41 protein-coding genes (1 of these 41 cut by a window edge) are annotated in these 47,481 nt (G+C 65.2%); 9 read left to right on the plus strand and 32 right to left on the minus strand.

Annotated elements, in window-relative coordinates; genetic code table 11:
- From CKO23_RS03585 to CKO23_RS03595, 3 genes are all read left to right on the plus strand, one after another.
- Positions 1 to 861 carry the 3' portion of a methyl-accepting chemotaxis protein gene (locus tag CKO23_RS03585; RefSeq protein WP_200328380.1) on the plus strand. 756 nt of this gene lie to the left of the window's left edge, so 861 of the gene's 1,617 nt are visible here — the last part of the coding sequence; its start codon lies beyond the left edge, outside the window; the stop codon is at positions 859 to 861.
- A gap of 373 nt (positions 862 to 1,234) precedes the next feature.
- Entirely contained in the window at positions 1,235 to 4,516 is a 3,282-nt protein-coding gene (locus CKO23_RS03590) for a CBS domain-containing protein (RefSeq protein ID WP_200328381.1), read from the plus strand.
- Positions 4,517 to 4,691: 175 nt separating this feature from the next.
- Positions 4,692 to 8,069, plus strand: coding sequence for a CHASE domain-containing protein (locus CKO23_RS03595; protein ID WP_200328382.1), 3,378 nt, complete (start codon positions 4,692 to 4,694; stop codon positions 8,067 to 8,069).
- Between the two features lie 268 nt (positions 8,070 to 8,337).
- Here the strand turns inward: CKO23_RS03595 and CKO23_RS26300 are convergent, their stop codons facing one another.
- The 26 genes from CKO23_RS26300 to surE all read right to left on the minus strand — a co-directional run bounded on the left by CKO23_RS26300 (position 8,338) and on the right by surE (position 32,554).
- Complete coding sequence (locus CKO23_RS26300) at positions 8,338 to 8,472, minus strand: hypothetical protein (protein ID WP_274600187.1); 135 nt, start codon at positions 8,470 to 8,472, stop codon at positions 8,338 to 8,340.
- A 125-nt stretch (positions 8,473 to 8,597) separates the two neighbouring features.
- A complete protein-coding gene (locus CKO23_RS03600; protein ID WP_200328383.1) occupies positions 8,598 to 9,710 on the minus strand; it encodes a protein-glutamate methylesterase/protein-glutamine glutaminase in 1,113 nt (370 codons plus the stop codon).
- Positions 9,711 to 9,795: 85 nt separating this feature from the next.
- The gene (locus CKO23_RS03605) at positions 9,796 to 10,332 is read right to left on the minus strand and encodes a chemotaxis protein CheD (RefSeq protein ID WP_346014558.1); all 537 of its coding nucleotides are present in this window, start codon (positions 10,330 to 10,332) and stop codon (positions 9,796 to 9,798) included.
- A gap of 89 nt (positions 10,333 to 10,421) precedes the next feature.
- Entirely contained in the window at positions 10,422 to 11,291 is an 870-nt protein-coding gene (locus tag CKO23_RS03610; protein WP_200328385.1) for a CheR family methyltransferase, read from the minus strand.
- Positions 11,278 to 11,829, minus strand: coding sequence for a chemotaxis protein CheW (locus CKO23_RS03615; RefSeq protein ID WP_200328386.1), 552 nt, complete (start codon positions 11,827 to 11,829; stop codon positions 11,278 to 11,280). Before CKO23_RS03615 ends, CKO23_RS03610 begins: the two co-directional genes overlap by 14 nt.
- Before the next feature lie 12 nt (positions 11,830 to 11,841).
- Positions 11,842 to 13,800 carry a HAMP domain-containing methyl-accepting chemotaxis protein gene (locus tag CKO23_RS03620; protein ID WP_200328387.1) on the minus strand — a complete coding sequence of 653 codons (1,959 nt, stop codon included), beginning with the start codon at positions 13,798 to 13,800 and terminating at the stop codon, positions 11,842 to 11,844.
- A gap of 52 nt (positions 13,801 to 13,852) precedes the next feature.
- A complete protein-coding gene (locus CKO23_RS03625; protein ID WP_200328388.1) occupies positions 13,853 to 16,060 on the minus strand; it encodes a chemotaxis protein CheA in 2,208 nt (735 codons plus the stop codon).
- Entirely contained in the window at positions 16,057 to 16,386 is a 330-nt protein-coding gene (locus CKO23_RS03630) for an STAS domain-containing protein (RefSeq protein WP_200328389.1), read from the minus strand. Before CKO23_RS03630 ends, CKO23_RS03625 begins: the two co-directional genes overlap by 4 nt.
- 20 nt (positions 16,387 to 16,406) lie before the next feature.
- A complete protein-coding gene (locus CKO23_RS03635; protein ID WP_200328390.1) occupies positions 16,407 to 16,775 on the minus strand; it encodes a response regulator in 369 nt (122 codons plus the stop codon).
- Positions 16,776 to 16,790: 15 nt separating this feature from the next.
- Positions 16,791 to 17,996 (minus strand): methyl-accepting chemotaxis protein, encoded by a 1,206-nt coding sequence (locus CKO23_RS03640; protein WP_242482189.1) that lies wholly within the window; start codon positions 17,994 to 17,996, stop codon positions 16,791 to 16,793.
- A gap of 237 nt (positions 17,997 to 18,233) precedes the next feature.
- Complete coding sequence (locus CKO23_RS03645; RefSeq protein ID WP_242482190.1) at positions 18,234 to 19,382, minus strand: DUF5610 domain-containing protein; 1,149 nt, start codon at positions 19,380 to 19,382, stop codon at positions 18,234 to 18,236.
- A gap of 121 nt (positions 19,383 to 19,503) precedes the next feature.
- Positions 19,504 to 19,746, minus strand: coding sequence for a DUF2835 domain-containing protein (locus CKO23_RS03650; protein ID WP_200328391.1), 243 nt, complete (start codon positions 19,744 to 19,746; stop codon positions 19,504 to 19,506).
- A 94-nt stretch (positions 19,747 to 19,840) separates the two neighbouring features.
- Entirely contained in the window at positions 19,841 to 20,134 is a 294-nt protein-coding gene (locus CKO23_RS03655) for a PilZ domain-containing protein (protein ID WP_200328392.1), read from the minus strand.
- Positions 20,135 to 20,260: 126 nt separating this feature from the next.
- A complete protein-coding gene (gene ccoS, locus CKO23_RS03660) occupies positions 20,261 to 20,464 on the minus strand; it encodes a cbb3-type cytochrome oxidase assembly protein CcoS (RefSeq protein ID WP_200328393.1) in 204 nt (67 codons plus the stop codon).
- A 64-nt stretch (positions 20,465 to 20,528) separates the two neighbouring features.
- Positions 20,529 to 23,012, minus strand: a complete 2,484-nt coding sequence (locus CKO23_RS03665; protein ID WP_200328425.1) for a heavy metal translocating P-type ATPase — start codon at positions 23,010 to 23,012, stop codon at positions 20,529 to 20,531.
- A 76-nt stretch (positions 23,013 to 23,088) separates the two neighbouring features.
- A complete protein-coding gene (locus CKO23_RS03670; RefSeq protein ID WP_200328394.1) occupies positions 23,089 to 23,598 on the minus strand; it encodes a FixH family protein in 510 nt (169 codons plus the stop codon).
- A 57-nt stretch (positions 23,599 to 23,655) separates the two neighbouring features.
- Complete coding sequence (gene ccoG / locus CKO23_RS03675) at positions 23,656 to 25,089, minus strand: cytochrome c oxidase accessory protein CcoG (RefSeq protein WP_440870558.1); 1,434 nt, start codon at positions 25,087 to 25,089, stop codon at positions 23,656 to 23,658.
- A gap of 211 nt (positions 25,090 to 25,300) precedes the next feature.
- A complete protein-coding gene (locus CKO23_RS26305; RefSeq protein ID WP_274600188.1) occupies positions 25,301 to 25,435 on the minus strand; it encodes a hypothetical protein in 135 nt (44 codons plus the stop codon).
- Positions 25,436 to 25,598: 163 nt separating this feature from the next.
- Positions 25,599 to 26,495, minus strand: coding sequence for a cytochrome-c oxidase, cbb3-type subunit III (gene ccoP, locus CKO23_RS03680; protein WP_200328396.1), 897 nt, complete (start codon positions 26,493 to 26,495; stop codon positions 25,599 to 25,601).
- A gap of 21 nt (positions 26,496 to 26,516) precedes the next feature.
- Positions 26,517 to 26,714: a cbb3-type cytochrome c oxidase subunit 3 gene (locus CKO23_RS03685; protein WP_200328397.1), complete on the minus strand. Its 198-nt coding sequence runs from the start codon at positions 26,712 to 26,714 to the stop codon at positions 26,517 to 26,519.
- On the minus strand, positions 26,707 to 27,453 hold the full coding sequence (ccoO, locus tag CKO23_RS03690; RefSeq protein WP_200328398.1) for a cytochrome-c oxidase, cbb3-type subunit II: 747 nt from the start codon (positions 27,451 to 27,453) through the stop codon (positions 26,707 to 26,709). Before ccoO ends, CKO23_RS03685 begins: the two co-directional genes overlap by 8 nt.
- 18 nt (positions 27,454 to 27,471) lie before the next feature.
- Positions 27,472 to 28,905, minus strand: coding sequence for a cytochrome-c oxidase, cbb3-type subunit I (gene ccoN / locus CKO23_RS03695; RefSeq protein WP_200328399.1), 1,434 nt, complete (start codon positions 28,903 to 28,905; stop codon positions 27,472 to 27,474).
- Positions 28,906 to 29,161: 256 nt separating this feature from the next.
- The gene (gene rpoS / locus CKO23_RS03700) at positions 29,162 to 30,193 is read right to left on the minus strand and encodes an RNA polymerase sigma factor RpoS (protein WP_200328400.1); all 1,032 of its coding nucleotides are present in this window, start codon (positions 30,191 to 30,193) and stop codon (positions 29,162 to 29,164) included.
- On the minus strand, positions 30,162 to 31,001 hold the full coding sequence (locus CKO23_RS03705; protein WP_242482191.1) for a peptidoglycan DD-metalloendopeptidase family protein: 840 nt from the start codon (positions 30,999 to 31,001) through the stop codon (positions 30,162 to 30,164). The genes rpoS and CKO23_RS03705 overlap by 32 nt, the downstream gene beginning before the upstream one ends.
- Before the next feature lie 141 nt (positions 31,002 to 31,142).
- Positions 31,143 to 31,814: a protein-L-isoaspartate(D-aspartate) O-methyltransferase gene (locus CKO23_RS03710; protein ID WP_200328426.1), complete on the minus strand. Its 672-nt coding sequence runs from the start codon at positions 31,812 to 31,814 to the stop codon at positions 31,143 to 31,145.
- Positions 31,805 to 32,554, minus strand: a complete 750-nt coding sequence (gene surE, locus CKO23_RS03715; protein WP_200328402.1) for a 5'/3'-nucleotidase SurE — start codon at positions 32,552 to 32,554, stop codon at positions 31,805 to 31,807. The genes CKO23_RS03710 and surE overlap by 10 nt, the downstream gene beginning before the upstream one ends.
- Positions 32,555 to 32,812: 258 nt before the next feature.
- Here surE and CKO23_RS03720 point away from each other — a divergent pair, with 258 nt between their 5' ends.
- From CKO23_RS03720 to lgt, 3 genes are all read left to right on the plus strand, one after another.
- On the plus strand, positions 32,813 to 33,370 hold the full coding sequence (locus CKO23_RS03720; protein WP_200328403.1) for a Smr/MutS family protein: 558 nt from the start codon (positions 32,813 to 32,815) through the stop codon (positions 33,368 to 33,370).
- A 479-nt stretch (positions 33,371 to 33,849) separates the two neighbouring features.
- Entirely contained in the window at positions 33,850 to 35,388 is a 1,539-nt protein-coding gene (locus tag CKO23_RS03725; protein WP_200328404.1) for a hypothetical protein, read from the plus strand.
- 14 nt (positions 35,389 to 35,402) lie between these two features.
- The gene (lgt, locus tag CKO23_RS03730; protein WP_200328405.1) at positions 35,403 to 36,245 is read left to right on the plus strand and encodes a prolipoprotein diacylglyceryl transferase; all 843 of its coding nucleotides are present in this window, start codon (positions 35,403 to 35,405) and stop codon (positions 36,243 to 36,245) included.
- Positions 36,246 to 36,263: 18 nt separating this feature from the next.
- Here the strand turns inward: lgt and CKO23_RS03735 are convergent, their stop codons facing one another.
- The 3 genes from CKO23_RS03735 to rpsT form a co-directional block, all read right to left on the minus strand.
- Entirely contained in the window at positions 36,264 to 37,766 is a 1,503-nt protein-coding gene (locus tag CKO23_RS03735; protein WP_200328406.1) for an ABC transporter permease/substrate-binding protein, read from the minus strand.
- Positions 37,766 to 38,512, minus strand: a complete 747-nt coding sequence (locus CKO23_RS03740) for an ATP-binding cassette domain-containing protein (RefSeq protein WP_200328407.1) — start codon at positions 38,510 to 38,512, stop codon at positions 37,766 to 37,768. Before CKO23_RS03740 ends, CKO23_RS03735 begins: the two co-directional genes overlap by 1 nt.
- A gap of 139 nt (positions 38,513 to 38,651) precedes the next feature.
- Positions 38,652 to 38,915 carry a 30S ribosomal protein S20 gene (gene rpsT, locus CKO23_RS03745; protein WP_200328408.1) on the minus strand — a complete coding sequence of 88 codons (264 nt, stop codon included), beginning with the start codon at positions 38,913 to 38,915 and terminating at the stop codon, positions 38,652 to 38,654.
- Between the two features lie 190 nt (positions 38,916 to 39,105).
- Here rpsT and murJ point away from each other — a divergent pair, with 190 nt between their 5' ends.
- Both murJ and CKO23_RS03755 read left to right on the plus strand, forming a co-directional pair.
- On the plus strand, positions 39,106 to 40,641 hold the full coding sequence (murJ, locus tag CKO23_RS03750) for a murein biosynthesis integral membrane protein MurJ (RefSeq protein ID WP_200328409.1): 1,536 nt from the start codon (positions 39,106 to 39,108) through the stop codon (positions 40,639 to 40,641).
- Positions 40,642 to 40,976: 335 nt separating this feature from the next.
- On the plus strand, positions 40,977 to 41,333 hold the full coding sequence (locus tag CKO23_RS03755) for a PilZ domain-containing protein (RefSeq protein ID WP_242482192.1): 357 nt from the start codon (positions 40,977 to 40,979) through the stop codon (positions 41,331 to 41,333).
- Between the two features lie 77 nt (positions 41,334 to 41,410).
- On the opposite strand, the gene CKO23_RS03760 is transcribed toward CKO23_RS03755, so the two are convergent.
- Positions 41,411 to 43,378, minus strand: coding sequence for an HDOD domain-containing protein (locus CKO23_RS03760; protein ID WP_200328411.1), 1,968 nt, complete (start codon positions 43,376 to 43,378; stop codon positions 41,411 to 41,413).
- A gap of 313 nt (positions 43,379 to 43,691) precedes the next feature.
- Here CKO23_RS03760 and hisG point away from each other — a divergent pair, with 313 nt between their 5' ends.
- The gene (gene hisG / locus CKO23_RS03765; RefSeq protein ID WP_200328412.1) at positions 43,692 to 44,564 is read left to right on the plus strand and encodes an ATP phosphoribosyltransferase; all 873 of its coding nucleotides are present in this window, start codon (positions 43,692 to 43,694) and stop codon (positions 44,562 to 44,564) included.
- Positions 44,565 to 44,731: 167 nt separating this feature from the next.
- Here hisG and CKO23_RS03770 read toward each other — a convergent pair whose 3' ends face one another.
- Together CKO23_RS03770 and CKO23_RS03775 are read right to left on the minus strand one after the other, a co-directional pair.
- Complete coding sequence (locus tag CKO23_RS03770; protein ID WP_200328413.1) at positions 44,732 to 45,610, minus strand: hypothetical protein; 879 nt, start codon at positions 45,608 to 45,610, stop codon at positions 44,732 to 44,734.
- Positions 45,611 to 45,700: 90 nt separating this feature from the next.
- Positions 45,701 to 47,481, minus strand: a 1,781-nt coding sequence (locus CKO23_RS03775; protein WP_200328414.1) for an IS1634 family transposase, incomplete at its 5' end; no start/stop codon positions are given.

The following is a 47,481-nucleotide window of genomic DNA, read 5'->3' on the forward strand; positions in this document are numbered from 1 at the left end:
ATGGACAACTTCCGCGATCTGATCGGGCGCATCCTCGGCTCGACCTCGCAGCTCGCGCAGGCGGCCACCAATCTCGCCGACATCACCGAGCAGACCAACGCCGGCATCGCCCAGCAGCGCAACGAGGTCGACCAGCTCGCCTCCGCCATGAACGAGATGAGCGCGACCGCACAGGAAGTGGCCCGCAGCGCCCAGCACGGCTCGGATGCCACGCACGCCGCGCAAGATGCCGCCGTCTCGGGCAAGGACGTCGTCTACGGCACCATGTCGCAGATCGAGCAGCTGGCCAAAGAGGTCCAGAACGCCTCCGACGTCATCCGCGAGCTAGGGCGTGATAGCCAGGAGATCGGTAAGATTCTCGACGTGATTCGCGGTGTGGCCGAGCAGACCAATCTCCTCGCCCTCAACGCGGCAATCGAGGCGGCCCGCGCCGGCGAGGCGGGACGCGGCTTTGCGGTCGTGGCTGACGAGGTGCGCTCGCTGGCGAACCGCACCCAGACCTCCACCCAGGAGATCCAGACCATGATCGAGCGGCTCCAGCAGGCCAGCCGCCGCGCCGTGACCGTCATGGAAGCAAGCCAGCAGCACGCCGAAAGTAGCCGCGGGCGCGCCGTCGAGGCCGAGCACTCCCTGGAAGCCATCACGGTCGCCATGACGACCCTGAACGATGTCAACACACAGGTCGCCAGCTCGGCCGAAGAGCAAAGCGCCGTGGCCGAGGAGATGAACCGCAACGTCACCAGCATCTCCGACGCCGCCGAGGGCAATGCCCAGGGTGCCCGCCAGACCACGGAGGCCTCCGAGCAGCTCGCGCAACTGGCCGCCGAGCTGCAGGATCTGGTCGGGCACTTCAAGGTCTGAGAAGCCCCAGGTGATGTCCTGAAGACGAGAGACCGGACCGATCTCGTGGGATGGGCAAAGCCCGCGCGATCCGCTCCGCCGGGAGCGCTGTCGCTCGACGGGCGTGCCCATCATTCCAGCTCGGCGCTTTGCAAGATGGGTACGTCCGTCCGGCGCCGGGACGGCATTCGAGGCCAGAGCACGAACTTTGCCCATCCTACCGAGCTACCGGTCCGACAAGCCCCGGACGCACGGGGTCTTGGCTCAGGCCCATCACCGTCGCGCCAGGAACGGCACTCCAGGGCTTTACGCCGCCGCGACGCTGTCCATGCGGCCCTCGTGCTACAGTTCAAAGGGTCGCGGTCTCTGCGCGACGCTTTAGCGAGTCCCTCGCATGCAACCGACCCTGGATCTGACGCTCGCCGACATCATGAGCCGGGATGTCCGGCATCTGCCGCCCGACGCTCTCCTGGCCGAGGCCGCCCGGCAGATGGCGCAGGCGCGCATCTCCTCGCTCCTGGTGCTGGACGACGCCACGCCGGTCGGCATTCTCACCGAGCGCGATCTCCTGCGTCTTCTGCACCTGCGAACGGATCCGGCCACCCCCATTCGCGCGGTCATGAGCTCCCCGGTCCTCACGGCCATCCAGGAGACCGACTTCGCGACGGCCTACCGTCTGGCGCTCAGCCATCGGATCCGTCACCTGGTGGTCATCGATGGGGCCGGTCGCGCCGTCGGAATCGCCAGCGAAACCGACTTCCGCCATCACCTGGGGCTGCGCTCGCTGCAGCGACTTGGCGATCTCACGGCCGTGATCGATCGGGATCTCCCCTTCCTGTCCCCGGAAACTCCGCTGGCGGAGGTACTGGCGCTGATGCTGCGCCAAGGCGCGGCCTATGCCCTGGCGGTGGACGGGCGGCGTCCCCTGGGAATCCTCACCGAGCGGGACATTCCGCGCCTGCTGGCGCAGGCCGCCGACGCGGGGATCGAGGGCGTCCGCTTGCGCGATGTCATGCGCACCCCGGTGCGCGCCCTCAGTCAGGACACCCCGGTGCCCGAGGCGGCCCAGTCGATGCGGGAGCAGCAGTTACGCCAGCTCGCCGTGCTCGACGCGGACGGACGCGCCATCGGCATGGTGACCCTGCACGGACTCATGGAGCGCATCAGTCTCAATCTGCAGTCGGAAGCCGCCCAGCGTGAATCCGAACGTCTCGCCCAGGCGACGCTGGACTCCCTGACCGAGCACCTGGCCATTCTCGACGAGACCGGCAAGATCCTCACCGTCAACCGCGCCTGGCGCAGCTTCGCACAGGCCAACCCGCCGCTGAGCGCCAACGTCTGCGAGGGGGCCAACTATCTGGAGGTTTGCGAGCAGGCCGTTGGCCCGAATTCGGAGGAGGTCCCCAGCGTCGTCGCCGGGATACGCGCCATCCTGAACGGCGAGCAGGATGACTTCGCGCTGGAATATCCCTGCCACTCCCCCGATGAGCAACGCTGGTTCGCCATGCGTGCCATGCGCTTCGTCGGCTCGGGCGCCCCGCGCCTGGTGGTGGCTCATCTCGACATCACCGCGCGCCGATGCGCCGAAGAGGCCACGCTCAAGGCCAATCGGGAGCTGGATCTCCACCGTCACCATCTGGAGGAACTGGTGCGGGCGCGCACCGCCGAGCTGGAGAGCGCCAACCGCCACTTGCGCAAGAGCCAACTGGGGCTCAAGGCATTGCTCGATCTGAGCCAGTTGGCCCCCAACCTGAACGAGCCGGAACTCCTGCAACGCGGCCTGGACATGATCGAGGCCATCACGGACAGCGCCTGCGGCTATCTGCATCTGCTCGACACGGACCAGGAGACGATCCAGCTCGTGACCTGGTCGACCCGCACCCGCGCGCAGTGCACGGCGCCCTTCGAGAGCCACTATCCCCTGTCGCGGGCCGGCGTCTGGGCCGATACCGTGCGCACCTGCAGGCCGGTGGTCCACAACGACTTCCAGCACCTGTCACGGCGCCAGGGCTACCCCGAGGGGCATACCCAGCTGACCCGTCACCTGGGCGTCCCCATTCGGGAGGACGGGAAAGTGCGGCTGCTGATCGGGGTCGGCAACAAGGCGAGCGACTACGACGCGACCGACCTGCAGCAGGTGGAGCTGATCGCCGACAATCTCTGGCGTATCGTCGCGCGCCGGCGCACCGAGGTCGCCCTGGCCGAGGCGAAGGAGGCCGCGGAGGTGGCCAACCGCGCCAAGAGTGCCTTCCTGGCCAACATGAGCCACGAGATCCGCACCCCCATGAACGCCATCGTCGGCCTCAGCCATCTGCTGGAGCGCGAGCTGACGGACCCCAAGCCGCGCGAGCAGATCGCCAAGGTGGTCGCCGCCTCCGGGCATTTGCTGAGCATCATCAACGACATCCTGGACCTCTCCAAGATCGAGGCCGGTCAGTTGACGCTGGAGGACAGTCCCTTCTCGCTCGCCCAGGTCATCGACCATACCTTCAGCCTGCTCGGCGAGCGGGCGGCCGCCAAGGGGCTCGCGCTCGGCTACAGCATCGATGCAGCCGTTCCCGGCCTACTGAGAGGCGACTTTCTGCGCCTGGGGCAGATCCTCCTGAACTATGTCGGCAACGCCATCAAGTTCTCCGACCAGGGCCGCATCCAGGTCGATGCCCAGGTCGTCGCGGATGGGGGCCAGCCCCCGCGGCTGCGCCTTGAGGTGCGCGACCAGGGCATCGGCCTGACGCCAACTCAGTGCGCGCGGCTGTTCGAGCCCTTCGTCCAGGCCGACGATTCGACCACGCGCCGCTATGGGGGGACCGGACTCGGACTGGCCATCTGCAGACGCCTGGCCGAACTCATGGGCGGCGCGGTCGGGGTGCAGAGCGAACTCGGCCATGGCAGCACCTTCTGGGTCAGTGTCCCCATGCACGGGATGTCGGACACGGCGTTCCGCGCCAAGCCGCGCGCACCGGCGACGACCGACCCGGAGGAGATCCTGGCGCGCGACTACCGGGGTGTCCGGCTGCTGCTGGCGGAAGACGACCCGATCAACCAGGAAGTCGCCCGCGAACTCCTGCGCCGCCTCCATCTCGAGCTGGAGGTGGTGGACGACGGACAGCAGGCGGTCGAGCGGGTACGGACCGGGAATTACGCCCTGGTGCTCATGGACGTGCAGATGCCGGTCATGGACGGACTGGCCGCGACCCGTGCCATTCGTCGACTGCCCGGCAAGACCGAATTGCCCATTCTCGCCATGACCGCCAGCGCCTTCGACGAGGATCGCCAGGCATCCCTCGCCGCCGGGATGAACGACCATATCACCAAGCCGGTGGCACCAGCCCTGCTCTATGCCGCCCTCCTGCGTTGGCTGCCCGACCCCGCGGATCCGACCCATGCCGAGGACGGCGCGGCGGCGAGCCTTCGTCCTGCCCAGGCGCAGCCGAGCACGCCGCTCGACCGGTCCAGCGCGAATCAGCGCCTCGACGCCTTGGAAGCCCTGCTGGAGAGTGCCGACACCCAGGCGGGCAATCTCTGGCGCGCCTCGCGCGACCTCTTCCAGACCGCGCTCGGCGCGGATGCCGTCCTGCTGGAGAACGAAATCCAGCGCTTCGATTACGATCAGGCGCTGCGGAGACTGCGGCAAGCCAGGGCGGCACCGGCGCGGGACGAGGGGACGACCCCCTAACCAGGCGACCCGGCACCCAGGTGGTCGGAACGGCTGGGTCAGGGGCGTCGAATGACAGAGCGCGTGAAGCCATCGCGCATGACACCATCGCGCATGACACCATCGCGCATGACACCATGGCGCATGACACCATGGCGCGCGACACCATGGCGCGCGACACCATGGATGAGATCGGATGACCAAGCCCCGCATGATCGACCGTCGCTTCTGGCCCGCCTGGCTCACGCTCGCGGCGGGGCTGGTCCTGACCTTGGCCACCACCCTTCTGAGCCAGGCGAACGTCACGGCCCAGGCCCGAGAAGAGCTGGCCCTGATCGGCAACGAAATCGCGGCCAAGGTGGACATCCGGCTCCATGCCCATGCCCAGCTGCTGCGCAGCGGCGCGGCTGTCTTCGCGATCACCGGCGAGGTCGACCGCGCCCAGTGGCGCGAATTCGTCGCGCAGAGCCGGATCCATCTCAATCTCCCCGGCATCCTGGGGGTGGGCTTCGCCCGCGTCATCGACCCCGACCGGCTGGCCGCGCATGTCCGCGAGATCCGCGCCCAGGGTTTCCCGGACTTCCGGGTGTGGCCGCCGGGCGAGCGCCCCCTCTACACCTCCATCGACTATCTCGAACCCTTCAACGCCCGCAACCAGCGCGCCTTCGGCTACGACATGTACAGCGAGCCGGTGCGCCGCGCGGCCATGGAGCAGGCACGCGATGAAGACGTCGCGGCGCTCTCCGGCAAGGTGCTGCTGGTGCAGGAAACCGCGACCGACATCCAGGCCGGCGCCCTCATGTACGTCCCCGTCTATCGTCGGGATCTGCCGACGCAGACGCTGGAGCAACGGCGTGCGGCGCTGCTCGGCTGGGTCTACAGCCCCTACCGCATGAAGGACCTCATGCGGGGGATCCTGGGCGGCTGGGGGCGGCCCGACGATCAGAGTATTCGCCTGAGCCTCTATGACGGTGACCAAGCCACCCCGCGGACCCTGCTGTACGACAGTCAGTCGGAGGATCTCCAGGCGGCAGCGCCGGAGTCCGCGACGGCGCTGCGCATCCCGGTCGATTTTAACGGGCATCGCTGGACCCTGAGCATCGCCCCCGCCAGGTGGCGCATGGCGTCACAGGCGGAGACCCAGGTCTGGCTGGTCGCTGGCAGTGGGATCTGCATCAGCCTGCTGCTCGCCGCGCTGGTCCACGCCCTCATCCAGACCCGCTCCCAGTCGGCAGACCTGCGCGCGAGCCAGCACCAGTATCGGAGCCTGGTGGAAAACCTGGATGCCGGCCTGGTGGTGCATGGACCCGATACCGCCATCCGCTTCGCCAATCCCACCGCGTCGCAACTCTTGGGACTGACCTGGGAGCAACTGCGTGGCACCAGGGCCGGGGATGGGGACTGGCATTTCATCCGCGAGGACGGCTCGCGCATGCCCCCGGCGGAGTACCCGGTCAATCGCGTTTTGGCGTCCGGGGCGGCGCTGCGGCAGCTGGTGCTCGGGATCCGCTGCCCCGGCCGCGCGGCCCCCATCTGGGTGAGCTGCGAGGCCCACCCGGTCCGCGACGAGCAGGATCGGCTCCAGCAGGTCGTCGTGAGCTTCTTCGACATCAGCGATCGCAAGCGGGCCGAGGCCGAACTGGAGCGACACCGCCATGATCTGGAAGCGCTGGTGGCGATCCGCACCCAAGAACTCAGCGAGGCGCGCGACGCCGCCGAGGCCGCCAACCGCGCCAAGAGCGCCTTCCTGGCCAACATGAGCCACGAGATCCGCACCCCGATGAACGCCATCCTCGGCCTGAATCACCTCCTGCTGCGGGAGGTCGTCGAGCCCCAGGCCCATACGAAACTGATCAAGGTGGGCGAAGCCGCTACGCATCTGCTGCGGATCATCGACGACATCCTCGACCTCTCCAAGATCGAGGCCGGGCGCCTGAGACTGGAGGAGCGCAGCTTCTCCCTGACGCAGCTCATCGAGCAGGTCTTCAGCCTGCTGAGCGAGCAGGCCCGCGACAAGGGTCTGCGCCTGATGCGCGAGACCGACCCGAGACTCCCGACGCACCTGCGTGGGGATCCACAACGGCTGCGTCAGATCCTGCTCAATTTCGTCGGCAATGCCATCAAGTTCTCCGAACAGGGCCACATCCGCGTGCGCGCCCTCCCGATCGCGGACGAGGGCGCGACCGTGCGGCTGCGCCTGGAGGTCGAGGACCAGGGCATCGGACTCACACCGGCAGAGCAGGCGCGCCTCTTTCAGCCCTTCGCCCAGGCGGATGAATCGACCACGCGCCGCCATGGCGGGACCGGGCTGGGTCTGGTCATCGTCAAGCGCCTGGCGAGCCAGATGGACGGCGACGTGGGCGTCAAGAGCGAGGCCGGCCGCGGCAGCACCTTCTGGGTCACCGCGCGCCTGCGCAAGGCCGAGCCGCAGGACACGCCGCCGGACACCTCGACCCAAGAGCCGGAGGACGCCATGGAGGCCGCTTGCGCGGCGGCGCTAGTTGCCGGGCACTACAGCGGCCTGCGCCTGCTGCTGGCGGAGGATGACCCCATCAATCAGGAAGTCGCGCTCGAGCTCCTCGGCGGAACCGGCCTGCTGGTGGATGTGGCCGACAACGGCCAGATCGCCCTGGAACGGGTGCGCGAGCAGGACTACGCCCTGGTCCTCATGGATATGCAGATGCCGGTCATGAATGGCCTTGAGGCGACCCGCGCCATTCGCCACCTGCCGGGCCGGGCGACGCTGCCCATCCTGGCGATGACCGCCAACGCCTTCGACGAGGACCGCGAGCAGTGCCTCGCGGCGGGCATGAACGATCACATCGCCAAGCCCGTCGAACCGGAGCGTCTCTACGCGGCGCTGGCACGCTGGCTGCCCGACCCCGTGCATCAGGACCTGGCCGCGGCGGCGAGCGTGCCGAGGGCGGACGAGGACGCGGCCAATGGATTCGCCCCGCCGAGGATCGCGGGTCTCGATCTGGAGGCGGGCTTGCAGGCCCTGCGTGGCAACCGTGCGCGCTATGCCCAGGTGCTGAGGTTGTTCGCCGAAGGCCATAGCAAGGATGTCGCCCTGATGCGCCAGCACCTGGCGTCTGGAGATTGGGAGACGGCCGTGCGTCTGGCCCATACCCTCAAGGGCGTAGCCGCCACCTTGGGCGCGGGGCCGCTGCGTCAACGCGCGCTGGACCTGGAACTGGCCCTGCGCGATCAGGCGGCAGAGGCGACGATCGAGGCAGGCATTCGGGCGCTGGAAGCGGACCTCGAACCGCTGCTGGGGGAGATCCGTCGGATGCTGCCGGTCGAGCGCAACGTCTCGATCGCGGCGCCCGAGGTGGACTGGGCCAAGGCGAATGCGGTGCTCGCCGAGCTGGAATCGCTGCTGTCGGACGCCGATACCGGTGCTCGGGAACTCTGGTTCGGCTCGCGCGACCTGATCCAGGCCGCGCTCGGCGCGGACGCGGCCAAGATGGAAGAGGAGATCGAGCGGTTCGACTACGATCAAGCGTTGCAGCGGCTGCGTCTAGCCAGGGCCGCGCTCGATCAGGGCTCCGAGGAGCGTGCCGGGGAAGGATAGGCAAAGTCCGTGCTTGGCGGACGCACCCATCTCTCAGGGCACCGAACGAGGATGATGATGGATGCGGGAGGTGGACCCGTAGGACGGGCAAAGTCCGCGCTCGGCGGCGGCTGTATCGCGGCGAGGCTGGTCGGACGTGCCCATCTTGCAGGGCGCCGAGCGGAGATGATGGGCACGCCCGTCAAGCACCAGCGCATTGAACAGGGCTCATCGTGCGGGCTTTGCCCATCCTACGGGACGGAACTCGAGGCGGTTGTCGGCCCGCCGATCAGACCAGGCCGGCCTTTCCGTTGCCGAGCAAGGGTTTGGTCTCGTGCTTGGCTTTCTTCGCGCTTCGCTTCTCTTTCAAGGTCAGATTTGGTTTCTTCTTCGCTTCTTTGTTGCTTTGGCGTTCTTTGGTCATGGCAAACTCCCCAGTTGATGAATACGTTCACAGGGAGTATAGGCGCCGCTGATCGCCATTGCGGACTTTATCCGCGCCAATCGGCAGGCTCGCTCCATTCAGGTATCACAGCCCAGAAACGGGCATCAGCCGTGCGCCATCGTCCTGAGATAGAGCCCCCGGGTCGGTGCCTGGACGACGATGCCGGGGATCTGCGGCAGCCCCACGACGGCATCCACGCCACCGAGCTTGACCGCTTCCTTTGGCATGCCGTAGACGACGCAGGTCTGCTCGTCCTGGGCGACCGTCATGGCCCCGGCCGCGTGCATCTCCAGCATCCCACGCGCGCCGTCATCCCCCATCCCCGTCATGATGATGCCGACGGCATTGGGACCAGCCGCCTGCGCGGTCGAGCGGAAGAGCACATCGACCGAGGGACGATGCCGGCTGACCAACGGACCGCTCTTGACCTCGACCCGATACTGGGCACCGCTACGCCTGAGCAGCAGGTGATGGGTTCCGGGCGCGATGAGCGCCAGACCGGCGATGACGCGGTCGCCGTCGCGGGCCTCGCGCACCTCGATCGCGCAGAGCTGATTGAGGCGCGCGGCGAAGGCCGCCGTGAACTGACCGGGCATGTGCTGGACGATCACCACTCCGGGCGCGGTGCGCGGCAGCCGTGTCAGGACATACTCCAGCGCCTGTGTTCCGCCGGTCGAGGTGCCGATGGCGACGACCCGGTCCGTGGTTGCGGAAAGCGGCTTGAAGGCGCGGTCCGCGACCACCGCATCGGCCCCGAGCTTGGCGGGAGGAGGCGCCGCGGATGGGGTTCCGGCCGATCTGGAGACCCGCTCCATGCGTGCATGACTGGCCGCCTTGATGGCGTCGCCGAGCAGTGTTCTGGACTCCTCCAGGAACTGGCGCAGCCCCACCTTGGGTTTGGCGATGATGTCCACCGCGCCGGCGCTCATGGCCTGCATGGTGATCTCGGCGCCCTTCTCCGTGAGGGTCGAGCAGATGATCACCGGGGTTGGCCGCTCGCGCATCAACTGCTTGAGGAAGGTGATGCCGTCCATCCTCGGCATCTCGATGTCGAGGACGATGACATCCGGCCACCCCTTCTCCAGCAGTTTCTGCGCGAAGATGGGGTCACGGGCGGAGCCGATGACTTCGATCCCGGCGATCCCGTTCAGTTGCTCCGTCAGCACCTGGCGAACCACCGCTGAATCGTCGACGATCATCACCTTGACCTTAGACATAGCAGACAACCCCGTCTATCAAGACTGGAACTGGAAAGCGCGGCGGCGTCCGTTCGATCGCCAAGCATTCACAGTGGGACACCCCTCAAAAGAAGTCCGCCGGCGTCGCGCGCTGCTTGGCCGCAATGGCACGCCGTAAATAGCTGCGCTCTTCATCGATGATGCGCATGGCGCTCGAGCGCGCAATCCGCCGCAGGAAGACCGAGTAGTCGCCCCCGTAGAAGTGGATCTGCCGCCCGTTGTTGCCGCCCAGATCCTCCGCGATGAGCGGGATGCCATCCTGTTCGAGAAAACGGCGCACGAACTGCGTATTGGCGCTGCCGATACTGTAGCGCTCCGGCAGCGCTCCGAAAGCTTCCTGGAGCACATTGGCACCGCCGAACGCCTTGGCGCGCAGCCGCTCGCGACGCGCGCCCTGCCTGAGCAGTTCATTGATCAGGATCTCCATGGCCCAGAGGCCGTAACGGCCCGCATCCGATTCCAGCTCAGGCAGCCCGGCCGACGGATTGCGCACCGGAAGCAGAAAATGGTTCATGCCCATCAGGCGCGCGATCGGATCGAAGAGACAGACCGACACACAGGAACCCAAGAGGGTCGAGAGCATCACGGGCTCCGAGGTCACGAAGTGCTCCCCTTGATGCAGAAAGCGCCTCCTGATCCCTGTGGCTCCCAGCTTTCCCATGACTGCACCCTGCCGGCTTTGCGTGCCGGTCAGCGTGGCCGCTTGCGAAAGATGGACGGGCTGACCACCTGCAGGTCGGTCGCGATGCCCTGAAGGGACTCGACGTGACTGATCACCAGATGACCGCCGGGTTCAATCGACCCAATCAGGGCGTCGATCACCTGCTGCTTGGTGGCGAGGTCGAAGTAGATGAGCACATTGCGCAGGAAGACCAGATCGAAGGACTGACGCTGGGCCAATGGCTGCATGAGATTGTGCTGCGCGAGGCGCACCCGGGCCTTGAGCCTTGGGTCGATGAGCAGATTGCCGGCTTGGGAACGCACCCCCTTGAGACAGTATTTCCCAAGCCAAGCCTTGGGCAGGTGCTTGGCGCGTTCCATGGGATAGAGCGCCCTTCTGGCCTGATCGAGAACACGCGAGCTGATGTCCGTGCCCAGGATGCTCCACTCACCGGCGCCGAGGATCTCGGCCATGACCATGGCCAGGGTATAGACCTCCTCACCCGAGGCGCAGGCCGCGCTCCAGACGCGCATCGGGCGCCCGCGGTAACCGGGTAGCACCTGCTGCGCGAGGAAATCGAAATGGGCCGACTCGCGATAGAAGTAGGTCTCGTTGGTCGTCAGCAGATCGACCAGGTGCTGGCGCTCGCGATCATGACCGGGTTCGGAGATGTGGTCGAGGTACTGCCCGAAGCTGCGCAGGCCCAGATGTCTCAGCCGCCGCTGAAGTCGCGCGCTGACCATCTGGCGCTTGTGCGGCGCCAGGCTGATTCCCGCCCGCTCATGGATGAAGCGGCGGAAGCGCTCGAACTCGGCCTCTTCGAGCGGCATGACCTCGGCGCGGGTCTCGTGCCCGGACAGAGAGGCGCCAGTCCTCAGCGAAGCATCAGAATTGAGCATCCGAGCCGCTGGCGGCTGCCTCCTCACTGAGCTTGCGCAGCGCCGCCAGTTCCTGGATGGAAAGCACATGGTCGACGCTGAGAATGATGACGAAGACGTCGTCCACCCGCCCCATGGCCGCAATGAAGTCGGTGCGAATCTCCGAGCCGAATTCCGGCGGCGGCTTGATGTCCTCGCGCGGGATCTCGAGGATGTTCTTCACCTCGTCGACCAGCATGCCGAGCACGTGGGCATCCTCGCCCACACGCACCTCGACCAGCACGATACAGCTGCGCTTGGTGAGCGTCAGGCTGCCCCGACCCAGGCGCGCGCCCAGGTCGATCACCGGCACCACGCTGCCGCGCAGGTTGATGACGCCGCGGATGTAGTCCGGGGTCATGGGCACGCGCGTGACCACGGGGGTCTCGATGATCTCCTTGACCGCATCGATCGACATGGCCAGGCGCTCCTCGGCGACGCTGAAGGTGAGGTATTGGCCCGCCTCCTCGCCCCTGTGCTCCGGCTCGGTCGTCTTCTTGCTTACCATGAGCTCGCCCATCTCGCCCCCCGCTCAGAAGCGCTCGAAGTCTTTGTGCTCGAAATCGTCGAGGTCGACCGAGGATTCGCCGAAGTCCTCGCTGGCCTTGCCGCCGCCGGGCTTGACCGCGCGCGGCGCACTGCGCACCGTGGCACGCTGGCTCCCCGCACCGGTGCGGAAGAAGGACATGGTCTCTTGCAGCTGACCGGCCTGCCCGCTCAGCTCCTCCGCCGTGGCCGCCAGCTCCTCGGAGGAGGAGGCGTTCTGCTGGGTGGCCTTGTCGAGCTGGCTCATGGCCTCGTTGATCTGACCGATGCCGGCGGCCTGCTCGCCGGAGGCGGCGGTGATCTCTTCGATGAGGTCGGCGGTCTTGACGATGTTGGGCACCATCTGCTCCAGCAGCTTGCCGGCCTCTTCGGCAATGGCGACGCTGCCGGTGGCGAGCTGGTTGATCTCCTGGGCGGTCACGCCGCTGTTCTCGGCGAGCTTGCGCACCTCAGCGGCCACCACGGTGAAGCCCTTGCCGTGCTCGCCGGCGCGCGCGGCCTCGATGGCGGCGTTGAGCGCGAGGAGATTGGTCTTGTAGGCGATGTCCTCGATCAGGCCGATCTTGCTGGCGATCTCCTTCATGGCATCGACGGTGCGCTTGACCGCCTCGCCGCCGCGCCGCGCCTCGTCCGCCGAACTCTTGGCGATACCGTTGGTGACGCGCGCGTTCTCGGTGTTCTGCTGCACGGAGGCATTGAGCTGCTCGATGCTGGCGGTGGTCTCCTCCACGCTCGCCGCCTGCTCGGTCGCGCCCTGGCTCAGCGCCTGCGCCGTGGAGCTGACTTCGCTCGACGCCGAGGAGAGATTGTCGGCGCCGACACGGACCTCACCCACGATCTGACGCAGCCGCTCGACCATGGCGAACATGTCCTTATAGACGCCGCGCAGGTTGGTTTGATCGAATTCGATGGCGAGATCGCCCTTGGCGACCTGGCGCGTCACCTCGGCGATCACGGCCGGGTCCTTGCCGAGTTGGCCCATGACGGCGCGGATGATCCACCAGGCGATGAAGATACCGACCAGCAGGGCGACGAAGGAGAGGATGCTGATGGCGACCACGGCCCGATCGTTGGAGGCCTGGAGCGCGGGGCCCAGCTCTTCCTGCTCGGCCTTGTAAGAGAGTTTGATCCCTTCGATGTTGGCGGCGAACTGGGCACCCAGGACGTCCAGCGTGCCCGTGACCACCTGATTGCGCTCATACGTCAGTTGAACCAGGCGATCGAAGGCGGCTTTGTACTCGCCCTTGAGCCGCAGCGTCTCCTCCAGCAACCGGCGCCGCTGCGGGTCCTGCACAGAGGCATCCATCTCGGCCAGGTTGTTGTCGAGCGATTGCCATTCCGTACCCACGCGGTCCGCCGATTCCTGCGCATTGGTATCGATGAACTTCATGACGTAGACGCGGGCCAGGAGCAAATTGCGCAGGCTGCGGCTCGCCTTGAGCACAGCATCGGTGTCACCGTCGCGGTTGGCGGTCTCCAGGATCTGCGTCAGCTGCTGCTCCAGCGTCTTGCCGGTCGTCCCAAGGACGTCTTTGTCGAGCTTGTCGACCTCCTCGGTGTTCTCGACGACCTGATCGAAGGTCTTGGCATAGGTCTGGATCGACTCCCCCGCCGTCTGGAACTTGGCCAGCCGCTCGGGGTTGCGAATGAGTGCCCCGGTCTCCCCGAGCAGCTTCTCGCCGACGGCCAGGTCGTCTTTGAACGCCTGCTTGTCCTTTTCGCTGTGGGTCTGGAGGTAGTCTTTGACCTGGATGCGCGCCATCAGCATCTTGGCCTGCACCTCGCCCATGGCATTCGACCGAATGGCCTTGTCGCGATACTCACCGAACCCCGTCGAGGCACCGTCGATGGTGACGAAGGACACGGCGGCAACCGTGATCAGCAACGCCAGAACGATGCCGAATCCCAGCACCAGCTTCTTGGCCATGGTCATTGCGCGAAACATTGCGTTCTCCTCTTGAGCCTTTGACTCGTCTACCGATCAAACCCTTTACTGATCAAACCTTTGCCTGACGCTTTCTCGCGTGAGCGCCCGCCGTATTCGCGATGGCCGCCAGCTCGGACACATCCAGGATCAGGGCGATGTCACCCGTCCCCAGGATGGTCGCGCCCGCCACGCCACGCAAACGCTCGAAAACCTTGCCCAGTGGCTTGATGACGGTTTGCAGCTCACCGAGCAGGGTATCCACCACCAGGCCCATCGTGTGATGACCGAAGCGCACCACCACCAGGCTTTCGCGCTTTGTCCGAGCGGCCCCGCCGGCCTGGCTCTCGAACAGCTCGGTCAACCGGATGAAGGGCAGGACCTCGCCGCGCAGATTGACGTAGTGCTGGTCGTGCTGCTGCGTCGTCTGGCCAGCGTCGATCTCGACGCACTCGACCACCTGGGAGAGCGGGATGACGAACTGGTCCGTGCCGGCGCCGACCAGGAAGCCGTCGATGATGGCGAGCGTGAGCGGCAGCACGATGGTCACCTTGGTGCCCGTGCCCAGCGCACTCTCAAGCTCGACCGAGCCGCGCAGGGACTCGATGTTGCGCTTGACCACATCCATGCCGACACCGCGGCCCGAGAGATTGGTCGCCTCCGCCTTGGTGGAGAGACCGGGCGCGAAGATGAGGCGCAGGGTCTCCTCGTGGCTCAGGCTGTCATCCGGCGAGACCAGACCGCGCTCCTCGGCCTTGGCGCGAATGCGTGCCGCGTCGAGTCCGGCGCCGTCGTCGGCGATCTCGATAACGATGTGGCCGGAGTCGTGGTACGCGTTGATGTGGACGGTCCCATTGGGCGACTTGCCCGCATCCAGGCGCACCTCGGGCGTCTCGATGCCGTGGTCGATGGCATTGCGAATGAGGTGGGTCAGCGGATCCGTCATCTTCTCGACGACCGTTTTGTCGAGTTCCGTCTCTCCGCCGGTGATGACCAGGTCGATGTCCTTGCCGAGCGCCTCGCTGGCATCGCGCACCACGCGCCGAAAGCGCGAGAGGCTGTCGCCGATGGGGACCATGCGCAGCTGCAGGGCGTTGTCGCGGATCTCGGAGACCAGGTAGTCGACACCATCGACTACCTCGGCCATGTCTTCCATCCCGGAGCGATTGGCCATGACGCGGATGGCGGCGCTGCTGGTGACCAGCTCGCCGACCAGATCGATGAGGTGACCGAGGCGCTGTGCATCGACGCGGATGAAGCGGGTCTCCTCCTGGCGGCGCACGCGCGCGGCCTCCTGGGTCTTGGCCGCCTGCTCGACGACACCCGGCTTGATGGAGCCTTGCTCGACGAGGATCTCGCCCAGACGGCGCTTCGGCTGAAGGGTGTCCGTAACGGTCTGCGTCTGCTCGTGCTCGCACCCCTGGCGCTGCAGGGCGCGCTCGAGCTCCTGCTGGGTCAAGGCTCCGACATACATCAACAGCTCGCCGATGCAGCCGACCTGGTCGTCGGGCATCGATTCGAAGAGCTCCAGGTATTTGGCGTGCGCGGAATCGGGTTCGAGGATGCGGATGTCGCAGTCCTGATCGGCGAACTCGAAGACCCCGGCGATGGTGCGCTTGTCGGCGTCGCTCTGAAAGGCGATGCCGAAGTAGAGATGGCAGCTCTCCGGGTCGAAGGGGGCTTTCTCGTCCGCGCCAGCGTTGAAGAAGGTCTCGACATGGACCAGATCCCCCAGAGAGCCGAGGTAGCGCAGGAAGGAGAGTGGATCGATGCCGTTGCGAAAGGCGTCCGGGTGGAACTGCAGCGAGAGGGTCCAGAGGTCGGTCGAGACCGGCAGGTATTTCGGCGGCTCGCGGGCCGTGGCCGCAGCCTCGCCCGCCGGCGGCTCGGACTGGCCGAGACGCGCCAGCAGCTCCGCGCCCGCGCGCGTCAGCGCGTCATCCAGCACCAGCTCGTCCTCGGCTGCCGCGGCGATGGCGTCGACCAGGCGCGCGGTATGGTCGCGGCACTCGAAGAGTGTGGTGATCAGCGGCTTGGTGAGCGGCGTATGGCCGGAGCGCACGTCGTCCATCAGGGTCTCGACCGCATGGGTGAAGTCGACGACGGGGTCGTAGCCGAAGACGCCGCCTGTCCCCTTGATGGTGTGCATGGCACGGAAGACCTCGTTCAGGGACTCGGGGTCCCCAGGATTGTCTTCCAGGGTGAGCAGGGCATCCTCCATGGACTGGAGTAGCTCCGCCACCTCGCCGATGAAGGCCTGCCGTGCGCTGTCCAGGTTCATGCGACGTCCTCCTGGTTCGGCTGGACGGGGGCCATGCCGAAGCGTGGCTCCAACTGCAGCAGCGCAATGACGTCCGCCACGGCGTCGCTGTGCGCGACCAGGCTGAAGTCTGCCCCCCGCGCCTCACTGGCTTGCTTGACCCAGAGGAGAAGCTGCAGCCCGGCACCGTCGATCTCGGAGACAGCGGACAGGTCCAGCGCGCAGACGCGGCGGCCTTCCAGCTCGACGCGCAGACGACCGAAGGTCTCCGCCACGGTATAGATGGTCAGCTCGCCCTCCAGGGTGATGCGCTCCTCCGGGCGCGACGGCACGGCAGCCGTGGTCATTGCGTCACCCTCCGATCTGTTTAGGGAAGCACCAGTTTGGATACCGCATCGAGCAGCATCGTGGGCTGGAAGGGCTTGACCAGCCAAGCCTTGGCGCCCGCGTCGCGCGCGGCCGCCTTCTTCTCCGGCTGGCTCTCGGTGGTCAGCATCATGATGGGCGTGAACTTGTAGTTCGGCAGCTTCTTGAGCTCGCGCACCAGGGTGATGCCATCCATGTTGGGCATGTTCACATCGCTGACGATGAGGTGGACCTTCTTCCCGTTGAGCTTTGCAAGGGCGTCACGCCCGTCGCTCGCCTCGATGACGTCGTAGCCCGCCCCCTTGAGGGCGATTCCGACGACGCTGCGCAGGGACGCCGAGTCGTCGACAATAAGGATCGTCTTGGCCATGCCTGACTCCGTTGTCTAGAAAAAGGTCAGCGCCGATCCCGCGGACTGACCCGAGGTCGCCGTGCTCCCACGGTGCAGGTCTTGCTCTTCGACGGTGCTATAGGATGCAAGCATCTCCGCCAAGAGGTCGTCGATCTCCAGGATGTCGCGCTCCTGCTGCTTGGAATCGTGCTCGGAGGTCGTCAGCAGGCGTTCGCTCAGGCGATCGAGACCGCCGCACACATGCACGAGCACTTGACTGGTGCGATCCTGAAACTGGAGATCCACCAGGGAGCTGGCGATCTGTTCGCGGATGATCTCACCGAGTTGGCGCAGACGTTGGGCATCCGTGTTGAGCGACTCGGCCGTCTCGCGCAAGCGGTCCAGAACTTCGCCCACCTTGCGCTCGGAGCCTTTGACCAGTCGGTCCGCGTCCTGCATGGAGGCGTTGACCATGGTGTGTGTTTGATCGAGGGAGCGCGCGAGTTCGTCGACCTTGGCGCTGATCCGCGCACCCGTCTGGGCGGATGACCCTGCGAGCTTACGCACCTCCTCGGCGACCACCGCGAAGCCGCGCCCCTGCTCGCCGGCCCGTGCCGCCTCGATGGCTGCGTTGAGGGCCAGCAGGTTGATCTGCTCGGCAACCGAGCGGACATCCTGCGCCATGCGCTGCATCTCGCCGCCGAATCCGGTCAAGCGGACGACCTGCTCGGTCACGGCGGACTCGCGGTGCAGGATCTGCTCGAAGGCGCCGATGAGCTCGGTCAGGATCGCCTGGCTCTCCTGGAACTGGGTCAGGATCTGGTGCTCCTGCGCATCGCCGGAGCGGGTCGCCTCGATGACCTGCTCCAGGTCCATGACCAGACCGCTGAAGGTCTGGGACAGGTGGACGATGCTCTGCTCGGTCAGCTGCCGGGAGTGCTCGATGTGGCGGACGAAGATGGGGAAGAGTTCGATGCCGAGGCGCTCGAAGGCGCTCTCCCAGGCGACGAGTTGACGGGCACCCTGATCACGGACGGACTGAAGCTCCTCGCGCGCAGCCTCCCGGACGGAGGCCATCTCCCGGCGCTGGAGCACGTCGACGAAGATTGCCGCGAGGAGGATCAGGAGGCCCAGGATCCAGGCCGGCACGGACGTTGGATTCAACCCCACGACCGCACAGCCGGCCAGCCCCCCCAGGACCACGGCTTTGAACGGCCAGTGCGACAGCCTGGTCAGAGGACCCGAAAGCAGATTGGTCAAGGCACTCTCCTTACCCCACCCGAACAGCACCGAAGGGTTGGGGCCTTGTGTGAAGCGCGCCGCCCGAGGGGATGATCGGACTCCCCGACCACTGAATCCTCGACGGTTCTCGATGGCGCTGGAGATCTCTTGCGCATTCCTTGCGCTCGCTCGAACAGACTAGCGCGCCGCCGATCGCTTGCGGCGCCACCACGGGCATGGTCTCTCGCGTCAACCCGCTTGAGATCTCCCGCGAGTCTACTCTGATTCCTCCACGCCGACGGCGCCCAGCAGCCGCTGCAGATTGTTGCGATAGGCGTCCTGCTGCTGCGTGTCAGTGTCCTTGAAGCGCGTGTCCTGCTCGACCAGTCCTTCCAGGATGCGGCTGGCCACATCGTCCACCTGGCTTAGAAAATCCAGTCCAGGCTTGTTGAAACTGTCGCTCATATCGCGCATCAGATGGCCCAGCCGGCGTCCGTGACGCGTTTGCTCGGGATTGTCGATCTGCTGTGTTTCTTGATAGCGCTGCGCGGCGCTGAACTGCTCGGTCCGGCTCATGTGCAGGTTCATCGACGCGAGCTGCGACTCATCGAAATCGATGTCGGAGACCTCATCGAAGGCCTTTTGAACATCGCCGCCGAAGAAGTCGTTGGCGACCTGCCCGACATCCCGGACCAGCGACTGGATCGCGTCGATCTCGTCCGCGCTGAGATCACCCTCGATGCTGAAGCTGTAACCGGTCTGCTCATTGCGGCTAACGTCCAATACGGAGGCACGATTGCCCTGATCGTCCTGGGCGTAAGCGAAGCTGCCTTGGGCGTCGAGGTCCTGACTGAAGCTGACGCGCACGGTATCGCCGTCGCGGGTCTGCAGTGTCAGCTCGAAGTCGTCCGCACGCTGGTAGCGCGCCGCGACAGCCATCGCCTGGGTTCCGCCGGCACTCTCCGTCTTCTGATTCGGCGCCAGCTTGGACAGGGTCTCGAAGGTCGCCTTCTCCGTGGCCTCCACCTGGTCCTTGACGTTGCCGTTGAGCACGTCGAGGTTCTTGAGGATGTCCTTGGCCTCCTTGAACCCCTGCTTCACGCCCTTCATCGCGCTGTCGTACAGCGCCTGGACCTCTTCCTCCGACTTGCCCTGCGCCTTGGCGTTCTCCAAGCCCAAAGCAACGAACTTGCCAATACGCTCAGCCACCTTCTCTGGTGTGTAGTCTGAGGCGTCCAGAGTCTTCAGATCTGTCGACTCCATCCCAGGAATCTCGCGTGCCAGGGATTGGAGCGCCTTGTCCTGGAGATTGGACAGGGCGTTCGCCGGCTGATTGCCGGTCTTGAGTGCCTGACTGGAGGTCTGCGAGAAAGACTTGAGCGAATAGCTGTTGGAAAGGATGGAGAGGTTGTTGTGGATCGCCATCAGGATCTGCTCCGGGAAGGGCTATGCGTACCTCCCTTAACGGCAGCACGGGCGGCGCCTTGAGCGGATTTCCTGAGGTGTCAGGCACGCAGCGCCGCGGCGCGGGTGATCGGGGCGCGGCTCAGGCGGTGCGATGCGAGGGCGCCGGGTGGCGCTCGAGCGAGACGAGCCGGTGGTTGTCATCCACGGTGAGACAGAACTGGCCGCGCACGCCCTCGGTGGTGACGAAGCGGCGCAGGTTGGCAGCCGGTATGGAGAGACTGCGCCCGTCGCTGGCGCGGACGATCACGCGACCGGCAGCCCCCTGATAGTATTTGAGGTACTCGGGGGCCGAAATGCTCAGGCTGAAATAGAAGCGCTGCATGGCGCAATCCAAGAGACGGCTTCGAGCCTCCGCGAGCCTGGGCGATCCTCCGTGCCGACGATGACAGCCCAGGCAGATCGCCAGGATCAGCGGCTCAGTCGGAGGCCCCGCTGAAGTGAATCGCGATCAGCCGCCCCTCTTCCTCCTGGGTGACGCGGGCGACTTGACCGGAGCGACGCAGCGGCTCCAGACGCTCGCTCGGGCTGCGGATGAGGACCTCGAGCTCCTCGTCCGGCTCGATGGTCAGATCGGTCAGGAAGGCGCAGCCGGAAGCGCTGAGGTTGACGAGCTTGGCCGTCAGTACCTCACCGCTCGTCAGCCGGGTGACCTCCATCTGGGTCTCGGCGATCATACGTTTGTAATCACGCCGTTCGTCATCGAGTAGCATGCTCGGGCTCCTTGGTTGTCAGTTGTCTCGTGGGCGTCGGTCGCCGCGCGGCGAGCCGCTTCGCCCCAGGTTGCGGAGCGCCGCCGCGTGGGGCGCTCGGCAGAGGTTCGTAGGGCGCGGTGGCGCTCAGCCGTCTCGGTTCGGCGCCTCGTCGTCCGCGTCGGCATCCGGCAGACGCCTCGGATCGATCTCGTCCTCGTCCAGCAGAATGCGCCGCCCGTCGCCGTCGAGGTCTTCGAACTGGCCGGTCCGCGCGGCCCAGAAGAGCACGCCAACCGCCACAAGTCCGAGGAGCAGCATACCGGGTATCAGTCCGTAGATGACTTCCATCCGTTCATTCTCCCCCAGTCCAGGCGCATCTTAGACACTGCCGTGTCCAGGACTGTGAACTGGCTCAAAGTGTTTTCACGAAGGCGCGAATGCGCGCGGAGTTGCCGATCACCGCCAACGAACTCAGTGGCATGGAGATAGCGGCGATCAGGGGCGTGATGACTCCGGCCATCGCGAGCGGCACCATGACGAGATTGTAAAGAATCGAGATGCCGATGTTCTGCCGAATCGCACGCAGGGTCCGCCGGGAGAGCTGGGACGCCTCGATGACGCGCTCCAGCTCGCTGGAGATGAGGACGATGTCGGCGCTGGCGATGGAGACATCCGTGCCGCTGCCCATGGCGATGCCGACATCCGCGCGCACCAGGGCCGGCGCGTCGTTGACGCCGTCGCCAATCATGGCGACGCGCTCGCCGTCGCGCCGCAGCCGGTCGATGACGGCGTCCTTCTGCGCCGGCAGGACCTCGGCGATGACCTCGATGTCACCCAGTTGATGGGCGATCCGCTCGGCCACCGCGCGCCGGTCGCCGGTCAGCATGGTGACGCGGATCCCGCGGCCGCGCAGGCGCGCGATGACATCGGCCGCGCCGGGTCGCAGTCGGTCGGCGATCCGAAGCTGCATCACCTCCTGGCCGTCGACCGCGCAGTGGATCAGTCCGCCCAGATCCATGCTCGACGCGGTTGGCACGGGATCCTCGGGCAGCCACTCGCGAATGCCGTTGCGCACCAGCCACGCCAAGGTCCCGATGACCAGGACGCGCCCCTCGACCTGCCCCTTGATCCCGAATCCAGGGGCCACCTGGACCTCTGTCGCCGCAAGCCCCGCCGTGCTGAGCTCGGCCCGGTCGCAGAGGTCCAGGATGGCCCGGGCCACCGGATGCTCGGACGCGCGCTCGAGCGCCCCGAAGCGCCGAAGCTGCGCCTGCTGCGTAGCGTCGAGCACGCCGGCGCTCTCGGCATCGCCTCGCCAATCACCCGAGGCGCCTCGCAGGGCGACGACCAGGGGACGGCCCTCGGTGAGGGTTCCAGTCTTATCGAAGACCAGATGCTGGATCGATGACAAGCGTTCCAGCACGGCGCCGTTCTTGACCAAGATCCCCCTGGAAGCCCCGGATCCGGAGGCCACCGCGACCGCCATCGGCGTCGCGAGCCCGAAGGCGCAGGGACAGGTGATGATGAGCACGGCGGTCGCGGCCATGAGGGCATGCTCGAGCCCCGTCCCCATCCAGAAGACAAAGGTCAGGGCGGCGAGCCCGAGCGTGGCGGCGACGAACCAGGGCACGACGCGATCCGCCAGACGCTGGATCGGCGCGCGGCTGGACTGCGCCTCCTCCACCAGACGGATGATGCGGCCCAGCGCGGTCTCGCGCAGCAGCCCGGAGATGCACACATGGAGCACCCCTGCCCCATTGATAGTCCCAGCCGCGACCTGATCGCCGACCCGCTTGGCGACCTTGCGCGACTCGCCGGTGAGCATGGACTCGTCGACACCGCTCTCGCCCTCGACAACGCTGCCATCCACGGGGATGCGCTCGCCGGGGCGCACCAGGACCCGCTCGCCGAGCTTGAGCGAGCGAATGGGGACGACGGTCTCCTGGTGCGGATCGATGCGGGTCGCGACCTTGGGTTGAAGATCGAGCAGGCGTTGTGTCGAGGCGACGGCACGGCGGCGCGAGATCGCCTCGAGATAGCGTCCGACGAGGATGACGAAGAGAAAGTTGACCACCGTGTCCCAATAGACGGCCCCGACCTCGGAGCCGCCCAGGGTGACGTAGAGCGAATAGCCATAGGTGGCCGTGACCCCGATGGCGATGGGCAAGTCCATGCTGAGGTAGCCGGAGCGCAAACCGGACCAGGCACCCTTGAAGAAGGGGGCGCCCGAGTACACCAGGGTTGGGGTCGCGAGCAGACAGCCGATCCAGTGGAAGAGTCCCCTGAACTCGCCCTGGTCGGCGCCGCTGTAGAGCGCGATGGAGATCCAGAGCAGGTTCATCATCGCGAACCCCGCCCAGGCCATGCGGAACAGCAGGTCACGGTTCTCGCGCCCCATGACCCCTTCCGCGGAGTCCGGATCGAAGGGCGTGGCGACATAGCCGATATCGGCCAGACGGCGCAGGATGCGCGAGAGCTTGAGCCGGCCGTTGTCCCAGCGCACGCGCAGACGCCGCCCGGTGAGATTCACCCGCGCCTCCTCGACGCCGGGCAAGGATTGCAGGCCCCGCTCGATCAACCAGACGCAGGCGGCACAGTGGATGCCCTCGACCAGAAGATTGATCTCGCGGCCCTCGCAGGCCACGTCCGTGAACTCCTCCTGCACCGCATCCAGGTCGAACACCGCCAGGTTCTTGGGTGGTTCGGGCGGCGGCCCCAGCACCTCGCCCTCTGGCGTGCGGCGGTAGAAGCCCTCAAGCCCCGCGGCGAAGATGGCCTCGCAGACGGCCTTGCAGCCGGTGCAGCAAAAGGCGCGCTCGGTCCCCTGGATGCTCGCGGTCTCGCGTGCATCGGCGGTGACGGGCAGCCCGCAATGGAAGCAGCGCCCGGTATCCAGGCCCGCGGTTGGCGCAGCCGCGCCCTGCCCGGCACCGGATGACCCCGCGAACAGGGTTTCGGACGAGCGCACAGGCTCAATAGGCGCCGACGTTCACCCGCTCGCCAATGCTGTACTCATCCTCGTCCGACTGCACGGCGATCAAGGTGTCCCAGACGCCGATCAGCGGGAAACTGGCCTTGGCGACGTAACGGCCACTGTCTTCCCGCGTCATGGGGATGGAGAAGTCGCGTCCGGCATCCGAGGGACGATAGACATAGAGGGTCACGGCATCCGGATCCACCGGCTGGCCAGCCTTGTCGACCAGGAAGACGCGGATCCATGCGGGCGTGTCGACCATGAGCGACGCCGGGATGTCGGCCTCGACGGTCCATGCGGGGGCACGCGCCTGGCGCGACATGAGGTTGCGCTCGAAGTGCTGACCACGCTCGTAGTAGTCGGCGTTCACGAGACCAGGATTGGTCGCGAAGGCCAGGTAGACCATGACGCCGTTGATCGCGAGCACGGTGACGACGAGGCCGAGCCAGCCCAGGACCCAGGGACTGCGGAACGCCGAGGATGGGGACGGATGTGTTTCAGTAGTCATAGGGATATATCCTGATGCTCTCAGACCTAAACATTTTTTAAATCAAAGCCTTGGAGCTTAACGTCTTGGACCGATGAAAACGCTTTCCCGCTCGGCCTCGACCGGCACGCCAGAGGCGCGCTGCCCCTGGGCATGGAAGGTGATCGGCTGCTGCTCAGCCTCCAGCGCCCCCTCGGGGATACGCACGAAGACGATCGTGGGCGTCACACCGCCGGGCTCTGCCTCGACCGGCTTGTCCGCGCCGACGAGCGTCAACTGGTCGTGCCCCGAGGCGCTGATGGTCACCGCAACGGGATCGGGCGTCTTGTTCAGGATCTTGAGGGTGTACTTGTTCTGGATCGAGCCGTCGCTCTGCAGCACGAAGAGTGGCGCCCGTTCGTGCAACACCGTGAGTTCGAGCGGGGCCAGTGAGGTCAGACCATAGACAATGCCCGAAAGGGCCGAGACCAGAATGACCGAGTAGACCCAGACGCGCGGCCGAAGCACCATGCGTTTGGGCGGCTTACCCTCCATCTCGTCCAGCGAGGCGTAGCGAATGAGACCGCGTGGGCGCCCGACCTTGTCCATGACCTGGTCGCAGGCATCGATGCAGAGGGCGCAGGTAATGCAGCCTTCCTGCTGGCCTCGACGGATATCGACCCCGGTCGGACAGACGGCGACGCATTGGTGACAGTCGACACAGTCGCCGGTCTGCCGATCGGCCTCCGTGCCACCCCGTTGGACCCGCCCGCGCGGCTCGCCGCGCTGCTCGTCATAGGTCGGGATGATGGTGGTCTTGTCCAGCATGACCCCTTGGATGCGCGCATAGGGGCACAGCCAGAAGCAGGTCTGCTCACGCAGGAAGCCGGCGAGGATATAGGTTCCCGCCGTGAAGAGCGCGACGCTCGCATAGGCGGCGCTATTCGCCTCGCCCACGAAGAAGTCGCGCCAGAGTGTCGGGGCATCCGCGAACCAGGCGACGAAGCTGAAGCCGGTCAGGAAGCCTATGAGGATCCAGAGCAGATGTTTGATCCCCTTGATGCGGAGCTTCTCAAGGCTCAGCGGCGCTTGATCGAGCTTACGCCGTGCCGGCGGCAGACCCTCCAGCTTCTCCTCGATCCAGGTGAAGACGTCCGTCCAGACCGTCTGGAAGCAGAAGTAGCCGCACCAGACCCGGCCGGCGAGCGCGGTCATGACGGCCAGCAGGATGGCGAAGAAGAGCAGCAGCAGCGACAGCATCCAGAAGTCCTGCGGCAGCACGGTCGCCGAGAAGATGTGGTACTGCCGATTGGGGATGTCGAAGAGGACCGCTTGCCGACCATCCCAGCGCACATAGGGACCGAGAAAGTAGACCAGCCAGACGGAGGACATCAGCCATTTGAAGGTCCGCCAGCGGCCGCGGATGCGTTTGGCGTGGATGGTGTCGCCGCCCGTGTTGACGTGCCAACCGTCGGCCTCTTCGTAGAGGTCGTCGACCGGGGAAGGTGCTTTCACTTCGTCATTCGTCTTCAACTTGACCATCTCCACTGCTTCGGTCAATCAGGGCCACGGCGCCAAGGCTCAAGCCGATGTGCGCAAGTCATCTCCCCCTAGTGCATGTGATGTCGACCTTGGAAAGGGCACCGAAATCGCCGGATTGGAACGAGGAACGCGCGCTCAGTGGCGCAGTGATCGCGCCGGCCGCCCAAGACATCGGTGGACGACCCAGGACCAACGCCAGGCGTCAGGATTCCCCGCCCCTGTTCGCCTCGGCATCACGCTTCATGAGCCCGACGACCTTGAACGCCAGGAAGACCACGATTCCGATGGCGATGATCACCATGGCGATCGAGGTCAGCGTCACAATGTCCCACGTCAAGAAGAATCCGCCCATATCAAGGCCCTCCAGCTCACTCATTTGCGACGATCACGAGTCGAGGTCACGCTCGCCGCGCTCCGCGCGAACGCCCGAGGGCGAGCGGGCCCCACGGATGCCGGTGAGAACGGACTGCCCTGGGATCCAGAGCAGCCGTTCGATATCGCTACTTTCCGCCGCCGAGCTCGTGGACGTAGACGACCAGTTTCTTGATCTCTTGCTCGCTCAGCTTGCCGGCCTCGGCGAAGGCGGGCATCACGGCGTTGCGTGATTCGGGTACCGTGGCCTGGTTCACGCCATAGGTGATGGTGTGCTTGGCACTCTCGTAGCCGCCCGGCTTGAAGCGCCAGATCCCGTCGTTCAGGTTGGCCGCGCCAACGGTGACGATATCGCCATTGCCCAGTTCGACCAGCACACCGTTGGCCGCCTGACCATGACAGGCCGTGCAGCCCTTGGTCTTGAAGAGGCTCCAGCCCTCCTCGCTGCCGCCCTTTCCGCCGGTCTCGCTCATCTGCACCACCCATTCGGCCAGGGTATCGATCTCAGCCGGAGTCAGGATGGTCTGGTGTGCGGTCATGGCGCCCTGACGACCCTTGGCGATGGTTTCCGCAATCTTGGTGGTGGTGCCGCCGTAGAGCCAGTCGTCATCCGCCAGGACCGGATAACCGGGGTTGCCCTGGCCGCCACTGCCATGACAGGCGGAGCAGTTGTCGCCGAAGAGCACCTTGGCCGAGGCCAGGGTGTATTGCGTCAATCCGGGGTCGGCCAGGATCTCGTTCGCCGTCATCCCCCTGATCTGATCCTCGAATTTGGCGCGTTTGGCCTCGACCTGCTCGACGCCGCGCGCGTACTCCTGCATCTGACTCCAGCCGAGGACGCCTTGCGTCGGCTCTTGCCCAACCGGCCAGGTCGGATAGAGCAGGGAGTAGCCGACCACGAAGAGCAGCGACGCCCAGAGCCCCAGCATCCACCAGCGGGGCGGCGGGTTATCGAGCTCGCGTAGATTGTCGTCCCAGACATGACCCGTGTTGTTCTCACCGGGAAAGGGATTGTGTTCCGCCATGGGAATCTCCGTAGTTACTCGCTAGTCCTGGTCCAACTCGTCCTCGTCGAACGGGATGTGCTTCTTGGCTTCGAGCCGCTCCCGGTTCTTGGGACGGAAGACCTGGAAATAGGCCAGAATCATGAGCAGGAAGATCACGACTGTCAGGACGGTTCCGATCCAATCGTTGGTCGTCATCGCCTGCCAGTCGGTCTCGAAGTGATCGAGCAAACTATTCACGATAGGCCTTGGACTCATCGAGCGCGACCATGGTGCCTAGCACCTGAAGATAGGACACCAGCGCATCCAACTCGGTCTTGCCGTCCGCCAGGGCGGGCGCGGCTGCGATATCGGCATCGGTGTATGGGACACCGACGACACGCAGACCGCCCATGTGGCGCTGCAGCGTCTTGCCATTGAGGTAGGATTCCTCGAGCCACGGATAGCCTGGCATCACGGATTCCGGCACGACGGAACGTGGGTCATGCAGGTGCTGACGCTGCCAGTCATCGGAGTACTTACCGCCCACGCGCGCCAGGTCTGGCCCGGTCCGTTTCGAGCCCCACTGGAAGGGGTGATCGAACATGGACTCCGAGGCCAGCGAGTAGTGGCCGTAACGCTCCTTCTCGTCACGGAAGGGACGGATCATCTGCGAGTGACAGAGGTAGCAGCCTTCGCGCTGATAGACGTCGCGCCCGGCGAGCTCGACGGCGGTCAGCGGACGCACGCCGTCACCCGGCTTCCAGTTCCATTGCTCCTTGCCGTCCTGGCCGACCGAAACGATGGCCTCCTGCCCGGACTTTTCCCAGACGATCTCTGGAAACTTGTTGTATTCCATGGTGTTCTTCATGAAGAAGAGCGGCACGATCTCGACGAGGCCGCCGACGGAAAGCACCAACCCCACAACGATCAACAATCCCCAGATGTTGATCTCCATCCATTCCTGAAAGCCCTTCGGCTTAGGTCTGTTCTCGGACATCTCGATTCTCCCCTACCCTCAGGCGACAGCCGGAACAGCGCGGGCCTTGGCCAGGCTGCCCGAGACAACGGATTTACGGACGGTCATGAGTACGTTGAAGAGCATCACGACAGCACCGAGCAGGAAGGTCATCCCGCCGATCGCACGCATGGCGTAGTAGGGATGCATCGCGTCGACCGACTCGACGAAGGTGTAGGCTAAGGTGCCGTACTCGTCATAGGCACGCCACATCAGGCCCTGCATGATGCCGGAGACCCACATGGCGACGATGTAGATGACGGTACCGATGGTCGCCGTCCAGAAATGGAAGTTGATCAAACGGATCGAGAACATCTCCGTGTGGTAGAGGCGCGTCATCAGGTGGTAGATGGCCCCGATCGAGATGCCCGCGACCCAGCCCAGGGCGCCTGAATGCACATGACCGATGGTCCAGTCGGTATAGTGAGACAGGGCGTTGACGGTCTTGAGTGCCATCACCGGTCCCTCGAAGGTCGACATGGCGTAGAAGGCCAGCGCGATGATGAGGAAACGCAGCACATAGTCGGTACGCAGGCGATCCCAGGCGCCCGAGAGGGTCATCATGCCGTTCACCGCGCCGCCCCAGGAGGGGATGATCATCGCGATGGACACGGCCGCGCCCAGCGAGCCGGTCCAATCGGGCAAGGCGGTGTATTGGAGGTGATGGGCGCCCAGCCAGACATAGCCGAACATCAAGGCCCAGAAGTGGATGACCGAGAGACGGTAGGAATAGATGGGCCGGCCCGCCTGCTTGGGCACGAAGTAATACATGATGCCGAGGAAGCCCGCCGTCAGATAGAAGCCGACCGCATTGTGCCCCCACCACCATTGGATCATGGCGTCCTGCACACCCGAGAAGATGGAGTAGGATTTGAAGAGGCCGACCGGGATGGCCAGGCTATTGACGACGTGCAAATAGACGATCATCACCATCATGCCGAGGAAGAACCAATTCGACACATAGATGTGCGAGGTCTTGCGTATCGAAATCGTCATCAGGAAATTGATGGTGAACGAGAGCCAGACGACCGCAATGAGAATGTCGATCGGCCATTCCAGCTCGGCATATTCCTTCGATTGAGTGAGACCGAATGGGAGGGTGAGCACGGCGAGCACGATGACGGCGTTCCAGCCCCAGAACGTGAAGCGAGCCATCTTCTCGCTCCAAAGCCTCACGCCACAGGTACGCTGGACCGTATAGAAGGCAGTCGCCATGAGGGTGCAGCCACCGAAGGCGAAGATGACCGCATTGGTATGCACCGGACGCAGGCGCCCGAATGAGATATAAGGGCTATCGAAGTTCAGGAATGGCCAAGCCAATTCCGAAGCGATGTAAACCCCAACGGTCGCGCCTACCACGAGGTAGACAACGGCCATGATCGTGAACCAGCGTACGATCTCGAAGTCGTACTTCTGCTCCAGACTGGATTGCATAGACCCTCCCATAAAGATTGGGAAACAACATAAAGGTTATGAGGCACTCCAGCCTGAGAACGTAGCCACGATCCATGGGCGCCGCACTGGACATATCAAAAGATTGCGAACGGAAAGTCAACCCAAATTGGGCAAATGGCACAACCGAACGCGGCATTTGCCACATTCAGAGGCTTGGGCGTAAATGAGCCGCCAATAACCTTAACAAAGGTAGCAGATTGCCCGCGGTGGGGGCCGGCGTGAAGGCAGTGCGCGGTTATTTGAAGAAGGAGTCGACTGAAAACCCTTCCTTTTCCAGAATATCTCTGAGCCGCCGCAAGGCATCCATCTGGATCTGGCGCACACGCTCGCGCGTCACGCCAAGCTCTTGCGCAACGCTTTCCAAGGTCGAGTTCTCGTAGCCGTGAAGGCCGAAGCGCCGCTCCACGACCTCGCGCTGCTTGTCGTTGAGCTTGCCGAGCCAGTGCTCGAGGTTGGTCTGGATGTTGGTGTCCTGAATGCGATCGGAGGGGTCGGCCGCCGCCTCGTCCTGCAGCATGTCGACCATCGGCTTGTCCGCATCCTTGCTGTAGGGCGTATCGACCGAGGTGATGCGCTCGTTGAGCCCTAGCATGCGCTTCACATCACCGATCGGCTTGTCGAGCAGGCTCGCGATGTCTTCGCTGGTGGGTTCATGATCCAAGCGCTGGGCGAGCTTACGCGAGGCTTTCAGGTAGACGTTGATTTCCTTGACCACATGGATCGGCAGCCGAACGGTGCGCGTCTGATTCATGATGGCGCGCTCGATGGTCTGACGGATCCACCAGGTCGCATAGGTAGAAAAACGGAAGCCGCGCTCGGGATCGAACTTCTCGACCGCGCGAATCAGCCCGAGATTCCCCTCTTCGATCAGATCCAACAGGGGGAGGCCACGATTGAGATAGCGGCGCGCAATCTTCACCACCAGGCGCAGATTACTGACGATCATGCGCTGCCGGGCGGCGTTGTCTCCCGCTTGGGCGAGCCGCGCGAAGTGGACCTCTTCCTCCGCACTCAGCAGCTTGGACTCGCCGATTTCGTTGAGGTAGAGGCGGGTGGCGTCGAAATCGCTCTCGCCAGAGCTGTAGCGCTCGACGGTCTCACTGAGAACGGCCGGCTCCGCCGAGCTTTCGGCGTCGTCCTGGCACTCATCTGCCTCCTCTGCCTCTTCCGGCTCGATCGACTCCAGATCATCACCGGATATCACCAGCGATTCACTGTCGACATCGGACGGATTCTTATTTGCCTCGCGTTCTTTGGCGGATGGCATCTACATCTCCCTCCGTTGACCGATCGGCCCGGAACTCGTTTCGCGCGGGTAGATAGAGGATGGGGTCGACGGCCGTTCCGTCTCGCCGGACCTCGAAATGGAGGAGATAGATCGCGTCCGCCCCCTGTCCAACTTCAGCGATCGACTGCCCGGCCTCGACCCTGTCGCCCTCGCTTGCCAGCAGCCTTCGATTGAAGCCGTAGGCGCTCAGATACTTATTGTTATGTTTGACGATGATAAGATTCCCGTATCCCTTGAGTCCACTTCCGCTGTAGACGACCACCCCGTCGGCCGCCGCCCTCACCTGCTCTCCCGCACTCCCGGCGATACGAATCCCCTGGTGCGTTCGATCCCCCGCGCGAAAGCCCTGTAACAAGGCTCCACGAAGCGGCCATTCCCAGGCTAAGCCGGACGGCCCGCGACGGCTGCTCGGCCCCTCATCGGATCGAGGCGATGCCGCCTTGGGCGCGGCGGTCTTGCTTGCCGTCTTGGGGGCCGTCGTCCTCACTGCCGGTTTCGCGGCTTGGGCTGCGACCTGCCCTCGCGCGGGCCGCGGATACTTGCCATCGGGCGGCACCACTCTCAGCAGCGTGTCCGCATAGATGGTATAGGGTGGTTGGAGCCTGTTCCATCTCGCCAGTTTGCGCATGCTGACACCATGGCGCTCGGCGACCAGACTCAGACTGTCGCCGTTCTGCACCAGGTAATAGCCTTCGGGCGCCGGACCCGTCCAGTTCCAGCCATAGATGGGAGCAGGATGCGTCGTCGAGCAGCCAGGCAGGATCAAACTGCCGAATACGATGGCCAATAGCAGATGGGAGAGGCGTGTGCGCGCTTCGCTGAGAGAGATTGGGGCCGGCAATTTTCGGAACAAGGTCATCTTGAATCGGGAAACACGGCATCGGTCCTGGACTGGTCCCGCCGAACCCGTTCCAGAGTCATCATATCCTCACGAAATGCCGTTGAGCAGAGGCACGAAACTGACGGTCTCCAGGACTTCGTGCGCGAAGCCCCGCTCCAGGCGCGTCAGGCGCACCAGCATCTGCTTGGTTCCATCGCCCATCGGCAGCACCATCACACCGCCAGGCGCCAACTGCTCGGCGAGCGCCCTGGGGACACCGCGAGGCGCGGCGGTCACCATGATCCCCTGATAGGGTGCGTACTCCCGCCACCCCTGGGCACCGTCGCCATGACGGAATCTGATATTGCGTTTCTTCATCGACCGCAGCCGGCTCTGGGCACGCTCCAGCAGCTCCTGCACGCGCTCGACCGAATAGACGCGCCGCACCAGCGAGGCCAGCACTGCCGTCTGGAAGCCGGAGCCCGTCCCGATCTCAAGCACCGTGTCGGGGCGGGCGTGCTCGAGCAGCGCCTCGGTCATGCGCGCAACCGTGTAGGGCTGGGAGATGGTCTGCCCGTGACCGATCGGCAGGGCGGAATCCTCGTAGGCACGGCTGGCCAGTGCCTCGTCGACGAAGAGATGCCGCGGCAGCCCGCGGATCGCCTCCAGGACCTCGGGGGCGGTGATGCCCGCCTCCTTCAAGCGCAGGATCAGGCGATCACGCGTGCGCCTGGACGTCATCCCGATGCCCGGGTCGAGATCGTCCGGCATCAGCTGCATGTTTCTAGCCAGCACCCGAGCGCCTCCAATGCGGTATGTCGCGTCAAATCGACCTGCAAGGGGGTGATGGACACGAAGCCGTGACGGATCGCGTCGAAATCGGTTCCTGGGCCGGCATCCTGCTCAGGTCCGGCCGGACCCACCCAATAGATCGTCCGGCCGCGCGGATCGGCTGATCGGATCACGGGCTCGGCCTTGTGGCGGTGACCAAGACGCGTCGCCGCGAAGCCCCGGAGCTGATCGATCGGCACATCCGGCACATTGACGTTGAGAATGATGCTGGATTCCAGCGGATCTTCGCGCAGCTTGGTGACGAGCCGCACGGCGACCTCCGCGGCCGTCTCCAGATGCCGTGGCGCATGGGCCGCGATGGACACGGCGATGGACGGCAGCCCCAGGAAACGGCCTTCGGTCGCGGCCGCCACGGTACCCGAGTAGAGGACATCGTCGCCCAGATTGGGGCCGTGGTTGATGCCGGCGACGACGATATCGGGCTCCAGCTCCGAGAGCCCCGTCAAGGCGAGGTGAACGCAATCGGTCGGCGTCCCGTCCACCCGAATGAAGCCATTGGGCATGCGCTCCGCGCGCAGCGGCACATGCAGTGTCAGAGAATTACTGGCGCCACTGCGATCACGCTCCGGCGCCACGACCAAGACCTCGCCCAGGCGCTGGAGCGCGTCGACGAGGGTGATCAAGCCCGCTGATTGATACCCATCGTCGTTGCTGACCAGGATCTTCATCGATTCGTCGTTGTCCCTATGGGTGTCTCGGGCAAGGTGGTTGTGCCTGGGGGGCTGATCCGAGGATCGCGCCGTGCGACCCGCCTCGCGGAATCGAAACCGCCCGCTGCGCGATCTCAGCGGCTCGGCTCCGCCGCGGAGGGGGCCAATGGTCAGGATGATAACCTAAGGTAGGAGATCCGGCATCCCGACCGCGCCGCTCGGTTCCCCTGCTACACTAGCGCCACGATTCCGGCACCTCCTGGATAGAGACGATCGATGAAGAAAGACATCCAAGAAGCTGATCTGGAATTGTTTCGACAGCAGGTCGAGGATGCCGAACGGCTCGACTTCGAGGGACTTGAGCCCTTCCGCGCGAAACCGCCCCCGGTCCCGCGACCCAAGCCCTTCGAGGACCCACTGGAAGACGCGCCCACCACGCTGTCCGAGAGCGAGGTCGAGACGCACGACTACCTCCTGTTCGCACGCCCTGGGCTGCAGCATCGCGTGATCGCCGACTTGCAACGCGGCGCCTTCGAGGTCGGGCTGGAGGTCGACCTGCACGGGCTCTACGCCGAGCATGCCAAACGCATCCTGGCCGAGTTCCTCGCCGAGTGCGCCCATCGCCGCGTGCGCTGCGCCCGGATCATTCACGGCAAGGGCCGCGGCTCCTCGACACGACATCCCGTCCTCAAGCAAAAGGTCAACTACTGGCTGAGGCTCTATGACCAGGTCCTGGCCTTCTGCTCGGCGACCCGACGCGACGGTGGGACTGGGGCTGTCTACGTGCTGCTGCGCAACCCGAACAAGACCAAGAAGAACGGAGAACACCGCTGAACGGACAGACCCCATGGAACCGACAGACCTCGTGGCCGCGTGACAGGGCAAGGCGCTGGCGCGCGGCGCTGCTTGGGGCCGGCGCCCTGGCCGCTGCGCTGGCCCCGGCTGACGCGGCGCCCGTCCTGGGCCTGGCCTATCAGCCCTATGTCGGCCAGTGGAGCCAGCAGGGCGACAATCCCTACGCACCCGAGCGCTTCTACACGCCCTCCTTCAACACCTACGCCGGGGGCTTCGACCTGGACGATCCGACGCATTCGCTGCTGGTCGGACGCCAGGAAATCGACCTCAGGTTCGATGCGGGCGGACAGGTCCAGGCCATCCAGGCGCGCGGGGAACTCGCCTGTCAGCCGGACGCCCTGCGCGGGGCCGGCCCGGAGCGCTGGAGCCACAGCTACTTCAGGCGCTTCGAGGCACGCACGGCCTTACCCGCGACGGTCATCGACAACCAGGCATCGGTCTATCGCCAACTGCTGTATTTGATCGGCGCGGCGGCCGGCGCGCCCCTGACACTCGCCACCTATGGCACGGGCTTTCAGACCGGCTACTGGCGCACACTCGATGGATCGGACTACGCGACCCTGCCGGTCTGGTCGCGCAACACGGTCAAGTTCATCCCGGCGGGAGAGGCCCCGATCACGGAGACTCACAGCATTGAGGAGCTCTACTTCTACTTCCCACCGACCGCCGCCTACGTGCGACCGGCACCGGAAGGGATCCAAGTCGAGACACGCGGCCAGCCAGGCAAGGATCTGGAGCTCGTCGCCGTCCACCAGAGGCTCTTCACCGCCGCCGACAAAGGCGAGGCCGGCGCTCAACTCAATCCCGGCTTCTTCGCGGGCGACGCCAACGCCCAGATTGCACTGGCGGCAGCGGAGATCAACGCACAGGCGGGCAAGCGACTCCTGACCCTCAAGCTCGGCGTCGACAACCTCGCCGTCGCGGGCTCGCTGGTCAATGATCGCATGCGCTTCGGCATCCTCTCCGCCCTGGCTCAGGCGAGCGCCGCCAACGCACGCTACCCGGGGACAGTGACCCACCTGGTCATCTCGAACGAATACGCGCGGGTCGCGGCGACAGCCGAAGGCGAGCGGACGCCAACCCAGCAGATCGCCGAGATGGTGCGTTACGCGAAGACCCAGATGGCGCCAGGCGGGGACTTCGCCGGACTCGCCCTCAAGGTCGGCGTCCGCGGCAACAGCTTTCTGGCGGTCGATACCCAGTCGAGCGACCGCGCCGCGCGGCAGTTCACCCAGGATGTCGCCGAGTTGCTCGCGGACGTCGATGTCCTGATGGAGAATCGCTATCCCAGCCCAGAAGCCGTCGAAGCGGCCCGTCAGACCGGCCGCTGGGATCTCTATTTCGACGCCGAGCAGGGCGAGCTGAGCAAACAATGGCGGCAGCTGACCAAGGCCATCCGCGGCCTGCCAGGCGGCGAGCGGGTCGAGCTGATGATCGGCGAGATCGGTCATCCGACCGGCGGCATCGCCTTCAACCTCCCCGGCTATGTCGAGGGCGACACGGCCATCCCGCCCGGCTCGCCCTTCGCCAAGGTCGCCGGCGCGCTGGAGGCGGGCGGCTCGCGGATCGGAGCGCGCGGACGCGCGACTCTGGCGGCCTATTTCAACGACGCACTCGCGACCGCCTTCCTGGAGCAGGCGTTCGCCTGGTCGCGCGAGACCGGGGTCCAGATCCACGCCTTCGAGGCCTTCGACGAGCCTCAGAAGGCGGTCCAGAACCTTCCCTTGCCTGGGCTGACGCCCGCCCGATCGATGCTCAACCGGGCCGGCCCCTTTGGGGCCGAGGCTGCCTATGGCCTCTTCGGCTATACGGGAGTCGCCGCGTTCAGCAACCCATCCGAGGCGGCCGGGCCACCGCGCCCCGGCGCCGCGCGAAGCGACGCGCTACCGCCGGGCCTGAGCTGGGCCGACCAGCCGGACGGTCGCCTCTATCCAAAGCTGCCGGATCTGGACTTCGCCGCCATCGCGCGCGCGTTCAACGCTGTCATATCGCCGTGATACCATCCGCGCCCATGCTCACCTACCCAGATATCGACCCCGTCGCGCTCGCCCTTGGCCCCATCAAGGTCCATTGGTACGGGCTCATGTATCTCGTCGGCTTCGCCCTCGCCTGGACCCTGGGGCGCCGGCGCGCCGCCCGCACCCCGGGCTGGAACGGCGAGATGGTGGACGACCTCATCTTCTACGGCGTCATCGGCACCATCGTCGGCGGTCGGCTCGGCTACATGCTCTTCTACGGTTTCGACCAGATCCTGGACAACCCACTGAATCTGCTCAAGGTCTGGGAAGGCGGGATGTCGTTTCACGGGGGTCTGATCGGCGTCCTCACCGCCGTCTACCTCTTTGCGCGCCGGCACGGCCTGCGCTTCTTCCAGGTCGGCGACTTCCTCGCGCCGCTGGTGCCGCCCGGATTGCTGGCGGGTCGCCTCGGCAACTTCATCAATGGCGAGCTCTGGGGACATCGCACGGATCTGCCATGGGGAATGCAGTTGCCCTGCGCAAAGCTCCCTCAGCAATGTCTGGACCAGGCGCCGACAGCGCTCTACAGCCCGCCCGTGCATGCCTCCCAGCTCTACGAGGCCACACTCGAGGGTCTGGTGCTCTTCCTCATCCTCTGGACCTTTTCCAGCAAGCCGCGACCCGTCATGGCCGTCTCTGGCCTGTTCCTACTCTGTTACGGAACCTTCCGCTTCCTGGTCGAATTCGTCCGCCTGCCGGATGCCCACATCGGCTACCTCGCCTTCGACTGGCTCACCATGGGGCAACTGCTGTCACTGCCGATGATGCTCTTCGGACTCCTGCTGATGGCGCTGGCCTACCGGCAAGGTCGCGTCGAGCGAAGCACCCAGAGCTAAGGCGCATTCCGACGCGACTCAGCCGGATCGCCCACGGATCCCGCGCGGCACGACGGCGCGCTCGGCACGCTCGAAGAGCCACTGGGTGACGAGCGCAAACAGGGCCGAGGGGATGGCCCCCTCCAGAATGAGCGCGGTGTTGTCGAGCCGAATCCCCGTCAGGATCGGCTGTCCATAGCCGCCGGCGCCCACCAAGGCGCCGAGGGTCGCCGCCCCGACATTGATCACCGCGGCCGTCTTGATGCCGGCCAGTATCATGGGAAGCGCAAGCGGCAGCTCGATCCGACGCAGACGCGCCGCTGCCGGCAGACCCAAGGCTTGCGCAGATTCGCGCAGCGCCACCGGGATCCCCGTGATGCCGGCGTGGGTGTTGCGCACGATCGGAAGCAGGCTATAGAGAAAGAGCGCAACCAGTGCCGGTCCGGCGCCAATGCCGAACAGCGGGATCATGAAGACCAACAGGGCGAGCGCCGGGATCGTCTGCAAAATTCCAACCGTCGATAGCACGACCTGACCCAAGCGGCGCCGGTAGGCGGCAAGCACGCCCAGCGGAACCGCCACGCAGATGGCGGCGGTCAGGGAGACGCCGACCAGCATCAGGTGCTCCAGGCTGTGCCGGGCTAGGCGCGCGAGCAGACCATCGCTGGACACTTCGGATGCGAGGCCAAGCTTGACCCGCAGGAAGTCGCGCGCCGCCTGCGCCTCGCCCTCCCCCTCGATCTTCACGGCCGCATTGAGCGCCACCATCTCGCCGACATCGATCAGTCCAAGGCTGCGCTCGAGCGCCGCGCGCACGGACGGGGCGCGTTGCCCAAGATCCGCCCTGAGGAGCAGCACCGCATCGTAGCGAGGGAAGTAGCCCAGATCGTCGTCCAGCGTGCGCAAGCCGTAGTAGGCGATCTCGGCGTCCGTGGTGTAGAGCTCGGTGACGTCCGCCTCACCCGCGCCCAACGCGCGGTAGGCCAGCTCGTGCTCGACACCACGCACGTCCTGCTGTGGCAGACCGTAGCGCTCACGCAACCCCGGCCAGCCGTCGGATCGCTCCATGAACTCGCTGCCGAACCTGAACCTGAGCTCGGGGTGAGCCTTGAGATCGGACAGCGTGTGGATCGCCAGGTCGGATGCCTCGGCCTCCGGCATTCCCAGGGCATAGTTGTTCTGGAACCCGAGCGAGCCGACGAGCGCGATGCCCCGGTCCGCGAGCCAGGCACGCAGCTCCGCCGGGCTGACCGCTGTCTCGCGCGCCATGATCTCGTGGCTCAGCGTCCCGGTGTACTCGACATAGGCATCGATCTCCCCGGCTTGCAGGGCATTGAAGAGGATCCGCGTCCCGCCGAGCGACGCCCGGTGCAGCACCGGCCGGCCAGTCGTCTGCGCCAGGGCCGTCAGCATCTCGCCCAGGATGACGCTTTCGGTGAACTTCTTGCTCCCGATCACGACCTCATCCTCGCTGCGTGCGCAACCGCCAAGCATCAGGCCGAAGACGATCAGGACCAGCACCCCGAGCGGCCAGCGACGCATCAGACACCTCCCCCATTCAACAGATGGCTGCGTTGGGCACGAATGAATTGCTCGACGAAAGGCTCCGCGGGGGCCGCCACCATCTCCTCGAGCGTGCCGATTTGCAGAATGCGCCCGGCACGCATGAGGACGATGGAATGACCGAAGAAGGTGGCCTCCGCGAGATCGTGCGTCACGAGGACCACGGTCTTGCCGAGCGCCTGAAAGACCTCCTTGAGATCCTCCTGCAGCTCGAAACGAATCATGGGATCGAGCGCGCCCAGCGGCTCGTCGAGGAGCAGTACCTCGGGGTCGAGCATGAGCGCCCGCATCAAGGCGACCCTTTGGTTCTGCCCACCGGACAGCTCGTTCGGGTAGCGCTCCAGCCCATCGGCCGGAAAATGGGTCAATCGCGCCAGCAGATCCAAGCGCTCTTGAATGCGCTGGTCCGACCAGCCGAGATGCCGGGCCATCAAGACCACGTTCTCACCCGCCTTGAGGTGAGGAAAGAGGCCGCCCTGTTGAATGACATAGCCCATGCGCAGGCGCTGGGCCGGGAGGGTCGATGCCCGCAGAGGCTGACCGTCGAAGTCGAGCTGCCCGGAATCGGGCTCGCCCAACCCGATCAAGAGCCGCAGCAAGGTCGATTTGCCGCAGCCCGAGGGACCGATGAGGACAGTGGTCCGACCGGGCGCGATGGAGAGATCGACCCCAGCGAGGGCAGCTTTGTCCTGGTAGTGCTTGGAGACCTGGGAGAGTGTGAACATGGTCTCGCGGGGGCCCTGGTGTGACTGGAGACCGACGCTTGGGCGTTGGCCGCTCGCGCCATCCTAAGCGAGTCGAGGGGCGGAAAACAGGCACAAAAAAACCGGCAACTTGCCGGTTTTTTATGGAGCCCGCCGAGACTCAGCCCATCGCCTTGATGTGCGCGTTGAGGCGGCTCTTGTGGCGCGCGGCCTTGTTGGCATGGATCAGGCCCTTGCGAGCGGCACGATCGATTCGCGGCACGGCGTCCTTGAAGGCCTGCACAGCTGCTTCCTTATCCTGCGCCCGGATCGCCTTGATCACCTTCTTGATAAAGGTACGCAAGGTGCTCCGCTGCGCCGTATTTCGCTGACGGCAGACTTCTGCTTGACGGGCGCGCTTACGTGCTTGAGGTGAGTTAGCCAAGTGGGTCTCCTGAAAATCCGGCTGAACGGTTCAAGGTCAAAAATTAAGTCAGGTATTATTGAGCACTTTTGCGCTCGCGTCAACCAATTAAAGGCACTCACGCGCTCCGTTTTTGCGTCGCGCACCTTAGGGGATTGCTTCGGTCGCCCCCTATAATCAGCACCCTTTTGCGCTCGGAGCAACCCTTGCCGTGGCATCACTGCTCGCATCCATCACGAAGATTGGCGGCAACAACCTGCTATCGCGGATCCTGGGTTTCACCCGGGACCTTGTCATCGCCCGCATCTTCGGAGCGGATGCGGCAACCGACGCCTTCTTCGTCGCCTTCAAGATCCCGAACTTCGCACGCCGGCTCTTCGCCGAAGGCGTCTTCTCGATGGCCCTGGTGCCGGTGCTCACCGAGCACAAGGCACGCGGGACACCGGCCCTCAAGTCCTTCGTCGACGAGTTGGCGGGTGCCCTCGGGGTCATGCTGCTGCTGACGACCGCCGTCGGCGTCTTGGCGGCGCCGGCGCTCGTGCTGCTCTTCGCGCCTGGCTTCGTGAGCGATGCCTCGCAATTCGAGATGGCGACCGCCATGCTGCGGCTCACCTTTCCCTACGTCCTCTTCGTCACGCTCACCGCCTTCGCGGGCGGCATCCTCAACACCCATGAGCGTTTCGGCGTGCCGGCCTTCACGCCCGTCATCCTGAATCTGAGCTTGATCGCGTGCGCCATCTGGTTGGCACCCCGGTTCGACGCGCCCATCCTGGCCCTCGCCTGGGGCGTGCTGATCGCCGGGATCGCGCAACTCGCCTTCCAGCTGCCCTTTCTCCAGCAGTTGGGGCTGCTGCCCCGCCCCCGTCTGAACCTCGCCGACCCTGGCATCCGCCGCCTGATCATGCTGATGGGACCGGCCATCCTCGGCGTCTCGGTGGGACAGATCAGTCTGCTGCTGGACACGCTGCTCGCCTCCTTCCTCCAGACGGGCAGTATTTCCTGGCTCTATTACTCGGATCGGCTCATGGAGTTTCCCCTGGGCATCCTGGCGGTCGCGCTCGGGACCGTCATCATGCCCGAGCTGTCGAGCCAGCATCTCGGGCGTGCGACCGCCGACTTCTCCCGCACGCTCGACTGGGCGCTGCGCTGGGTGCTGCTGCTCGGCGCGCCGGCGGCCATCGGCCTGCTCGCCCTGTCCCGACCGTTGATGGCCACCCTCTTCTACTCGGGCGAGTTCGCCTCCCGAGACGTGCAGATGGCCGCCTGGAGCCTCATGGCCTACGCCCCCGGCGTCGCCGCCTTCATGGCCATCAAGGTGCTGGCGCCCGGCTATTACGCCAGGCAGGATATCGGCAGACCCGTGCGGTTCGCCATCATCGCGCTCGGCGTCGGCCTGGCCTGCAATCTGCTGCTCATGCTCCCCATGGGCCACGCCGGTCTCGCGCTCGCGACATCCATGGCCGCCGCCCTCAACGCCGGCCTCCTGCTGCGCGGCCTGCTGGTGCAGGGCATCTACCGACCGGAGCCCGGCTGGCGCCCCCTGCTCATCAAGGGTCTGGCGGCGAGCGCGGCCATGGGGGCACTGCTCCTGACCGGGACGGGAACGGCGGCGAGTTGGATCGCCATGGGCACGGGCGAGCGGATCCTCGCCCTCGGTGGATGGATTCTGGCGGGGGCAGCGGTCTATGCAGGGATTCTCATCGCGCTGCGCGTCAAATCCGAGGATCTGAGGCGCCGCTCGGCGTGATGCGTCGAGGGACATCGTCAGAAGGCCATGAGCGCGTCTCGGCACAGCCCTTGCTGCTCATCAACGGCCAATTGGTGTCTTTACGAAATTGGATCTAAATTCATCCCTATAATGCAGCTCGGGCGCACGCCTGAGACGCATTACCGGAAATGACCGAATGCTCAAGGCGCGGCACCATGCCAATTGCGGCCTGCGGCGCTCGGGGCATCGGATCGGCGAGAGAGTGAACGCCGATCGACCTGGCGTGACGGCCAATCCGCATGGGCGAGAAAAACCGAGGTATGCGCCCCCGTCTTTCGCACAACGCATTGCTCGGCCACCAAGGGAACACCCTGATGCATCAACCGACTCAAGCGACCCGCACGATCAATCGCCGCCGCCATTCTCGCAGGACGGACAGCTGCGAGGTGCAGATCCAAACCGTCGATGCACCCCTGACCGACAGCGATGCCTGCAGTCACTACTGCCTCTCGCAGGATGTCAGCGCAAGCGGCATCCGGCTCATCGCGGACCATGACTACCCGGTGCGTTCCAAGCTGCTCCTGACCATGGAGTGCAGAGAGGAGGGCTGGACGCGGATCACCTCCCGCGTCGGCTCCGTGGTCTGGACGAAGCCGGATACATCCGGACAACAGTGCCAACTCGGCATTCGATTCACTGACGTTGACACCCCGGAGCTCGGCGCGTTCTAGCCGGCGAAACCCAAACCCGCCAGGACTGCTCCTCGGACCGCCAGTTCACGGCCGCGCAGAGGCTGACTGCTGGCGCCTCAACCGGCCCAAGCGACCTCGATGCGGTTCCGGCCCGCCGCCTTGGCGCGATAGAGTGCCGCGTCCGCCGCGCCGACGATCTGCGCCGGATCCTCATCCTGGTCCTCGTGGAGCGCGAGGCCGATGCTGACGGTCAGGGGATGGCCGGGAAAGCGCTCTCCCAGGATCTGGCCCCGTTGCTCGATGTGGCGCCGGATGCGCTCGGCATAGATGCGGGCGCCTTCTCCATTGGAATCCATGAGCACGAAGAGGAACTCCTCTCCACCGTAACGCCCGAGGAAATCGGTCGGTCGCGTGAGGCTGCGCATGGTGTCGGCGACGATCCTGAGCACGTCGTCGCCCGTCTGGTGACCGAAGGTGTCATTGAATCGTTTGAAGTGATCGATATCCGCCAAGCCCACGGCGAACCGGCGATGGGCCTCCTTGCCCTGGCGGAAGGCTTGTGCGAGGAAGCGATCGATCGCACTGCGGTTGCTGAGCCGCGTCAGGGCATCGACCTCCGCCTTGGCGCGCTCGCGTTCGAAGGCCCGGCTGCGCTCGATCGCGATACCGAGCTCACCCGCAACGCGCATCACCTCGGACAGCGGAGCGATCTCCAACGGCTGGCCCGCCTCCTTTGGACTCACCCAGAGCACGCCCAAAAGCCGGCCATGGCACATCACGGGCACGGCCGCCGCCTCGCACACCCCCAGCGCGGAGAGGATCTTCTCGTTCTCGATCGCCTCTCGCACCAGCACGGGTCGGCGCTCGCGCAGACAGCGGACCAGGTCGCCCGAGAGTGAGGTGATGGTCATTTCCAGCGGCGCGCTCGGCGAGAATGCCGGCATCGGCGGCAGTGCATGCGTGGCGACCAGGCTGCGGCGCCGGCGCTCGACTTGCATCATGAGCAGTCGTCCGACGCCAAGCTCACGCCGCAATGCCTCCAGCGTCTGCGGAATGAATTCGTCCGGATTCAGGCTCTGATGGGGCGCCGTATAGCTGGAGTGCGCGTTGCCGGCGGCCGTGGTCTGCGGCCCAGGCTCGCCCTGGCAGAGCGCGATGGCCGTTGCGATCATGTTCGCCCTCAGCTCGGGCGATGAGGGAAACTCAAGGCCATAGAAGGTCCCGATCTCGGTGATCTCGCGGTCCGCCTGCTCGAACAGCTCCGGCAGACCGAGCTGCTCCAGAGGCACCAGGGACAGGGCCTCGCGCGAGATGCTCGGGCTATTGGGCATCTCGACCGAGCCGATGCCTTGAGTCCAGGCGATGAAGTCCGCCAATGAGACGATCGCGACCTCCCGCGCCTCCTCGTGCGGCAGCTTGGCCTCGGCGATCGAGCGATGGTGCAGGGCCTGGACCCGGCAGACCAGCTCCGGCAGCCCCCAGCTCTCGCAGATCACCGCACCGACGGCATCGTGCGTCACGCCGAAGTAGGTGCGCTCGTTGTCGCGAATGGAATGCATGCTGTTGGAGGAAGCGGCGAGGAAGTCGCTATAGCGCACGCGCCCATGCGACTCCAGGATGATCTTGCCCAAATCGTGCAGCAGACCCGCCGCATAGAGCGAATCCGGATCGGGATGGCCGAGCCGCGCCCCGATCCCGCGACTGAGGATGGCGACCAGCAGGCTGTGCTGCCAAAAATGCAGCCGGTCGAAGGCGCCCTTACCCCCTCGCTTGACCAGACCCTCGTAAAAGAGCACCTGCAGCGCGACCTGGCGCACGGCCGAGAAACCCAGCAGCGTGACCGCGCGATGAATGGAGGTGATGCGGCTCGGAAAGCCGTAGAAGGCGGAATTGACGATCTGCAGAACCTTCGCCGCCAACGCAGGCTCCGTCTCGATCACACGGGAGATGGAAGAGACTTCCGTGTCCTCCCCGCGGGTCAGACTCAGGAGCTTGACGGCCGCCGCCGGCGCGGGCGGCAGCTCACCCACCTCGCTCCTCAACGCCAGGTGCACGGCACGCTTGATGTTATCCGGATGCTCCACCACGCACCTGTCCCTGTTATGAGAGTCTCTCAACGTCATACGTTCGCGGTTTTCCGCCGATCACGCCGTGAAGCATTTCCCAGTTCTGCTGGCCGATCCGTGCCGGGCGTCGCAAGACAGCAGGCCGCGACGCAACCGCTTGGCGATCGGCGCCGCCCCATGGCAGGGCGCGCCAGCGCGAGGGAAGCGCGACCCGGCGCCTCGGGCGAGACGCCTCGCTCAGGAATGGAGGATACTCTCCACACACTGCAACAACTCCACACACTGCAACAACTCCACACACTGCAACAACAGCCGCGTATCGGAGCCTCCCATGCCTCTGCTCAAGCTCGGAATCCCCAAGGGGAGCCTGCAGGATGCCACCATCGACCTCTTCGCCCAGGCCGGCTGGCGCATCACGCCGCACTCGCGCAATTACTACCCGGACATCGACGATCCCGATATCCAGTGCTCACTGCTGCGCGCGCAGGAGATGGCGCGCTATGTCGAGCGCGGAACCCTGGATCTTGGGCTCACGGGCCTGGATTGGATCCTGGAAACCCAGGCCGAGGTCGAACAGATCTGCACCCTGACCTATTCCAAATCGTCGAACCGGCCGAGCCGTTGGGTCCTGGTGGTTCCGGAAGACTCGCCCATCCGCTCGGTCAAGGATCTGCAGCACCGCAAGGTGGCGACCGAGCTGGTCGGCTTCACCCGCCGCTACCTCGCCGAGCGTGGCGTCGATGCCGAAGTGGAGTTCTCCTGGGGCGCGACGGAAGCCAAGGCGGTCGAGGGTCTGGTGGATGCCGTCGTCGAAATCACCGAGACAGGCAGCACCATTCGCGCCCACGGCTTGCGCATCGTCGAGGAGCTGCTGGTCACTGAGACCCGCCTGATCGCCAACCACAGCGCCATGCGAGATCCTGCGCGCAGGGCACGGATCGAGCAGATCGCGCTCATGCTGCAGGCAGCCCTGACGGCACGCAGCAAGGTCGCGCTCAAATGCAATGTCCCGGCGGAGCATCTGGATGCGGTCGTCGAGCTGCTGCCCAGCCTGCATGCCCCGACCGTCAGCCACCTCTACGATCGACATTGGCTCGCGGTGGAGACCATCGTCGACGCAGCCGTGGTGCGTGACCTCATCCCAAAGCTGCGCGCCGCGGGGGCCGAGGGCATCCTGGAATATGAACTGCGCAAGATGGCCTGAGCAAAGGCGAGCGCGCTCCACCTGGAGGGCCAGGTAGAGGCGCGCAGCCAAGGACCAAGGGCCTCGCGACCCGTTGACATGCTGCAATCCGCAGGTGCACCCCAGCCATCACGGCGACGGCCAGGGACACATGCTTTTTCGAGCCGACCACGACACCGCACGCGCTCTCAGGCCAGATGCCCCGCGGCCCTCACCTGAGTCTCAGCCTGCTCCGTCCCACAATGCGGGCAGAGATGATAGGGCGGTGGCAGCAACCGCTTGCACCTCGGGTTGCTGCACCGAATCGCGTCGTCCTCGACCACCTGCGCGAACTTCTCGGTGTAGTCGATCAACACCGGCCGATCCAGCGCACCAGGCAGGCTTCGCCGCAACATCTCGGAATATTGGGCGAACTCAGAGCTGAGATCCTGAGGCACCTCCAGCCGTGGTTGTGACCTCACGGCCTGCTTCTTCGGGGCCGAAGCCTCTTTTCGGGAAGGCGCCACCGGCGATGGCTCCACAGTGACGGACGGCTTTTTGGGATCCCAACCGCAGCCACCACAGAGGGCCTGACCTGGAGCGATGCGCCTCGCGCAGACGGGACAGCTCAGCGGCGCCTCCAGCGCGGGAGTCCGTGCGGGCACGAAGAACAACAGGAGCGACAAGGGGCCGAGGAACAGCCCCCCGATCGCCCCGACAGCGGCATTGAATCCACGCATCCGCCCGGCAAAGACACCGCCAGTCACCCCGACCAAGGCCCAGATGAGCGTCGCATAGAGAAATAAGGGTGTGTCGCCCAGAGTCGCACCGTCAAAATCCGGTACAGCCCAAGACTGTGCCAGACCAGGAAGCGCGATCAGTGGGATAAAGAGAAGAAGTCGCTTCATATGTATCCCGCTCTCATTGTCTTGCTGACGAGAACCGTCAAACCGAAGAGAAAGATTAGGCGAAGCGCCCGAAAAAAAACCCGAAGCACGTCTCGCTTGCTGAGCAGCCTCTCGGCCGAATGACAGCTTTGTGGCGATCGGAGCAGGCTGGCGGCGCGCGGGCAAGGCGAGATCGCTCAAGGAGCGACTTGGGGGTAGCGCCAGGACGGTTGGAACGGACATTCCGCACCCCGTGACAGCACCGATGTCGTATTTTTCAGCGGCATCGATTCAGCAGCACGGGGATGGGTGGATAAAGTGCTCCTCTGGTACCTTGAGCGCGCGTAAGAACGCCTGCTGGGTGGGGGACAATGGTTGATATAACCGACGTGTCTGACCAATGCAAATCACCATCACGCCGCGAAACTTCCACGTGAGCATATACGCACTCGGACGACCGGTTGGCTTCTCGTCCCAGCCGGGCACGGTCGTCTCGGCGGCCTCCAGTTCGCGACGCATGACCTGTTCCATGAGGCGCCAGATGAGCAGCGAGATGAGCAGGATCAGGCCAAGCGCCTCAATGCGCTCGGGGCGTTTGAGGAATAAGGCATTGACGATCTGATCGTCCTTGAGAAAGCTGAAATTTCGCTCGATCGCGTATTGCTCCTTGTAGGTTCTGAGGATCTGCTCGGCGCTGTAACCATCGGTACCGTCGCCGGCCACATTGCTCAACAACACAAAGCAGCCGGCCATCTTGCGGCGCCGCTCGATGGCCGTTTCATCCTCCAGCATCTCGGCGGCGAGCCCATATTCAATGGCGATGGGCGTGCGCGCGGCAGTGCGCTTGGGACGCCCGCGGGCGTAGCGCGGGCGTTCGACGACGCGCACCTGCAGACGATGATAGGCCGTGGGCTGTGCCATCGCCTCCTCGGCGGCAGCCTCGGCATCGGCCTGGCAGAACAGTGTTTTGCGCTCGCAGGCCTTGGCCTGCGTGGTGATCGCCTTGAGCGAAGCGGCCAGTTCCCGGTCCAGGCGTTTCTGGCGCCGCTGATCATGCGCACTGGAATGCACGACGATCGCCCGGTATGAGGTTCCATAGAGCTCGACTGATCGCTCAGACACGCGGTAGGTCGCCCCAGGGCGATGCTTGGTCGGGGGCGTGCGGGCGATGCGACCCACCTCGGTCCAGTGATCCGCATCGATCGCCTCAAGGATGGCGCGCTCGCATGCGCTGTAGGTCGCCGGCAAGCGCGTGATGAACCGCCCGGCCCGCGCCAGGTTCTCCTCAGTCACCATGGCCGAGTCGGCGACGTAGATAAAGGCCTCTTCGGCCACGCCGTGCGCCTTCATGTGGCGGGCCACCTCGCCGAGCACGCAGTGGTTGATCTTCTTGTCCGAGGCGTTGCCGTCTTCGCGCTTACCGACAATCGGAACATCCCCGTCAACACACAGCAGCGACAGCACAAATTGCTTGAGATCCGGGCGGTGATCTTTGCTGTAGCCATGCGTGATCTTGAACGGCGCAGGTTCCTCGCCAGCGTTGGGGTACTCGCCGAAGACAGTCACTGACGTCGTATCGAAGTGCACGTGCTTGGTCGTCAACGCGAACCGCTCCATGGCGGCGACCGACAACGCTGAGAAGAGTTGTTGCGTGCCCGCCTCGAACAGGCAATCGAGCATCCGCCCGACATTGTCGTCACTGAAATAGCCAGCGGGGAGCGACTCGCCGAACAGCACGGCTCGCTCGCCATCGCCGAAGGCACGTTCCAAGTGATACAGGGGTGATCGTCCCGACAGGGTATCGAGGACCATTCCCAAGACGATCATCCCCGGCTCGACGTCCATCCCGACCGGGACCAGTCGGTTGACGATGTCCACCAGGCCCAAACGCCGCGCGAAATCAGCGACGATGGGCAGATGGTTGACCTGGGCGACTGAAATCGTCTGCGTGTGCGCGTCGATCAGTGCTGCGAACGGATGGGCCATCGGTTTTCTCCCCTTGAAAAAGGCGGGGAGCCTTTCCAGCCCGGCTCGCGAGCCGCCGAGTGTCACGGACTCGGATGGCGGTGTTC

The organism is Thiocystis violacea (assembly GCF_016583565.1).
In the GTDB taxonomy this organism is placed as follows: Bacteria; Pseudomonadota; Gammaproteobacteria; order Chromatiales; family Chromatiaceae; genus Thiorhodococcus; species Thiorhodococcus violaceus_A.

What these genes read in the sequence shown, in the direction of transcription:
- CKO23_RS03635 (WP_200328390.1), bottom strand. Translation starts at nt 16,775, where the DNA reads ATGGCCAAGACGATCCTTATTGTCGACGACTCGGCGTCCCTGCGCAGC.
- CKO23_RS03600 (WP_200328383.1), bottom strand. Translation starts at nt 9,710, where the DNA reads ATGTCTAAGGTCAAGGTGATGATCGTCGACGATTCAGCGGTGGTTCGC.
- CKO23_RS03670 (WP_200328394.1), bottom strand. Translation starts at nt 23,598, where the DNA reads ATGACTACTGAAACACATCCGTCCCCATCCTCGGCGTTCCGCAGTCCC.
- CKO23_RS03735 (WP_200328406.1), bottom strand. Translation starts at nt 37,766, where the DNA reads ATGCGTCGCTGGCCGCTCGGGGTGCTGGTCCTGATCGTCTTCGGCCTG.
- CKO23_RS03615 (WP_200328386.1), bottom strand. Translation starts at nt 11,829, where the DNA reads ATGGGCGAGCTCATGGTAAGCAAGAAGACGACCGAGCCGGAGCACAGG.
- CKO23_RS03720 (WP_200328403.1), top strand. Translation starts at nt 32,813, where the DNA reads ATGAAGAAAGACATCCAAGAAGCTGATCTGGAATTGTTTCGACAGCAG.
- CKO23_RS03610 (WP_200328385.1), bottom strand. Translation starts at nt 11,291, where the DNA reads ATGCTCAATTCTGATGCTTCGCTGAGGACTGGCGCCTCTCTGTCCGGG.
- CKO23_RS03655 (WP_200328392.1), bottom strand. Translation starts at nt 20,134, where the DNA reads ATGCTACTCGATGACGAACGGCGTGATTACAAACGTATGATCGCCGAG.
- CKO23_RS26300 (WP_274600187.1), bottom strand. Translation starts at nt 8,472, where the DNA reads ATGACCAAAGAACGCCAAAGCAACAAAGAAGCGAAGAAGAAACCAAAT.
- CKO23_RS03630 (WP_200328389.1), bottom strand. Translation starts at nt 16,386, where the DNA reads ATGACCACGGCTGCCGTGCCGTCGCGCCCGGAGGAGCGCATCACCCTG.
- rpoS (WP_200328400.1), bottom strand. Translation starts at nt 30,193, where the DNA reads ATGCCATCCGCCAAAGAACGCGAGGCAAATAAGAATCCGTCCGATGTC.
- CKO23_RS03620 (WP_200328387.1), bottom strand. Translation starts at nt 13,800, where the DNA reads ATGTTTCGCGCAATGACCATGGCCAAGAAGCTGGTGCTGGGATTCGGC.
- ccoO (WP_200328398.1), bottom strand. Translation starts at nt 27,453, where the DNA reads ATGTCCGAGAACAGACCTAAGCCGAAGGGCTTTCAGGAATGGATGGAG.
- CKO23_RS03650 (WP_200328391.1), bottom strand. Translation starts at nt 19,746, where the DNA reads ATGCAGCGCTTCTATTTCAGCCTGAGCATTTCGGCCCCCGAGTACCTC.
- CKO23_RS03625 (WP_200328388.1), bottom strand. Translation starts at nt 16,060, where the DNA reads ATGAACCTGGACAGCGCACGGCAGGCCTTCATCGGCGAGGTGGCGGAG.
- ccoP (WP_200328396.1), bottom strand. Translation starts at nt 26,495, where the DNA reads ATGGCGGAACACAATCCCTTTCCCGGTGAGAACAACACGGGTCATGTC.
- CKO23_RS03740 (WP_200328407.1), bottom strand. Translation starts at nt 38,512, where the DNA reads ATGTTCACACTCTCCCAGGTCTCCAAGCACTACCAGGACAAAGCTGCC.
- CKO23_RS03595 (WP_200328382.1), top strand. Translation starts at nt 4,692, where the DNA reads ATGACCAAGCCCCGCATGATCGACCGTCGCTTCTGGCCCGCCTGGCTC.
- ccoN (WP_200328399.1), bottom strand. Translation starts at nt 28,905, where the DNA reads ATGCAATCCAGTCTGGAGCAGAAGTACGACTTCGAGATCGTACGCTGG.
- lgt (WP_200328405.1), top strand. Translation starts at nt 35,403, where the DNA reads ATGCTCACCTACCCAGATATCGACCCCGTCGCGCTCGCCCTTGGCCCC.
- CKO23_RS03645 (WP_242482190.1), bottom strand. Translation starts at nt 19,382, where the DNA reads ATGGCGATCCACAACAACCTCTCCATCCTTTCCAACAGCTATTCGCTC.
- hisG (WP_200328412.1), top strand. Translation starts at nt 43,692, where the DNA reads ATGCCTCTGCTCAAGCTCGGAATCCCCAAGGGGAGCCTGCAGGATGCC.
- CKO23_RS03755 (WP_242482192.1), top strand. Translation starts at nt 40,977, where the DNA reads ATGCATCAACCGACTCAAGCGACCCGCACGATCAATCGCCGCCGCCAT.
- CKO23_RS03710 (WP_200328426.1), bottom strand. Translation starts at nt 31,814, where the DNA reads ATGCAGCTGATGCCGGACGATCTCGACCCGGGCATCGGGATGACGTCC.
- surE (WP_200328402.1), bottom strand. Translation starts at nt 32,554, where the DNA reads ATGAAGATCCTGGTCAGCAACGACGATGGGTATCAATCAGCGGGCTTG.
- ccoS (WP_200328393.1), bottom strand. Translation starts at nt 20,464, where the DNA reads ATGGAAGTCATCTACGGACTGATACCCGGTATGCTGCTCCTCGGACTT.
- CKO23_RS03590 (WP_200328381.1), top strand. Translation starts at nt 1,235, where the DNA reads ATGCAACCGACCCTGGATCTGACGCTCGCCGACATCATGAGCCGGGAT.